This window comes from Variovorax sp. CF079, from assembly GCF_900101545.1.
Taxonomy (GTDB): Bacteria; Pseudomonadota; Gammaproteobacteria; order Burkholderiales; family Burkholderiaceae_C; genus Variovorax.
Genome location: NZ_FMZU01000008.1, coordinates 1 through 54,533 on the forward strand (window position 1 = coordinate 1; position 54,533 = coordinate 54,533).

59 protein-coding genes and 1 pseudogene are annotated in these 54,533 nt (G+C 66.5%); 17 read left to right on the forward strand and 43 right to left on the reverse strand.

Annotation, left to right across the window (positions count from 1 at the left end; genetic code table 11):
- From BLS74_RS11980 to flgB, 10 genes are all read right to left on the reverse strand, one after another.
- On the reverse strand, positions 1-171 hold a 171-nt coding region (locus BLS74_RS11980), incomplete at its 3' end, for a chemotaxis protein CheW (protein ID WP_170855583.1).
- 11 nt (positions 172-182) lie between these two features.
- On the reverse strand, positions 183-1,151 hold the full coding sequence (gene flgJ / locus BLS74_RS11985) for a flagellar assembly peptidoglycan hydrolase FlgJ (RefSeq protein WP_093106190.1): 969 nt from the start codon (positions 1,149-1,151) through the stop codon (positions 183-185).
- 1 nt (position 1,152) lies between these two features.
- Positions 1,153-2,262 (reverse strand): flagellar basal body P-ring protein FlgI, encoded by a 1,110-nt coding sequence (locus BLS74_RS11990; protein ID WP_093106193.1) that lies wholly within the window; start codon positions 2,260-2,262, stop codon positions 1,153-1,155.
- A 2-nt stretch (positions 2,263-2,264) separates the two neighbouring features.
- Positions 2,265-2,948, reverse strand: coding sequence for a flagellar basal body L-ring protein FlgH (locus BLS74_RS11995; protein WP_093106196.1), 684 nt, complete (start codon positions 2,946-2,948; stop codon positions 2,265-2,267).
- Positions 2,948-3,730 (reverse strand): flagellar basal-body rod protein FlgG, encoded by a 783-nt coding sequence (flgG, locus tag BLS74_RS12000; protein ID WP_093106198.1) that lies wholly within the window; start codon positions 3,728-3,730, stop codon positions 2,948-2,950. Before flgG ends, BLS74_RS11995 begins: the two co-directional genes overlap by 1 nt.
- 28 nt (positions 3,731-3,758) lie before the next feature.
- A complete protein-coding gene (locus BLS74_RS12005; RefSeq protein ID WP_093106201.1) occupies positions 3,759-4,502 on the reverse strand; it encodes a flagellar basal body rod protein FlgF in 744 nt (247 codons plus the stop codon).
- Between the two features lie 7 nt (positions 4,503-4,509).
- Complete coding sequence (gene flgE, locus BLS74_RS12010; protein WP_093106203.1) at positions 4,510-5,724, reverse strand: flagellar hook protein FlgE; 1,215 nt, start codon at positions 5,722-5,724, stop codon at positions 4,510-4,512.
- An 80-nt stretch (positions 5,725-5,804) separates the two neighbouring features.
- On the reverse strand, positions 5,805-6,491 hold the full coding sequence (locus tag BLS74_RS12015) for a flagellar hook assembly protein FlgD (RefSeq protein ID WP_093106206.1): 687 nt from the start codon (positions 6,489-6,491) through the stop codon (positions 5,805-5,807).
- A 24-nt stretch (positions 6,492-6,515) separates the two neighbouring features.
- Entirely contained in the window at positions 6,516-6,911 is a 396-nt protein-coding gene (gene flgC, locus BLS74_RS12020; RefSeq protein ID WP_093106209.1) for a flagellar basal body rod protein FlgC, read from the reverse strand.
- 29 nt (positions 6,912-6,940) lie between these two features.
- The gene (flgB, locus tag BLS74_RS12025) at positions 6,941-7,345 is read right to left on the reverse strand and encodes a flagellar basal body rod protein FlgB (protein WP_093106211.1); all 405 of its coding nucleotides are present in this window, start codon (positions 7,343-7,345) and stop codon (positions 6,941-6,943) included.
- 162 nt (positions 7,346-7,507) lie between these two features.
- Between flgB and flgA the strand changes: the two genes are divergently transcribed.
- Genes flgA through BLS74_RS12050 form a run of 5 tightly spaced genes read left to right on the forward strand, consistent with a single transcriptional unit; the run spans position 7,508 to position 9,648 of the window.
- Positions 7,508-8,200: a flagellar basal body P-ring formation chaperone FlgA gene (gene flgA / locus BLS74_RS12030; RefSeq protein WP_093106214.1), complete on the forward strand. Its 693-nt coding sequence runs from the start codon at positions 7,508-7,510 to the stop codon at positions 8,198-8,200.
- 59 nt (positions 8,201-8,259) lie between these two features.
- Positions 8,260-8,556, forward strand: coding sequence for a flagellar biosynthesis anti-sigma factor FlgM (flgM, locus tag BLS74_RS12035; protein WP_093106216.1), 297 nt, complete (start codon positions 8,260-8,262; stop codon positions 8,554-8,556).
- Positions 8,553-9,011 carry a flagella synthesis protein FlgN gene (locus BLS74_RS12040; RefSeq protein ID WP_244503849.1) on the forward strand — a complete coding sequence of 153 codons (459 nt, stop codon included), beginning with the start codon at positions 8,553-8,555 and terminating at the stop codon, positions 9,009-9,011. The genes flgM and BLS74_RS12040 overlap by 4 nt, the downstream gene beginning before the upstream one ends.
- Positions 9,012-9,070: 59 nt before the next feature.
- A complete protein-coding gene (locus BLS74_RS12045) occupies positions 9,071-9,322 on the forward strand; it encodes a type II toxin-antitoxin system ParD family antitoxin (protein WP_093106219.1) in 252 nt (83 codons plus the stop codon).
- Positions 9,319-9,648 carry a type II toxin-antitoxin system RelE/ParE family toxin gene (locus tag BLS74_RS12050; protein ID WP_093106221.1) on the forward strand — a complete coding sequence of 110 codons (330 nt, stop codon included), beginning with the start codon at positions 9,319-9,321 and terminating at the stop codon, positions 9,646-9,648. Before BLS74_RS12045 ends, BLS74_RS12050 begins: the two co-directional genes overlap by 4 nt.
- Positions 9,649-9,716: 68 nt before the next feature.
- On the opposite strand, the gene BLS74_RS12055 is transcribed toward BLS74_RS12050, so the two are convergent.
- On the reverse strand, positions 9,717-10,859 hold the full coding sequence (locus BLS74_RS12055; RefSeq protein ID WP_093106224.1) for a zinc-binding dehydrogenase: 1,143 nt from the start codon (positions 10,857-10,859) through the stop codon (positions 9,717-9,719).
- A gap of 225 nt (positions 10,860-11,084) precedes the next feature.
- Between BLS74_RS12055 and BLS74_RS12060 the strand changes: the two genes are divergently transcribed.
- Positions 11,085-12,770, forward strand: coding sequence for a sensor histidine kinase (locus BLS74_RS12060; RefSeq protein ID WP_093106226.1), 1,686 nt, complete (start codon positions 11,085-11,087; stop codon positions 12,768-12,770).
- Positions 12,771-12,780: 10 nt separating this feature from the next.
- Complete coding sequence (locus BLS74_RS12065; RefSeq protein ID WP_244503850.1) at positions 12,781-13,467, forward strand: response regulator; 687 nt, start codon at positions 12,781-12,783, stop codon at positions 13,465-13,467.
- A 176-nt stretch (positions 13,468-13,643) separates the two neighbouring features.
- Here the strand turns inward: BLS74_RS12065 and BLS74_RS34365 are convergent, their stop codons facing one another.
- The 19 genes and pseudogenes from BLS74_RS34365 to BLS74_RS12155 form a co-directional block, all read right to left on the reverse strand.
- The gene (locus BLS74_RS34365) at positions 13,644-13,802 is read right to left on the reverse strand and encodes a hypothetical protein (RefSeq protein WP_170855584.1); all 159 of its coding nucleotides are present in this window, start codon (positions 13,800-13,802) and stop codon (positions 13,644-13,646) included.
- A 38-nt stretch (positions 13,803-13,840) separates the two neighbouring features.
- Positions 13,841-15,256, reverse strand: a complete 1,416-nt coding sequence (locus BLS74_RS12070) for a hypothetical protein (RefSeq protein ID WP_139191671.1) — start codon at positions 15,254-15,256, stop codon at positions 13,841-13,843.
- 136 nt (positions 15,257-15,392) lie between these two features.
- Positions 15,393-16,307, reverse strand: coding sequence for a type II secretion system F family protein (locus BLS74_RS12075; protein ID WP_093106234.1), 915 nt, complete (start codon positions 16,305-16,307; stop codon positions 15,393-15,395).
- Between the two features lie 13 nt (positions 16,308-16,320).
- A complete protein-coding gene (locus tag BLS74_RS12080; protein WP_093106236.1) occupies positions 16,321-17,313 on the reverse strand; it encodes a type II secretion system F family protein in 993 nt (330 codons plus the stop codon).
- Positions 17,314-17,327: 14 nt separating this feature from the next.
- Positions 17,328-18,698: a TadA family conjugal transfer-associated ATPase gene (locus BLS74_RS12085; protein ID WP_093106239.1), complete on the reverse strand. Its 1,371-nt coding sequence runs from the start codon at positions 18,696-18,698 to the stop codon at positions 17,328-17,330.
- A 45-nt stretch (positions 18,699-18,743) separates the two neighbouring features.
- Complete coding sequence (locus BLS74_RS12090; protein WP_093106241.1) at positions 18,744-19,892, reverse strand: CpaE/TadZ family protein; 1,149 nt, start codon at positions 19,890-19,892, stop codon at positions 18,744-18,746.
- Positions 19,893-19,914: 22 nt separating this feature from the next.
- On the reverse strand, positions 19,915-20,346 hold the full coding sequence (locus BLS74_RS12095) for a TadE/TadG family type IV pilus assembly protein (protein WP_093106244.1): 432 nt from the start codon (positions 20,344-20,346) through the stop codon (positions 19,915-19,917).
- Positions 20,343-20,792, reverse strand: a complete 450-nt coding sequence (locus BLS74_RS12100; protein ID WP_093106833.1) for a TadE/TadG family type IV pilus assembly protein — start codon at positions 20,790-20,792, stop codon at positions 20,343-20,345. The genes BLS74_RS12095 and BLS74_RS12100 overlap by 4 nt, the downstream gene beginning before the upstream one ends.
- Before the next feature lie 5 nt (positions 20,793-20,797).
- The gene (locus BLS74_RS12105; protein ID WP_093106246.1) at positions 20,798-22,072 is read right to left on the reverse strand and encodes a pilus assembly protein TadG-related protein; all 1,275 of its coding nucleotides are present in this window, start codon (positions 22,070-22,072) and stop codon (positions 20,798-20,800) included.
- Between the two features lie 32 nt (positions 22,073-22,104).
- Positions 22,105-22,281 (reverse strand): Flp family type IVb pilin, encoded by a 177-nt coding sequence (locus tag BLS74_RS12110; protein ID WP_093106249.1) that lies wholly within the window; start codon positions 22,279-22,281, stop codon positions 22,105-22,107.
- Positions 22,282-22,405: 124 nt separating this feature from the next.
- Positions 22,406-22,618, reverse strand: coding sequence for a Flp family type IVb pilin (locus tag BLS74_RS12115; protein ID WP_093106251.1), 213 nt, complete (start codon positions 22,616-22,618; stop codon positions 22,406-22,408).
- 114 nt (positions 22,619-22,732) lie between these two features.
- Positions 22,733-23,008, reverse strand: coding sequence for a hypothetical protein (locus BLS74_RS12120; RefSeq protein WP_093106254.1), 276 nt, complete (start codon positions 23,006-23,008; stop codon positions 22,733-22,735).
- Positions 23,009-23,017: 9 nt separating this feature from the next.
- A complete protein-coding gene (locus BLS74_RS12125; protein ID WP_093106257.1) occupies positions 23,018-24,487 on the reverse strand; it encodes a type II and III secretion system protein family protein in 1,470 nt (489 codons plus the stop codon).
- A 26-nt stretch (positions 24,488-24,513) separates the two neighbouring features.
- Positions 24,514-25,362 carry a Flp pilus assembly protein CpaB gene (cpaB, locus tag BLS74_RS12130; RefSeq protein WP_093106259.1) on the reverse strand — a complete coding sequence of 283 codons (849 nt, stop codon included), beginning with the start codon at positions 25,360-25,362 and terminating at the stop codon, positions 24,514-24,516.
- Positions 25,363-25,400: 38 nt separating this feature from the next.
- Positions 25,401-25,985, reverse strand: coding sequence for an A24 family peptidase (locus BLS74_RS12135; RefSeq protein WP_093106262.1), 585 nt, complete (start codon positions 25,983-25,985; stop codon positions 25,401-25,403).
- Between the two features lie 546 nt (positions 25,986-26,531).
- The gene (locus tag BLS74_RS12140) at positions 26,532-26,744 is read right to left on the reverse strand and encodes a hypothetical protein (protein WP_139191673.1); all 213 of its coding nucleotides are present in this window, start codon (positions 26,742-26,744) and stop codon (positions 26,532-26,534) included.
- 185 nt (positions 26,745-26,929) lie between these two features.
- Entirely contained in the window at positions 26,930-28,615 is a 1,686-nt protein-coding gene (locus BLS74_RS12145; protein ID WP_093106266.1) for an FxLYD domain-containing protein, read from the reverse strand.
- Between the two features lie 106 nt (positions 28,616-28,721).
- Positions 28,722-28,967 (reverse strand): annotated as a pseudogene (locus BLS74_RS12150) (class II aldolase/adducin family protein); the annotation flags it as partial.
- A complete protein-coding gene (locus BLS74_RS12155) occupies positions 28,904-30,253 on the reverse strand; it encodes a lanthionine synthetase C family protein (RefSeq protein ID WP_139191674.1) in 1,350 nt (449 codons plus the stop codon). The gene BLS74_RS12155 and the pseudogene BLS74_RS12150, both read right to left, overlap by 64 nt.
- On the opposite strand from BLS74_RS12155, the gene BLS74_RS12160 reads away from it, so the two are divergent.
- From BLS74_RS12160 to BLS74_RS12170, 3 genes are all read left to right on the forward strand, one after another.
- The gene (locus BLS74_RS12160) at positions 30,155-30,931 is read left to right on the forward strand and encodes a class I SAM-dependent methyltransferase (RefSeq protein ID WP_170855586.1); all 777 of its coding nucleotides are present in this window, start codon (positions 30,155-30,157) and stop codon (positions 30,929-30,931) included. The two genes, BLS74_RS12155 and BLS74_RS12160, sit on opposite strands and share 99 nt — an antisense overlap.
- A gap of 19 nt (positions 30,932-30,950) precedes the next feature.
- Positions 30,951-31,805, forward strand: coding sequence for a methylglyoxal synthase (locus BLS74_RS12165; RefSeq protein ID WP_093106271.1), 855 nt, complete (start codon positions 30,951-30,953; stop codon positions 31,803-31,805).
- 65 nt (positions 31,806-31,870) lie between these two features.
- Positions 31,871-32,575 carry a glutathione S-transferase N-terminal domain-containing protein gene (locus BLS74_RS12170; protein ID WP_093106274.1) on the forward strand — a complete coding sequence of 235 codons (705 nt, stop codon included), beginning with the start codon at positions 31,871-31,873 and terminating at the stop codon, positions 32,573-32,575.
- 6 nt (positions 32,576-32,581) lie between these two features.
- Here the strand turns inward: BLS74_RS12170 and BLS74_RS12175 are convergent, their stop codons facing one another.
- Together BLS74_RS12175 and BLS74_RS12180 are read right to left on the reverse strand one after the other, a co-directional pair.
- On the reverse strand, positions 32,582-35,479 hold the full coding sequence (locus tag BLS74_RS12175) for an adenosylcobalamin-dependent ribonucleoside-diphosphate reductase (protein WP_093106276.1): 2,898 nt from the start codon (positions 35,477-35,479) through the stop codon (positions 32,582-32,584).
- A gap of 50 nt (positions 35,480-35,529) precedes the next feature.
- Positions 35,530-36,501, reverse strand: coding sequence for a DHHA1 domain-containing protein (locus BLS74_RS12180; RefSeq protein WP_093106279.1), 972 nt, complete (start codon positions 36,499-36,501; stop codon positions 35,530-35,532).
- Between the two features lie 132 nt (positions 36,502-36,633).
- Between BLS74_RS12180 and BLS74_RS12185 the strand changes: the two genes are divergently transcribed.
- Positions 36,634-37,056 (forward strand): Hsp20/alpha crystallin family protein, encoded by a 423-nt coding sequence (locus tag BLS74_RS12185; protein ID WP_093106281.1) that lies wholly within the window; start codon positions 36,634-36,636, stop codon positions 37,054-37,056.
- 36 nt (positions 37,057-37,092) lie between these two features.
- Here the strand turns inward: BLS74_RS12185 and BLS74_RS12190 are convergent, their stop codons facing one another.
- Both BLS74_RS12190 and BLS74_RS12195 read right to left on the reverse strand, forming a co-directional pair.
- Entirely contained in the window at positions 37,093-37,755 is a 663-nt protein-coding gene (locus tag BLS74_RS12190) for a hypothetical protein (RefSeq protein ID WP_139191675.1), read from the reverse strand.
- 248 nt (positions 37,756-38,003) lie between these two features.
- Positions 38,004-39,317: a hemolysin family protein gene (locus BLS74_RS12195; RefSeq protein ID WP_093106286.1), complete on the reverse strand. Its 1,314-nt coding sequence runs from the start codon at positions 39,315-39,317 to the stop codon at positions 38,004-38,006.
- A 22-nt stretch (positions 39,318-39,339) separates the two neighbouring features.
- Here BLS74_RS12195 and BLS74_RS12200 point away from each other — a divergent pair, with 22 nt between their 5' ends.
- Entirely contained in the window at positions 39,340-40,182 is an 843-nt protein-coding gene (locus BLS74_RS12200) for a symmetrical bis(5'-nucleosyl)-tetraphosphatase (RefSeq protein WP_093106288.1), read from the forward strand.
- 4 nt (positions 40,183-40,186) lie between these two features.
- Here the strand turns inward: BLS74_RS12200 and BLS74_RS12205 are convergent, their stop codons facing one another.
- From BLS74_RS12205 to BLS74_RS12225, 5 genes are all read right to left on the reverse strand, one after another.
- Positions 40,187-41,647: a DEAD/DEAH box helicase gene (locus tag BLS74_RS12205; protein WP_093106290.1), complete on the reverse strand. Its 1,461-nt coding sequence runs from the start codon at positions 41,645-41,647 to the stop codon at positions 40,187-40,189.
- 119 nt (positions 41,648-41,766) lie between these two features.
- Positions 41,767-42,657 (reverse strand): KPN_02809 family neutral zinc metallopeptidase, encoded by an 891-nt coding sequence (locus BLS74_RS12210; protein ID WP_093106292.1) that lies wholly within the window; start codon positions 42,655-42,657, stop codon positions 41,767-41,769.
- 13 nt (positions 42,658-42,670) lie between these two features.
- The gene (gene dcd / locus BLS74_RS12215) at positions 42,671-43,237 is read right to left on the reverse strand and encodes a dCTP deaminase (RefSeq protein ID WP_093106295.1); all 567 of its coding nucleotides are present in this window, start codon (positions 43,235-43,237) and stop codon (positions 42,671-42,673) included.
- A 7-nt stretch (positions 43,238-43,244) separates the two neighbouring features.
- A complete protein-coding gene (locus BLS74_RS12220) occupies positions 43,245-43,901 on the reverse strand; it encodes a TetR/AcrR family transcriptional regulator (RefSeq protein WP_093106297.1) in 657 nt (218 codons plus the stop codon).
- Positions 43,902-43,931: 30 nt separating this feature from the next.
- Positions 43,932-45,224, reverse strand: coding sequence for an SUMF1/EgtB/PvdO family nonheme iron enzyme (locus tag BLS74_RS12225; RefSeq protein ID WP_093106300.1), 1,293 nt, complete (start codon positions 45,222-45,224; stop codon positions 43,932-43,934).
- A 165-nt stretch (positions 45,225-45,389) separates the two neighbouring features.
- Here BLS74_RS12225 and BLS74_RS12230 point away from each other — a divergent pair, with 165 nt between their 5' ends.
- The 3 genes from BLS74_RS12230 to BLS74_RS12240 are packed head-to-tail and all read left to right on the forward strand — an operon-like array spanning position 45,390 to position 47,982.
- Entirely contained in the window at positions 45,390-45,929 is a 540-nt protein-coding gene (locus tag BLS74_RS12230) for a TRAP transporter small permease subunit (RefSeq protein WP_093106303.1), read from the forward strand.
- Positions 45,930-45,982: 53 nt separating this feature from the next.
- Positions 45,983-47,524 (forward strand): TRAP transporter large permease, encoded by a 1,542-nt coding sequence (locus tag BLS74_RS12235; RefSeq protein ID WP_093106305.1) that lies wholly within the window; start codon positions 45,983-45,985, stop codon positions 47,522-47,524.
- Positions 47,521-47,982 (forward strand): hypothetical protein, encoded by a 462-nt coding sequence (locus BLS74_RS12240; protein WP_093106308.1) that lies wholly within the window; start codon positions 47,521-47,523, stop codon positions 47,980-47,982. Before BLS74_RS12235 ends, BLS74_RS12240 begins: the two co-directional genes overlap by 4 nt.
- 34 nt (positions 47,983-48,016) lie before the next feature.
- On the opposite strand, the gene dctP is transcribed toward BLS74_RS12240, so the two are convergent.
- From dctP to xseB, 4 genes are all read right to left on the reverse strand, one after another.
- Positions 48,017-49,096, reverse strand: a complete 1,080-nt coding sequence (gene dctP / locus BLS74_RS12245; protein WP_093106310.1) for a TRAP transporter substrate-binding protein — start codon at positions 49,094-49,096, stop codon at positions 48,017-48,019.
- Positions 49,097-49,185: 89 nt separating this feature from the next.
- The gene (gene dxs, locus BLS74_RS12250; RefSeq protein ID WP_093106313.1) at positions 49,186-51,069 is read right to left on the reverse strand and encodes a 1-deoxy-D-xylulose-5-phosphate synthase; all 1,884 of its coding nucleotides are present in this window, start codon (positions 51,067-51,069) and stop codon (positions 49,186-49,188) included.
- Between the two features lie 15 nt (positions 51,070-51,084).
- Positions 51,085-52,002, reverse strand: coding sequence for a polyprenyl synthetase family protein (locus BLS74_RS12255; RefSeq protein WP_093106315.1), 918 nt, complete (start codon positions 52,000-52,002; stop codon positions 51,085-51,087).
- Positions 51,999-52,265 carry an exodeoxyribonuclease VII small subunit gene (gene xseB, locus BLS74_RS12260; RefSeq protein WP_093106838.1) on the reverse strand — a complete coding sequence of 89 codons (267 nt, stop codon included), beginning with the start codon at positions 52,263-52,265 and terminating at the stop codon, positions 51,999-52,001. Before xseB ends, BLS74_RS12255 begins: the two co-directional genes overlap by 4 nt.
- A 182-nt stretch (positions 52,266-52,447) precedes the next feature.
- Between xseB and BLS74_RS12265 the strand changes: the two genes are divergently transcribed.
- Both BLS74_RS12265 and BLS74_RS12270 read left to right on the forward strand, forming a co-directional pair.
- Positions 52,448-53,584: an aromatic ring-hydroxylating oxygenase subunit alpha gene (locus BLS74_RS12265; protein ID WP_093106318.1), complete on the forward strand. Its 1,137-nt coding sequence runs from the start codon at positions 52,448-52,450 to the stop codon at positions 53,582-53,584.
- A gap of 9 nt (positions 53,585-53,593) precedes the next feature.
- The gene (locus BLS74_RS12270) at positions 53,594-54,526 is read left to right on the forward strand and encodes a DMT family transporter (RefSeq protein WP_170855587.1); all 933 of its coding nucleotides are present in this window, start codon (positions 53,594-53,596) and stop codon (positions 54,524-54,526) included.
- Positions 54,527-54,533 lie beyond the last annotated feature (7 nt).

The following is a 54,533-nucleotide window of genomic DNA, read 5'->3' on the forward strand; positions in this document are numbered from 1 at the left end:
CGGCGCGTTCGCAATGCGCGTCACCGCGTCGTAGCCGCGCAGCTCCTGCACCTTCTGGATGTCGATGCCGTATTCCTCCTCGCCCAGCGTGAAGGTGACCACCTCGAGGCGTTTGGCGTTGGCGAGAACGGGGGCGCTCGCGTGCTGATGAAGGCTGGTGATCTCTGCCATGGTCGTGGGTCCTATGTGAATTTCTGCATGATCCGAACGAGCTTCTGCCCGTACTGCGGATCGGTCGCGTAGCCCGCCTTCTGCAGGCCGTGCGCGGCCTCGGCCGGGTCGTCGGTGGCCAGCACGTTGGCGTAGCGCGGATTGCGGGTGATGAACTTCGCGTAGTCGGTGAAGGCTTCGTCGTAGGAACCGTAGGCCCTGAACCTGGCGCGCACTTTCTGCGGCTCGCCGTCGACGTATTCGGTGGTGGTGGTTTCCACCACCGGGCCCTTCCAGCCACGGTCGGCCTTGATGCCGAACAGGTTGAAGCTCTGCGTGCCGTCGTCGGCGCGGATCTCGCGCTTGCCCCAGCCCGATTCGAGCGCGGCCTGCGCCAGGATCAGGGGCGCGGGCACGCCGCTGGCCTCGCTCGCGGCCTGGGCGGAGCCGCCCATGCTCTTCACGAAGCTGTCGACGTGGCCTTGCAGCGAAGCCACCGCGGCCGGCGAAGGACGCTCGCCGTTGTTCTGGTAGACGCTCAGGTCCACCGGCATCGAGCGCCGGGTGGCCGGTGCGCCCTCCGGCGGCGAGGAGCCGAGCGGAATGCCGGCCTGCGGCTTCAACGGGAAGCCCGACGGCCCGTCGAGCGACATGGCCCCGGCTTCGCCGTCGGCCGCGCCCGAGGCCGCGCTGCGGCTCAGCTGCGCCAGCATCGCTTCGGCCAGCCCCACGCCGCGCCCCGAGAGGTTCTGCGAGAGCTGCTGGTCGAGCATGGACATGTAGACCTTCTCGTTCCGGCTCTCGAGCAGGCCGCTGGAGGGCGTGGCCTCGCGCATGCTCTTCAGCACCATGTTCATGAACAGGGCTTCGAACTGCCGCGACACCTGCTTCAAGCCCTCTTCGGGCGAGGTACGCACGGTGCGCCGCAGCGCATCGACGCCCTGCACGTCCAACGCAAAGCGCTGGTCCAGCGCGCCGCTTCGGTTTTCCAGGATCGCCATGTCAGATGATCTCGAGCTCGGCGCGCAAGGCGCCGGCGGTCTTCATGGCCTGCAGGATTGACACCAGGTCCTGCGGATTGGCGCCCAGGCTGTTGAGTCCCTTGATCACATCCGAGAGCGATGCCCCGCCGCGCACCATCTGCAGCGCGCCGCCGCCCTGCGCGATCGAGATCTGCGAGGTCTGCGTGGCCACCGTGCTGCCGCCCGAGAAGGGGCCGGGCTGGCTGATCACCGGCTCCGTGTTGATGACCACTGAGAGATTGCCGTGCGCCACCGCGCAGTCGTTGACGCGCACCGCCTGGTTCATGACCACCGAGCCGGTGCGCGCATTGATCACCACGCGCGCCACCGCCTGGGTCGGCGTGACTTCGAGCCCTTCGAGGCGCGCGAGGAAGCCGACGCGCTCCTGCGGCTCGGGGGCGCGCACGCGGATCACGCGCGCGTCCATCGCGTCGGCGGTGCCGGGGCCGAACTGGCGATTGATGGCCTCGACCGCACGCTGCGCGGTGCCGAAGTCGGAGCGGTTGAGCTCCAGCGTGAACATGCCTTCGCCGCCGACCGGCGCCTCGACGCTGCGCTCGACCAGCGCGCCGCCGGGAATGCGGCCCGAGCCGAGCTGGTTGATCTGCACCTTGCTGCCGCTGGCCGAGGCGCCCGCGCCGCCCACCACCATGTTGCCCTGCGCGATGGCGTAGGTCGCGCCGTCGACGCCCTTGAGCGGCGTCATCAGCAAGGTGCCGCCGCGCAGGCTCTTGGCATTGCCCATCGAGGACACCGTCACGTCGATGTTCTGGCCGGGCCGCGCGAACGAAGGCAGCGTGGCCGTGACCATCACGGCCGCCACGTTCTTGAGCTGCATGTTGACGCCGGCCGGAATGGTGATGCCGAGCTGCTGCAGCATGTTGTTCAGGCTCTGCGTGGTGAACGGCGTCTGCATGGTCTGGTCGCCGGTGCCGTCGAGGCCCACCATCAGGCCGTAGCCGATCAGCGGGTTGTCGCGCACGCCCTGGATGCTGGCCAGTTCCTTGAGCCGCTCGGCCTGTGCCGGAGACGACAACGCGACGGCGCACAAGGCCGAGAAGATGCAGCGCCGGAGAAATTTGAAGTTCATGATCAGAACGGCATCACATTGAGGAAGAAGCGCTGCATCCAGCCCATGTGCTGGGCCTCGTCGATGTAGCCCTTGGCCGTGTATTCGATGCGCGCATCGGCCACCAGGGTCGAGGGCACGGTGTTGCTGCCGGAGACGGTGCGCGGGTTCACCACGCCCGAGAAGCGGATGTATTCGGTGCCTTGATTGATGCCCATCTGCTTCTCGCCGGAAACCAGCAGGTTGCCGTTCCCCATGACGTCGACCACGGTCACGGTGATCACGCCGTTGAAGGTGTTGTTGGCGTTGGCGCCGCCCTTGGCATTGAGGATGTTGTTGCCGGAGAGCTTCGCGTCCTGCTCGTCCAGCAGACCGCCCAGCAGCTTCGGGATGGTCGGGAAGGCAGCCGTCAGGCTGCCGCTGCGGCTGGCATTGGCGCCCGAGTTCTTGCTCGCGTTGACCTTCTCGCTGATCACGATGGTCAGGATGTCGCCGACATTGCGCGGACGGCGGTCCTCGAACAGCGCATTGGCGCCGGGCCCGTCGCGGAAGATCGCGCCGTTGGCGCGCGGCGCCGGCAGCGCCGCGTAGGTGTTGGCGCGCGCCGTCATCGGCTGGTGCACCAGCGGCTCGCGCGGGATCTGCGCGCAGCCGGTGGCGAGCACCAGCGTGCAGACGGCAAGACGATGAAGACGCGCGCTCTGCATCACAGTTGCGCGAGGCGCTGCAGCATCTGGTCGGAGGTTTGCACGGCCTTGCTGTTGATTTCGTAAGCGCGCTGGGTCGCGATCATGTTGACGAGCTCCTCCACCACGTTGACGTTCGATGCCTCGACGTAGCCCTGGCTCAGGATGCCGGCACCTTCGAGGCCCGGGTTCAGCTGGTTGGGCGCGCCCGAGGAATCGGTCTCCGCATAGAGGTTCTCGCCCATGCTCTGCAAGCCGGCCGGATTCAGGAAGGTGGCCAGCTGCAGTTGGCCGACCTGCACCGTGGCGGTGCTGCCGGCCTGCGTGACCGAGACCATGCCGTCGCGGCCGATGGTCATGCTGGTGGCGTTCTGCGGAATGGTGATGGCCGGCTGCACCGGGAAGCCGCTGGCGGTGACGAGCTGGCCGTCGCGGTCGGTCTGGAAGGAGCCGTCGCGCGTGTACGAGGTGGTGCCGTCGGGCATCAGCACCTGGAAGAAGCCGGCGCCGTTGATCGCGACATCCTTCGGGTTGTCGGTCTTGGTCATGTTGCCCTGCGCATGGATGCGCTCGGTGGCGACCACGTGCACGCCGGTGCCGACCTGCAGGCCCGAAGGCAGCCGCGTCTGGTCCGAGGTCTGGCCGCCGACCTGGCGCAGGTTCTGGTACATCAGGTCCTCGAACACGGCGCGGCTGCGCTTGAAGCCGGTGGTGCCGACGTTGGCGAGGTTGTTCGACACCACGTCGAGCTGGGTTTGCTGGGCGTCGAGGCCGGTCTTGGCGATGTAGAGCGAGCGCATCATGGGAGAAATTCCTTCAGGGGTTGGTGGGCTAGCCGTACGCCAGCAACTTGTTGGCCGACTGCGCGTTGGTGTCCGCGGTCTGCATCGACTTCATCTGCATCTCGAAGCTGCGGGCCTGGGCAATCATCGAAACCATGGCTTCGACCGCGTTGACGTTGCTGCCCTCGACCACGCCGCTGGCGACGGTCACGGCCGCGTCGGCCTCGGCCGGCGGCAGGCCCTCGCGCATGCGAAAGAGCCCGTCGTCGCCGCGCACCAGGTCGGCGGTCGGCGGATTGACCAGCTTCAGGCGCCCCACTTCGGCCACGCCGACCAGCGCATCGCCGGCGCCGCGGGCCGTGACGGCGCCGTTGGGCGCGATCTGCACCGTGGAGCCCGGCGGCACCACCAGCGCGCCGCCCTCGCCGACCACCGGGCGCGCGCCCATGGTCAGCAGTTGGCCGTCGGCGCCGACCTGCAGGTTGCCCACACGCGTGTAGGCCTCGCCGCCGTCGGGCGTCTGCACCACGAGCCAGCCATCGCCGTGAACCGCGACGTCGAGGGCGCGGCCGGTCTCGGTCAGCGGACCGTGGCTGAAGTCGGCGCCCGGCGTGATGGCGGCGACGAAGGCGCGCGTCTGCGCTTCTTCGCCGACCACCGGCACCGCGCGAAAGCTGTTGACCTGCGCACGAAAGCCCGGCGTCGAGACGTTCGCCATGTTGTTGGCGACCGAGGCCTGCTGCTCCATGGCCTGCTTGGCGCCGCTCATGGCGACATACAGCATGCGGTCCATCGGGATCTCAGCGGATGTTGATCAGCGTCTGCACGACCTGATCCTGCGTCTTCACCGTCTGCGCGTTGGCCTGGTAGCTGCGCTGGGCCACGATCAGGTTGACGAGCTCGGAAGTGAGGTCGACGTTGGAGGCCTCCAGCGCGCCCGAGGCGAGCGAGCCCTGCTTGGTGCCCGCGCCCGGCGTGCCGGTGAGCGCCTGGCCCGAAGCCTGGGTCTCGGCCCAGACGTTGTTGCCCTTGGGCTCAAGGCCGTTGGGGTTGGCGAAGCTCGACAGCACCACCTGGCCCAGCAGCTGGGTCTGCTCGTTGGAGAACTTGCCGGTGATGGTGCCGTCGGGGTTGATCGAGTAGGCGGTCAGCGAGCCCGAGGTGTAGCCGTCCTGGTTGAGCTTGTTGATGGCGTTGGCATTGCCGAACTGCGTGGTGCCCGAGAGGTCGACCGTGACGTTCATCGCCGCCGAACCGTTGGGGAAGGTCATCGCCGGCAGGGTGATGGTGCCGCCGGCGGGCGTCAGCAGCTTGCCGTTGGCGTCGAAGGTCATGGTGGAGATCGGCGCGCCGGCGTTGAGCGCGGCACCGTCGGCCGCGCCGTAGACGCTCCAGGCATTGGCGCCGGTCTTCACGAAGAAGACGCCCAGCTCGTGCGGATTGCCCAGCGAGTCGTAGACCGGCCCGAGCGCGTTGGAGTAGTTGTAGGTGTCCGAGTCGGCCACGTTGAAGGGCGTCTTGGTGGGCGTCACGCTGCGCGAGTCGAGGTTGAACTCGGCCTGCACGCCGGTGGTGGCCTTCGGGTCCATGGCGGTGGTCGGGATGCGGATCGCCGAGGGCGTGCCGCCTTCGATGCCGCCGGTGGCCGAGACGCCGAAGCCGGTCAGCCGCAGGCCGGCGGCGTTGACGATGTAGCCGTCCTGGTCCTTGGTGAACTGGCCATTGCGCGAGTACATGATCTCGCCGCTCGGGCTCGAGAGGCGGAAGAAGCCGTCGCCGTTGAGGATGGCCACGTCCAGCGGGCGGCTGCTGGTCTGGGTCACGCCCTGCGTGAAGTTCTGCGTCACGCCGGCCACCGAGGCGCCGAGGCCGATGCGCGATCCGGCATACACGTCCTGGAAGGTCGCGGCGGCCGACTTGAAGCCCACGGTGCCCGAGTTGGCGATGTTGTTGCCGATGACGTCGAGGTTGGCGGCGGCGACAGACAGGCCGCTGATGCCCTGGGAAAAACTCATGATCGATCCTTGTTTCGAGGCGATGAAAAAACGGCTTGCAGCCGGGCGGCGGCCGCCGAGGGGAAAGGCATGCGAAGGACTCAGAGGAACATGCGAACGTCGGACAGGCCGATGCTGCGCCCCGAAGCCAGCTCGAGCGTGACGCCGCTCGTGCCCTGCTTGACGGCGGCCACCTGCGAGAAGGTGAGCGCGGTCGCCTCGACCGTGGTGCCGTTGTTGTCGGCGGCCACCGTGAAGGTGTAACTGCCGGCCGGTGCGACGGTGCCGTCGTCGGCCTTGCCGTCCCAGGTGACGGCGTTGACGCCTTCGGGCAACGAGCCGAGGTTGAGGGTGCGCACCGTCTTGCCCGCGGCGTCGACGATCTTCACCTCGACGTCGCCGGCCGAGCCCGGCAGCTGCACCGCGAAGGGCACGACCGCCGGGTCCTTGCCCACTTCCGGCGCCTTGGTGGCGATCTCGTTGCCGGGCGACAGCACGTTGTAGCCGATCAGCGATGCCGCCTGCAGGACCTGGTTGGTGCCGGTCTGGTTCACCAGGCCGGAGAGCGTGCCATTGAGCTTCTCGATGCCGCTCACAGTGCTCATCTGCGCGAGCTGCGAGGTGAGCTCGGCGTTCTGCATCGGGTTGAGCGGATCCTGGTTGTTGAGCTGCGTCACCAGCAGCTTGAGAAAGCGCTGCTCGCTGTCGGCGCCGCTCACACTGTTGTTGCTCTGCGCCGAGCTGGTGGTGTTCGTGCCGGTGATGGCGAGGGAGTCGTCGATGGCCATGGGTTCACTTCTTGTGGTTGGGATTTACTGGCCGATCGTCAGCGTCTTGACCATCAGCGTCTTGGCGGTGTTGAGCACCTCGACGTTGGCCTGGTAGCTGCGCGAGGCGGAAATCATGTTGGTCATCTCTTCGACCACGTTGACGTTGGACATGGTCACGTAGCCCGCGGGATTGGCATGGGGGTTCTTCGGGTCGTAGACCATCTTCATGGGCGACTGGTCTTCCACCATGCCCGCGACCTTGACGCCGCCGATGTCCTGCTGCCCCGAGGCCGCGACCTCGAAGACGACCTGCTTGGCGCGGTAGGGCTGGCCGTCCGGACCGGCCACGCTCTCGGCATTGGCCAGGTTGCTCGCGGTCACATTCATGCGCTGCGACTGCGCGGCCATGGCGGAGCCCGCCACATTGAAGATGTTCATGGAAGCGCTGGGCAAGGGCATGGTGGTTCCTACTGCACTGCCGACAGCAGCGACTTGATCCTGGCGCTGAGCACCGTGAGGTTGGCCTCGTAGCGCAGCGCGTTGTCGGCGAAGTTGATGCGCTCGGCATCCATCTCGACGGTGTTGCCGTCGATGCTGGATTGGCTTGGCACGCGATAGAGCAGGTCGGCATCGGGCATTGCCGATGCTTCGGCCTGCAGGTGGCGCGCGGAGGTGGTGGAAAGCGTCACCGACTGCGCGGCGCGGCCCTGCTCCACGGCCTGCGAGAGCCGGCTCGCGAAATCGAAGTCACGCGCCTTGTAGTTGGGCGTGTCGGCATGGGCGATGTTGGCCGCCAGCACCTCCTGGCGCTGCGCCCGGAGATTGAGTGCTTCGCGGTTGAAGCGAAGCGCCGCATCCAGCTTGTCGATCATGTTGTTCCATCAGTTGGAGGTGTCGCGTCCCAGGTGGGCATGGCGACTGATGGAAAGCGAGTCTATGCACGGGTCGTGTTTGCAATGGGCCGAACAAAGGGGCATTTGGGGTGCACTTCGCACCTTCAGGCGGAGCCACGCATTCCTAGAATCGCTGGACCGATGATGGAAACAACCCGCTCCTTTCGCCGTCTCCTCCTGCTGCTGCTCGCGGTGCTGGCCGCAGCGCCGGCCGCGGCCGCGCCAGGGGATGCGCGCGCCGTCATCGAACAGTTTCTGCAAGCGCAGACCGCCGGCCTCCCGGGCAAGGTGCGCATCGACGTGAGCATGCCGGCTTCGGGCGCGCTGCCTCCCTGCGAATCGCTCCAGGTTTTCCTGCCCAGGGGCGCCGCACCCTCGGGCCGGGTATCGGTGGGCCTGCGCTGCGCCGGCGACAAGCCCTGGACGCGTTTCGTGCAGGCGCGCGTCGCCATCGAGGGCCGTTACTTCGTGGCCGCGCGCGCCATCGATGCCGGCCAGGCCCTGGGCGCCGGCGACCTGGCCGAACGCACGGGCGATCTCAGCGCGCTGCCGCGCTCGGTCGTGACCGATGCCGCCGAACTCAGGGGCGTGGTGGCCGTCAACCGCATCGCCGCCGGCGCGCCCGTGCGGCGCGAACTGGTGCGCGGCGTGGTCGTGATCCAGCAGGGCCAGACGGTGCAGGTGGTGGCCGTTGGGCCGGGCTTCACCGTCAGCACCGAGGCCCGGGCCATGACCCGCGCCGAGATCGGCGCGACCGTGCAGGCCAAGACGCGCGACGGCCGCCTGGTCAGCGGCGTGGCGGACGAAGGCGGCCAGATCCGACTCTCGCAATAGGTGACCCTAAAGTTCCGCCCTAAACTGCCGATAAACGGGTCAGCCCCTGAGGAACCATCTTGAAAATCGATCAATCCGCCCCGTCGGCCACACCGCTCTCCCGCACCGCCAAGGGCGGCAAGGCCCTGCCGGCCACCGGCGCCGATGCCGCCGAAGGCGCCAAGGAATCGGTGCAGGTTTCCACGGGCCAGGTTCATTCGCTGCCCAGCTCGCCCAACACCGACTTCGATGCCGCGCGCGTCGCCTCGATCCGCGAGGACATCCGCGCCGGCCGCTACGAAATCCATCCCGAGCGGATCGCCAAGGGCCTCCTGGCCAGCGTGCGCGACCTGCTCGGCGCCAAGAAAGACCTGTGAACGTGATCCTGCTGCCCCATTTGCTGGCCGAGAAGTCCTGCGTCGAAGAATTCCTTGCGGTTCTGGACCTGGAGGCGCAGGCCATGAAGAACAATCTCTTCGCCGACCTCGGCCCGCTCACCGAACAGAAGGCCGCCCTGCTCGACCGCCTGGCCGCGCTCGACCAGGCGCGCGAATCGGCCCAGGTGGCGCTGGGCTTCGAACCCGGCCGTGCCGGTGCCGATGAAGCGGCAGCCGCCGCCGGCGAAGCATCGCAAGAGGCCTGGACGGCGCTGCTGGAACTTGCGGACCGCGCCAAGGCCGACAGCCGCCACATCGGATCGATGGTCTACGGCCATCTGGACTTCACCCAGAACGCGCTCGACTATCTGCAGGCGAGCAAGCAGCCCTTCTACGGGCCGGACGGGATCCGCAAGGCGGCGGGCGCTTCGGGGACGCGGCTGGCGCTGGGGTAGGTTCTGCCGCAAGGGGCCTGAACCTTGCCAAATTTTGCCATTCGATCTAGCCTTGGGCCATGAGCACGATGAACATCTCTCTGCCCGACACCCTCAAGGCATTCGTCGACAAGCAGGTCAATCAACGCGGCTACGGCACCAGCAGCGAATACGTACGAGAACTGATCCGCAAAGACCAGGAGCGTTTGCATCTGCGGGAGCTGTTAATGGCAGGCGCTGAGTCCGCACCCGGGGCGCCGGCTGATGCCGGCTATTTCGAGAGCCTGCGTAACCGGACGCGAAAGGCAGCCAGGACTGGTGCTCGCAGGTGAAGCTTAGGCGCGTTGTTCCGCGCGAACAGGCGAACCGGGACGTCGAAGATGCAATCTCGCACTACCTGGCGGAAGACGCCGAACACGCCGCACTCGGATTCGTTGATGCCTTGGAGCAGGCCTATGCCCACATTGGCCGTCATCCGTCCACCGGTTCGCCACGCTACGCCCATGAGCTGAACCTGCCGGGCCTTCGTTCCTGGCCGCTGACGCGCTATCCCTATCTCGTGTTCTACATCGAGCATGCCGATCACATCGATGTCTGGCGCGTGCTGCATGGCCAACGCGATATCCCGGCGTGGATGCAGGCGTCGGATTCAACCTGACGGACCTCTCAAGCCTCCCGCGTTGTTGCGCGCCAGCTTGCTTTTCTCTATTCAGTGGGTGCCGGCGCTCAACCCTTGCTTGGATTGAGCAAATACTTCTCCCCGGTCGCGTGCTTCGCATAGACCGCGATCTCCTCTAGCCGCAGCGCCTCCGACATCGACACCTCCTTGGTGTAGTGGCTCGCAAACGTGGTCTTCAATTCGGCCGCCACGCGCTCCTTGAGCTTCTTCGCGCCCTCCGGGCCGATCTTCTGCAGGAAGGGAAAGAGCAGCCAGCCGCCCATGCCCCAGGCCATGCCGAAATTTCGCACGAACTCGGTGGGGCCGCGGTCGAGGCCGCCGTAGATGTAGACCTGCTTGTGGGTGGTGGAGCCGTAGCGGCTGTATTCGGTGGCGCTCTTGTTCAAGGCCGCTTCCATGCAGCTCAGGATCTGACCGGCCAGCATGCCGCCGCCGATGGCGTCGAAGGCCAGCGTGGCGCCGGTGGCGACCAGCGCGTCGGTCAGGTCCTGCATGAAGGTGGGCGCACTCGCATTGCACACGTACCTGGCGCCGATCGCGCGCAAGATCTCTTCCTGCTCCTTCTTGCGCACGATGTTCACCAGGCCGATGCCGTCCTGGATGCAGATGCGGTTGAGCATCTGGCCGAGGTTGGAGGCCGCGGCCGTGTGCACCAGCGCCTTGTGGCCCTCGCGCCGCATGGTCTCGACCATGCCGAGCGCGGTGAGCGGATTGACGAAGGACGATGCGCCCTCGGCCGGCGTCGTGCCCTCGGGCAGCAGCATGCATTGGGCGACCGGGATGCAGCGGTACTGGGTGTACATCGCGCCGCCGATCAGCGCGACCGTCTTGCCCAGAAGCGCCTGCGCCGCGGGCGAGGAGCCCGCCGCCACGACCACCCCCGCGCCTTCGTTGCCCACGGGCATCGACGCATCCAGGCGCGCGGCCATGCTCTTCATCGCGGCCTCGGGGACGCTGGCCGTCACCACCGGCCGCGACGGCGTGCCCAAGGCCTTGGCCGTGGCCATGTCGGCAGCGCCGAACAGGAGGCCGAGGTCCGAAGGGTTCATGGGCGCCGCCTCGACGCGCACGATGACTTCGTCGGGCTTGGGCTCGGGAACCGGTTCTTCGGCCAGCGAGAGTTCGAGCTCGCCGCTGCGCTTGATCAGGGAGCGGAGTTGCAGGGTGGTGCGGGGTATCTCGGCGGGCATGGCGTGTCTCCAGGGTTGGGGCCGGCCAGTATAGGAAGGCTCGGCGCCGGTGCGCCTCCCCGGTGGCGCGTGACTTCTTGCGCAGAACGACTGGCAAATTCTTTCAAGAATCTTACTTCTGTTTACCTAAGTAGTAATATGTGACTTCTTCACATACGGTTCCCACGCGCAGAAATTGGCTGCAGAAAGCCCACGATTTCCCATCGTGGGAGGAGGAGACGCCCGATGCTGGTGCACAGGCTGGACAGGAAAAACGAGTTCGATGCGAGCCTTGCCGCCGACGCCGCCGATGCGCGGATGGTGGCCAGGATGCGGCTCGTGCTGTCCGTCTCCGCCCTGCTCGCGATTTTTGTCGATCCTGCGGGCTTGCGGGGCATCGGGGGCTTCACCTGGCTGCTGTTCTTCGGCTACATCCTGCACAGTTTGGCCGTTTATCTCTATACGCAGCTCGATGCGCCGTTCTCGCAGAGCAAGCTGATTCACTGGCTGGATGTCTTCTGGTATGGGCTGATCGTTCTTTTCACGGACGGCATCCACAGCTTCTTCTTCCTGTTCTTCTTCTTCGCCATCCTCACCTCGTCCTTCCGATGGGGCTTCAACGAGGGCGCGCGCGTCACCCTCGCTTCGGTGGCCTTGTTCGCCGCCTGCGGCCTGGGATCGACGACCGAGCAGGACCTCCCCCGCCTGCTGCTGCGTGCCACCTTCCTGCTTGCATTCGGCTATATGAGCATCCATTGGGGCGGCTCGAAGGTCGAACTGAAACGGCGGCTCGCGCTGCTTCGCGACGTCAGCCGCGTATCGAATCCGCGCTTCGGCGTCGATCACACCGTCACCAGCATTCTGGAGAAGACACAGGTGTTCTTCCAGGGAAGCTGCTGCTTGCTGATCGTCCGGGACAAGGAGTCGGGCGCCTACTTCCTGCGCACCATCAGGGAGGGCGACGCGAAGCGTTCGATCAATGCCGAACGGATCAGCGTGGACGCGGCGGCGCCTCTCGTGGCGCTCCCGCAGGAGCGCATCGTGGCCTACAACCGCCCGATCTGGCCGGCCCTGTTCTCGTTCACCGGTGCCGCGGCATACGACAGCGCCAAGGGAAGATGGAACAGGCACGAGGAAGCAGCCTGCAGCAGCCTGGCCGAGCTGCTGGACGCCGGTGCGTTCATCAGCGCGCCGGTGTCGCTCCGAAAGAGCGAAGGCCGCATCTACCTTTTCTCCCGCCAGGCCGGGTTCAGAAAGGCCGATGCGCTCTTCCTGAGCCATATCGCTGCCCAGGCCTTCCCCGTGATCGAAAACATCGAACTGCTGGACCGGATGGCCTCGGATGCGGCTTCGCAGGAACGCCAGAAGATCGCGCTGGATCTTCACGACACGGCCATCCAGCCCTACATCGGACTGAAGATGGGCCTCAGTGCCCTGCGCAACAAGGCGGCCGATGACAACCCGCTGATCGAGGATCTCGACAAGCTGGCGGACATGGCCGCCAAGGTGATCGGCGATCTGCGCCGCTATGCCGGCACGGTCAAGAATGGCCTTGGCAAGACGGAACAAGTCTTCCTCATGGTCTTGCGCCAGCAGGCAGCGCAGGCCAGAGATTTCTACGGGATCGACATCTCGGTCTGCGTGCAGGGCGAGCTCAACGTGAGCGACCGCCTGACCGCGGAGATATTGCAGATCGTGCGCGAGGGCTTGAGCAACATCTGCAAGCACACCTTCGCGCACCACGGCGCCGTCAAGCTGGAATGCGTGGACGGCTTGCTCAGGATCCAGATCGAGAACGAATGCGACGGAACACAGTCGGTCGCATTCCAGCCGAGGTCGATCACGGAACGCGCGACCGCGCTCGGCGGCAACGCGCAAGTGGTGCGGGGAACGAGCGGCGGCACTTCCGTGCACGTCGAGATACCCATCTAGGAGGTGGAACATGCAGCCAGTTGAAAAACCCATCGGTGTCATGCTTGTCGATGATCACCAGACGATGCTGTGGGGATTGTCCAGATTGATCGATGGCGAGAAGCCGCGAATGCAGGTGGTCGGGACGGCGAGAAACTGCGAAGAAGCGCTCGAGCAGGTCGACCAGGTGATTCCCGACGTCATCCTGCTGGATCTCGATCTGGGCGGCAAATCCGCGCTGGACATTCTCCCGGGCCTGCTGTCCAACTCGGTCTCCCGCGTATTGATCCTGACCGGCGAGCGCCAGCAAAAAACCCTCGACCTGGCGGTCTTCGGCGGTGCCCGAGGCGTGTTGCGCAAGGATGCGGCCGCAGAGCAGGTGCTCCAGACCATCGAAAGAATGCACCACGGCGAGCTGTGCCTGGACAACGAAACGATGAGCCGCGTGTTCGCGGAGTTCGTCGACGCGAAGCGCACGCACAAGGTCGATCCGGAGGCTGAGAAGCAGGCGGCCCTGACCTGCAAGGAACGCAAGATCATCCATACCGTGGTCGACGGAAACGGCGCATCGAACAAGGCGCTGGCCGAACGGCTCTTCATCACCGAGCACACCCTGCGCAACCACCTGACTTCGATCTACCAGAAGCTGGGGGTGAGCAATCGGCTGGAGCTGTATGTGTATGCGGTGAAGCATCAGCTGGCCAAGGCCTTGTGCTGAGGCCGGCAGGCCAGGCAAGCCGTTTCGCCATCCATGCCCGCCCAACGTCGCCGGCAGTGTGAAACCGGCGTGCGAAACAGCGCTCAGCGCTCCCCACTCATCTAGCCCGAACTTTGAGCACCGAGTGAGCGCATCTTGATCCTGCTGCGTTTGTTGAGCAAGGCGGTGGGGGTTTGCTAGATGCAAGCGGGGTTGGCTGCGAGCAGCTTGAAGGCCTTGTCCTGCAGCGGGGTGGGCCGCGTGGTGATGACGATCTTGGCGTTTGGGTTCAGGCTCGTGTGGGTGATGTTGTAGGCTACACAAATGGAACAAAAAATAGCTGAAACCCGCGCCATGCTTGGGTTCCAGCTACTTCATGTGCTCAAAGTTCGGTCTAGCGCGCCGGTACCGTGTCGACACGCACATGCACGACAGCCGTATCGTCTGCATAGACCCTGCGCCAGCCTGGCAGGTCGTCGAGCACAGAGTTCGCGAGTGTTCCGGGAGTGAGCAAGGTCCACCCGAACCTGTACTCGTTCAGGAATTCGACGAACAGCTTGCGATCCTTAAGCCTGAGAGCATCCACCAGCTTCTCGAGGAACGCGTCGCCATACATGTCCGCGCGCCCGTCGATGAACACCGGGACGCCTTCGTGAATCAGAAAGCCGCCGAACACGTAATCGTTCAGAACCGGCCCCTTGGCGCCAGCGGCCACCGCGGCATCGATCGCGGCCTTGGGCGTGATCATCGGCGCCGGTGCCGGCGGGCGCAGATGCATCGATGCTGCAGCGAACAATGCCGTGGCAGCCACGCACACGGCAATGGCCGCCGGCCGTGCCGGCGCGGCCAGGGCGAGGAACCAGCGGTCGAGCGCTTGCGCGTCGCGGTTCGGGTTCCCCGATGCATACCACTGCCGTGCGAACGGGGCCGCGACCAGGAACGGTGAAACGAGTCCCAGCACCGCGATGTTTCGCTGGTGCTTCAGCGCCAGGTGCACGAGTCCGAGCACCAGGACCAAGCGCAGCCACGGCAAGCGCACCCGGCCGCTGAGCGCGAGCGCCAATACCAGGAGCAGCCACAGCTCCAGAGGACTCCCCTGTTGGAAATTCGGCGACACCCACTCGCCGATGACGGCGAGCGCGGTCTTCATCCGCACGATGTGGATCGCATGCCCGAGCACCCCCCAGCCGCTGGGCGTCAGCAACGCCGCGCCCATGGAGAGCGCGACGAACAGCATCCACGGCTTGGCCGCCGCCATGCGCGTGCCGCGGGGATGCGCGAGCACCGCCTCCAGCGCCATGCCGAAGCCGAGCATCAGGCCGAGCAGAAAGCTGCCGTGCATATTGGCCCAAAGCACCATCACGCCGAGCAGCCACCATGGCGGCCTGCGGCGCGCCTCCGCTGCATTCACCAGTGCCGATATCCATAGCGCCAGCAGCACCCAGGCCATCACGTGGGGCCGCGCAAGCAGATGCGTCAACATCATGCCGGCGGCAAGCCCGGTGAAGAGCAGCGCATGGACCGGCTCCATGCGGGCCAGCAGGAATCGCATCAGCAGCGCAAGCACGAGGCCGAAGCAGGAGGCTGACAGAGCGACCAGTCCGGCCCAGCCGCCCAGTTGATGGGCGCCCAGCATCACGAGTTCGGACAGCCACTCGAAGGCCGTCCAAGGCGCGCCGTGCATCGAATGCGAGAAGGTGTCGACGGTCGGTACGCTCCCGTGCTCCACCATCCAGCGGGCGGCTGCGAGGTGCCAGTAGGTGTCCGCATCTCGCAGCATCACGCCCGGCCCGTACGCAGTCGACCCCACGATCGCGGATGCGCCAACGGCAAGAGGCCACGAAATGCCCCAGGTTCGCACAGCGGGCGCTGCCGCGCGGGCGTCGATCGTTGATTCCATACTGCCGACCTTTCTCGAAGTTGGTTTATCGCCTCGAGGCAGCGCACTAGCGATTGCCAGTCAGCATCGGCAGCAGGGTGCGGATGATCTGGATGACAGCGGGCCCCAGGATCACCATAGAGATGCAGGGAAAGATGCAGACCACCAGCGGGAACAGCATCTTGGTGGGCACCTTCGCGGCCAGGCCCTCCGCACGCATCTGCCGCTTGTGCCGCAGATCGTCGGAAAACACCCGCAGCGAATCGCCGATGCTGGTCCCGAACTTGTCGGCCTGCGTCAGCATGGTGGCGAAGGTACCGATCTCCTCGACGCCGGTACGCAGCGCGAGGTTGCGCAGGCACTTCTCCCGCGCCCCTCCGGCCCGCATCTCGAGATTGGTCCAGTGCAGCTCCTGCGCGAGCGCCTCGCTCTTCATCCGGATCTCGTCCGTGACCTTGACCAGGCCGGCATCCAGCCCCAGCCCGGCTTCGACGCACACCAGCATCAGGTCGGCCGCGTCGGGGAAGTTCTCGAAGATCTCGCGCTGGCGGTTCCTGATCCGCCACTGAAGCAGGATGTTGGGCAGGTAGCAGCCGAGCAGCGCCCCCACGATCAGATAGAACGCGAACTTCATGTCGACGGCGCTGCCACCGGTGCGCAGCGCCAGGGCGGCAGCGCCCGCGAACAGCAGCGGCAGCAGCGTCTTGAGGCCGAAATAGACCAGCTGCGCGTCCTCGTGCCGGATGCCCGCGTTCATGAACTTGAGCCGCAACGGCGAGGCGTCGCCCTCGCCTGTCGGCGATGACAACTGGGCGAAGGGCCCGACGATCTTCACCACGGTCTCCGTCCACTGCGAAGGCTTGGCGGCCGGCTCGGACATGGCCTGCAGGCGCTGCCTCGCCCGGTCGGGCGCCATCCAGAAGAACAGGCCCATGAGCCCCAGGCTCACGGAAGCAAAGACGAGCAAGGAAAACAGCAGCATGTCACTCTCCCTCTTAAACGCGAATGCGGACGATCTTCCTCATGATCAGGACCCCGACGGCCATGAGGCTGAGCATGTACTTGATGATGGTGATGCCGATCGGGTCCTTCCACAGCAAGGACATGAACTGCGGATTGAAGACATTCATGAGGGCGGCCAGCCCGAAGGGCATGGCAACGAGGATCCAGGCGGAAAGGCGCCCCTCCGAGGAGAGGACCCTGACCTTCATGAGCAGCTTCAGACGCTCGCGGATCAGCCGGCTCAGATTGCTCAGCACCTCGGTGAGGTTGCCGCCCGAGTCGCGCTGGATCAGCACGGCCACCACGAAGTAGCGCAGGTCGGTGAGCGGGATGCGTTCGCTCAGGTTGGTCAGCGCCTGCTGCAGCGACACGCCGAAGTTCACCTCGTCGGCGACGATGCGAAACTCGTTGGCGATGGGCTCTGCCATTTCGTCGCCGATCATCTGCAGCCCCGTGGGGAAGGAATGTCCGGCGCGCAATGCCCGGACCACCAGGTCGAGCGCCTCGGGCAGCTGTTGCTCCAGGCGGGCCAGGCGGCGACTGCGCTGGAAGAGCACGTACAGCAGCGGCACGCAGGCGAACAAGCCGGCCACGCCCATGCCCAGCAACGGCGTCTCGTGCAAGAACCCGACGATCAACAGGAAGCCGGCCAATCCGAATCCCGCGCCGCACAGCAGCAGCGTGGAGACGGTCCATTCCAGCCCGGCCTGGAGGATGAGCCGGTCCAGGCTGTGCGCCCGCGGGATGTTCAGCAGCAGCCGTTCGAGAAAGGGCACATCGCTGAGCATGCGCTGCTTCAGCAGTTGCGCCTGCGCGCTCGTGTCGACGGATGCGGACAGCGTGCGCAGCCTCTTCTCGATCTTCTTGGCTTCGGGTCCCTTGTAGTTGCGCCAGAGCAGGTACAGGCCCTCGAGCAGCAGAAGCACCGCCACGAACACGAGCACCGCGACGATCAGGAACGCATTGCCTTCGATGTTTTTCAACATGGCCGCAGCTCCTTCTATTCGTAGTGCTTGGACGAGTCGAACATGGCGTCGGGCAGGACGACGCCGAAGGCACGCAGGCGCTCGGCGAACTTCGGCCGCACCCCGGTCGCATGGAAGTAGCCCTGCACCTGACCGTCGGGGCCTACCCCCGTCTGCTTGAAGGCGAAGATCTCCTGCATGGTGATGATCTCGCCCTCCATGCCGGTGATCTCCTGGATGCTGGTGATCTTTCGCCTTCCGTCGATCAGGCGCAGGGCCTGGATCACCACCGTGATGGCCGAGGCGATCTGCGATCTCGCCGCCTTGTGCGGCAGGTTCAGGTTGGCCATGCCGATCATGTTCTCCAGCCGAGCCAGCGCATCGCGCGGCGTGTTGGCATGGATGGTGGTGAGCGAGCCCTCATGGCCGGTGTTCATGGCCTGCAGCATGTCGAAGGCCTCGGCGCCCCGCACTTCGCCGATCACGATCCGGTCGGGACGCATCCGCAGGGCATTGCGCACCAGCGCCCGCTGCGTGATCTCGCCCTTGCCCTCGATGTTGGCGGGCCGTGTCTCCATGCGGATCACGTGAGGCTGCTGCAGCTGGAGCTCGGCCGCGTCCTCGATCGTCACGATCCGCTCGTTCTCCGGGATGTTGCCGGACATGATGTTCAGCAGCGTGGTCTTGCCGGCCCCCGTGCCGCCCGAGATCAGGATGTTGACCTTCGATTTGCTCAGGCCCTCGAGCATCAGGGCCATTTGCGGCGTCAGGCTCCTGAGCTCGTCGACGAGGTTGCTCATCCGCAGCGGAATGTGGGCAAAGCGCCGGATCGACATCATCGGGCCGTCCAGCGCCACCGGCGGAATCACCGCGTTGACGCGCGAACCGTCGGGCAGCCGGGCATCCACCATCGGGCTCGACTCGTCGACGCGCCGGCCGACCAGCGACACGATCTTGTCGATGATGCGCAGCAGGTGCTTCTCGTCGGTGAAGCTCACGTTGGTGAGCTCCAGCCTCCCCTTGCGCTCGACGTAGATCTGCTGGTACGAGTTGACCAGGATGTCGGACACCGTCGGGTCCGCCATCAGCAGCTCGATCGGGCCGAAGCCCAGCATCTCGTGCTGGATGTCGCGGATCAGCGTGCGGCGCTCCACCTCGTTGATCGCGGTCTGCTCTTCCTGCACCAGGCGCATGACCATGGTCGAGATCTCCTGCCGCAGCACCTCGGGCGGCAGCGTCTCGAGCGCAGCGAGGTCGAACTTTTCGAGCAGCGTCAGATGCATCTTGCTCTTCAGCAGCTTGTAGCCGTCGCTGGCGACCGACTTGCCCAGGTCGGCGGCGGCTTCTTCTTGGGAGCGCGCGATGGGCTCGATCGCGGCGGCGTCTAGCAGGTCCCGGAATGACATGATGTTGATCCTCTCGTTGGCGGGGTGCGGTTGCGGGATTCCCGGTCAGGCTCGCCGGAACAGCCGGCCAAAAAGACTGGAGGGTTCTGCCTGCCGCGGGTTCAGCGAGAGCGCGAGCTCGGCCAGGTTGCGGCTCACCGGATTCGAGCGCGAGAGTTCCGCCAGCGGAATGCCGCGGTTGATCGAGGTCGTGACCTCCTTGACGTCCGGCACGGTGAGCAGGGCGACGGAACCCAGCGTGCGCCGGATGTCGGCGATGCCGATCTCGCCGCTCTTGTCGAAGCGGTTGACGATGAGCTCGATCTTGTTCGCGGGATAGCCCAGCGACTTGAAGACCGCCATCAGCTTGTTCGCGTTCCGGATATGAGGCAGCCCGGCCTCCAACACCGGATAGATCCGCTGTGCGCGGTCGAGCGCACGGATCGCGAGGGTGTTGAGCGTCCGGCCGACATCGAGCAGGACGAAGTCGTAGTGTGCCGCCGCGACGCCGAGGATGGCGTCGACATGCTCCGGCTTGACCTCCATGGCCTTCGTGAGGTCCTCCGGCGCGGCCAGGATGCTGAAGCTGGGCGTGACCTTGACCGTGCTGGCGGCCAGGAAGGAGGCATCCAGCCTGCTGATGTCGTGCGCGACGTCGGCGATCGTCGAGTTCGGGCGGCCGTCGTGCACATAGGCCAGCGCGCTGCCGAACTGCAGATCCAGGTCGATCAGCAGCACGTTGCTGGACTCGGCCAGCTGCCAGCCCAGGTTGGTCGCGAGGAAGGTGGTGCCGCTGCCGCCCTTGCAGGACATGAAGGCCAGCACCTTGCCGCCGGCGCGCGCCTGCTGGCCTGCGAGCTTGGCCGCGATGCGGTCCACCGCGGCTTCGAGCGCGGGCGCCGTCGGCGGCGAAGGCAGCACCTCGCGCACGCCGGCGCGCATGGAGTTGATCAGGAACTCCGGGCTCTGCGTCGCACACAGCAGGATGACCGCGCACTTCGGATGATGGGTCGTGACGTACTCGACCAGCGCGAGCTCGTTGGGGTCGCAGCACATGCCCTCGACCAGCATCAGCTCCGGCTGCTCCTGTTCGGCGACCTGACGCATCCTGCTCTTGCCGCCGTCGAACAGGACGACGGTGTGCGAACGCGCTTCGAGTACCTGGCTCATCTCCTGGAGATGATGTCTGTTGGGCGAGATGATGGCGATTTTCATCGTGCAATCCGTGGGTGAAGGTCTAGGAACAAATCGATGCGCTGTTCGGGTCCTGCCGCATGATTTCCCTGGGCAGGAAGGTCGAGAACGTCGGCATCGGAATCGGCGCCATGGAGAGTGCGCCGGCGATCGGCGAGATCCACTGGTAGTTCATGCCGGTGATCGTCACTGTCACGCCCTCGCAGGTCGCGGCGTTGCAGCCGCCGGGAATCCAGGCCAGGTTGATGGCACTGATCTGCGGCAGCAGGTTCTGCATCTTCGCCAGCACCTGGGCCTGCTGGGCGGTGTCGTCGCAGACGACCGCGTAGCGCGCCCCTGCCCGCGTAGCCTCCTGTGCGGCGCTCCAGGTGAAGAGCATGCGGGCGAAATCCGTGATGCCCAGCAGAAAGGTAAGAAACACGATCAGCGCCAAGGCGAATTCGACGGTAGTCGCGCCGGACTGTTGTCTGTTCATGCTGATCCCCTCATGGTCGCCGTGATGTCGCTGAAGGTGATGTCGCCGTTGGCGTCGCCGAAGGCCAGCCCCATCACGCTCGGAAACAGGGAGTGGAAGGTGTAGTTGCTGACCCGCACCGTCACCGCCGTCAACACCGGATTGCTGCCGGTGGTCTGCCAGGTGCAGCAGCTCGCCGCTGGCACGTTGGCCAGGCTGAGGCCGCGTGCCAGCGGCGTGCCGGTGCCCGCCAGGTTGCCGTAGACGATGAGATTGCGTGCCTCGTCTATGTGGGTGCCGGGCGTCTGGAACGAGAGGTAGCGCACCGCATCGCGCGTCGACTTGGTGACGGCGTTGTACTCGTATATCGCCCGCCCGAACTCGGTGGTGATGAAGCTCAGCAGCAGCAGCAAGGGGATGATCAGGGCCAGTTCCACCAGCGCCACCCCGCGTTGTCTCGTTTTCATGGGCTTCACCTGACCAGTACCGGGACCAGCGGACCCGCCATGCCGCCAGGCAGTCCGCTCGAGGTGCATGGGCTGCCCGTGGCCCCTGCATTTCCACGGTACTCGAGCTGGACGTTCGTCATGGGGATGGACAGCGGCTGCAGCATCAGCATGCATGCGAAGTCGATCACATGGGAGGCGCTGTTGATGACCGGCACGGTGACGATCCGGCGGTCTCTCCCGTACTGCATGTGCCCGCCCGCGACGTTCCCCGGCACCGCGAGCTTCTGGAAGCTGTTCAGGGACAGGCCGGTGATCGACTCGCAGCTGTTCGCGCCTTTGACCTTCGTGCCGGTGTCGGCGCACGAGGCGTAGGTGCCGCGCTTGGCGACGAAGTTCTGCGCGCTCGCCGGGGCACCTGCGCCCGGCGTGCCATCGTAGGCATTGAAGGCGGCCGGCCAGTTGAGCGCGGTGTAGGCGTAGCCGGTGAAATCAGGGTTCTTCTGATCGGGGCCGCTGCTGGCCTTGTAGATGCCGAAGCGCGCGTTCCATGCATCAGCCACCGAGGTCTGGACGCCGGGTGTGCCGAGGGTGTCGCCCATTCTCGTTCCGCAACTGCCATTCAGCTCGGCCTCGGTTTCGGCCGCGTTGTTGCTGCCGTCCAGGTTGGCCCAGCCGATCTCGCCGCCCTGGGACGCGCCCTGTTCGTTGATGAGCGTCACCCATTGGCCGACCGTGAATCCGTAGTCGGGCGCGCTCCCGCCGGCACTGGGCTTGAGCGCGACGGGAATGGGGCAGGTGCTCTGCGCGTGGCTGCGTCTCGCCACCGCAGTCGCCCCGACGCTGCGGGACGGCGGGTTGCCGGCCGTATCGCCGGAGAAGGCGCCGATGGCCTGCATCAACAGCATGCCCACGCCGGGCTGGGTGTGCTGGCACTGCGCATAGTCGGCCAGCGCCGGGTTGGTCGTCGGTGCGTAGGCCGCGTCCCTGAATGTGATGTCCACCGCGGAGATCTGGCCCTGTCCGCTCCAGGTGGGCGATTGCATGTTGACGCGGTTGAGGTTTCCCGCGGTCATGCCGGCACTGCGGGCGCGATCGATGGCCGTCGTCGGATGGTGATCGAGTTCGCGCGCGGCGGCCAGGGCGCAGCTGTCCATGGCCGTCTGCAGCTCCGTCTTGACGACGAACATGTGCCCGAAGTCCAGGGCGATGCCCATGAAGCCGAGCAGGAACAGCAGCACGAGGGCCGTCGTGATGATCACGGCCCCACCTTGGCGACGACGGGGAATCGCGTTGCGCATGGGGTTTCCTCTTCCTTGCAGATCGCCCGCGACTAGGGACATGTCCCCGTCGTCAGGCAGGAGGCCAGGTTGTTGATGAAGCTGCCAATGCCGGCCGCGAGGATCAAGGGCTGGAGGGCCACGACCAGCACAATGGAAACGATGGCGATGATCAGCGCGTATTCCACGACCTGAGAACCGTCTTCAGCCTTGAGCAGCGTGGCAAGCATGGGGATGTCCTTTGATGACTCCGATACCGAAAATTCGGCAGCGGCCGGAGGGAGGGCAGGCAATGGGCGGCGTTCGGCCCCAGGGGATTGGCACGCCATTGCCGGCCCTCGACCCAGGCAACGCTCAGGCGCAGCCCCCGGCGGTCGTCAGGCAGTTGACGACGCGGCCGATGAAGGTGTTGAAGCTTCCGTTGTTGGCAGTCAGGGCCGACAGTGCGATGACCAGGGCGATCGAGACGACCGCGATGATCAGGGCGTACTCGACGACCTGGGCGCCTTCTTCTTCCTTGATGAAAGAGCCGACGGAGTTGCTGATGGCGTTGAGAAACTTGTTCATGTGTATACCCGTTAAGTTGAAGATTGAAAAAATGAAAAGTGGTTGCTGAGGTGAAGGTGTCGATATCCCGTTGCCGCGACTCCTTTCTTTCCAATGAGGTTGATGAGTGCTTTTCTATTTGCCCCCGATGGCGCCGCCGATGTTGATGACGTTGACCGCCGGCGGTGGCGTCTTGTAGCTGTCGTGGTAGCGCAGCAGCGATTCCCTCGACGCCCTGCCGTCCATGCCGAGCGCCTGGTCGGTGTTCCTCCCGGCATCGGGGTTGATGGTCATCTTTCGCTTGGCGTCGCGCACCGCGTCGCCGAAGCGCGCGTCGTAGTTCGGCGTGGTCGATGCGCATCCCGCCAACAGGCCGGCGAGCGCTGCAATTACAAGAAGCTTGGTGGTCATGGCGTCCTCTTACTTGGTCTCTGAAAGCGGGGCGACCGGCGCCGGCGTCGAGCTCTCGAGCGCGCCGTTGAAGATGACCTCGGCGCGGCTGGGCACCACGTGGTTGTCGGTGGGCAGCCGCGGCGATTCCGTCAGTGGCTTGACCATCCGCGGCGTGATCACGAAGAGCAGCTCGGTCTGATCGTTCTGGAACTCGGAGCTGCGCGCGAGTGCGCCCACCACCGGCACCTCGCCAAGGCCGGGGAAGCGTTTGATGGTCTCGGTGACGTTGTTCTTGATCAGGCCCGCGATGACCAGGCTCTGGCCGTCGTGGAGCTGCACCGTGGTGTCGGCGCGGCGAACGGTCAGCGAAGGCAGCACCGCGGTAACGCCGCCGACGGTGGTGAAGGGCGAGCCGGTCTGCGACAGGTCCGACACCTCCGACACCATCTTGAGGTGCACCCGGCTGCCGTCCAGCACCGTGGGCGTGAACTTCACGCCGATGCCGAATTCCTTCTCCTCCAGCGTGATGGTCGGAAGGCCGCCGCTCTGGGTCTGCGAGACCGGGATGAAGATCTTCCCGCCCGACAGGAAGCTGGCCTGCTGGCCGCTGATGGCCATGATGTTCGGCTCGGCGAGCACCCGCACCAGGCCGTCGTCCTTCTGGCCGTCGAGGTTGACCGCCGTGCGGCCGACGCGCAGCGCCTCGACCAGCCCGCCGCCGTTGCTCAGGAAGCTGGAGATCAGCGAATACTGGTTGGCGCCGCCGTTGGTGATCCGGCGCAGCGCGATCTGCGAGCCCAGGCGGTCCAGCAGCGTCTTGCTGACCTCGGCGATCTTGACCTCGAGCATCACCTGCTGCGGCGTCATCACGCGCAGCAGGTTCACCACCTTCTTGCCATCGCCGCCGTACGAGGCGGCCAGGTGCATCACGTTGTCCAGCTTCATCGGGTCGCTGACCTCGCCGGTGAGCACGATGCTGCGCTCCGCGCCGCGCACCTTGATGCCCCGCTCCTCCGGCATCAGCTCGGCGAGCTTGGCCTGCAGCGCCGAGGAATCGACGGTGACCACGATGTCCTTGATGAAGCAGGTGCCTTCGGCGTTCTGCAGCACCACGTTCATCGAGCCGGCGGTGCGGCCCTTGAAGAAGAGGTCGGTGGGGCTCAGCAGCGAGACCTCCAGGTCGGCGACGCCGTCGCTGCCGCCGCCTGCCGCCTGGGGCGCGCCGCCCCCTGCCGCCGCTTTGCCACTGCCGCCGACCAGGATGCGGGTCACACGCGACTTCAGCGGAATGACGGCCGACTTGCCCAGCGTCACATAGGTGGGCTGATCGTCGGAGACGATGGAAGTGCAGCGCCTCGCTGCAGGGGCCGCAGGGGCCGGCGCATTCGCGGGTGCCGCGGCAGCGACGGGAGCGACGGGCGGGTTGTCGGCTGCGAAGCCCGGGCCCGCGACGGCGAACGCTGCAAGCAGGCTGGCGAAATAAGCTTTCTTGTGCACTTGGAATCTCCTTGAGTTCCTGGTTCCTAGAAGCAGCTGAGTGCGCGTGCCGAGCTCTGGATGACCTCGACGCACTCCTTGATTGCCGCCACGGCGGGCCGCACGACCGGCGAGCGGGGCTTGGCCGGCGCCGGCGCCGGGGCCGCTGCTGTCGACACGGGCACGATGGCCTTCTCGCCGAACAGCTGCGTCTTGGTGACGCCGGCGGTCACTACCTTGTCCTTGTCCACCTGGTTGCGCAGCACCAGGGACAGCGTGCCGACGCTGCGGGCGAGATCGAGCTTTTCGGAATCCTCCAGCGACAGCTCGAGCGTCACGGCGCTGACCACCTTGGGCTTGGTGTCGTCGCGACCGGCTTCCTGTGCAACGGCCAGCACCAGCACATGCTCGAGCACCGTCTTGCTGATCTGCTTTCCTTCTTCGCCCTTGGCCTTGTCCTGCTGGGCGTTCACCATGACATCGACGTAGTTGCCAGGCAGTGCGAAGCCGGCGACGCCGACGACGTCATTGACGCGCACCGTCATGGCCCGCTTGCCGGGGGCGATGACCGCGGAAAGGCCACCCTGCGTTCCCACCGGCGCCAACTTTCCTTCCAGGATTGCCTCGCCACGCAGCACGCTGATTTTGGCGACGCGGTCCTGCACGTCCTTGAGCTCATTGAAAGCACCCGCCGGCACCGACCCGCTCGGCCAATCGACGGTGGACAGCATTTGCGCATTGATCTTGCTGCCGAGTTCAATATCGACCACGGCAACCACCACTTTGTTGGAAGCAATGCTTCCTTGCCGCGATACCCAGCCTGACGCATAGACGGCAGCAGCCAGGCCGATCATCAATGCCAGAATTAGAAGACCCATTGCCTTGATATTTCTCATTTAGTGCTCCACTAATTGATGTTTGCGATCTGCGCCGGCTATGCATAGCCCAATTGCCGACCTAGTACGTAACCCATCGTCCCGATGCTGATGCAGATGCCATATGGGAGTTTTCCGATCGATTGGCTCGCCTCAATTCGACCATCGGGCCTGAAGCCTGCGAACGTCGATGCCAGCATGCCGAAAACTGCCGCTTTTGCGTTGTGCAGCATGCGCCTCAGTTTTCCCTTGAGAAATGCAAATCCGAGCGCGGCTATTCCGCCCACGATGAATGCGAATAGAACGGCCTGGAGCGTTTCGTGGACCCCGAGGAACGCACCGACCATCGCCATCAGCTTCACATCACCTGCGCCCATGACACCCAGCGCATAGGCCGGCAGCATGATCAGAAAGCCGAGGAAGAGTCCCCCGAACGCCTGCAAAAAAGCCGTTGGCGGCGACGCGGCGATGACGGTCTTGTAGACCAGCGCGAAAGCGGCGCCGCCGAATGTCAGCCAATTGGGAATCCTGTAGGTGCGGTAATCGCTGACGGAGGCGACGACGAGCAGCACGAACAACACCACGATGCGCGGGTCGGTTGCCAGCATGGCCAGAAGTTCGAGTAGCGCGTGAAATTCTTGCATGTTCAATTTCCTTCAGTTCTGTTTGTGCCAGGCGAGCAATAAAAGCATGCAAACGACCAGAATCAGCGAACCCACGAGTGCATATTCCATGAGCGAGGCGCCCGCCTCTTCCTTCAATAGATCGGCGAACGTATGCGACAGATGCCTCGCAAATCGCATGCACTTCTCCGCATTGCTTTTTCGTTGGAGGAATTGATCGGAATTACCGGTCAAGCGTTTGGCTTGGATCTAATGTAGAGATGCAAACAAATGGATACATGAGCGTTGCGCCCTCATTTGAGCGGGACAGACCGCCTCTTTTGAAGGAGCTCTCGGCATGACAAAACGCCTACCAAAGTACTCATTTCCGAAGTCGACACGGACTTCCAGACGTGACTAAGCCGACCAGCAGCCGCTCAAGGATTCAGAGCGGCCGCGGTCGGCCAGTGGCGAATGTGTTCGAGGACGGCGGGCTGCGACTTACCAGCGGATCTGCAGGCCGATCGCGTGTTCTCCGATGTTCTCCGAGTCAGTGAGCCACTGACACGAAAACGGAAGAAGCGCCCCTCAGCGGATGCTCGTCGAGCAGCAGCGCGATGGCGGCGACCGGCGCGCGTGATCGCACTCCAGCGCCGCCAGCAGCGTCGTGGTTTCCCTGACCCGATCGCTCATCCTCTTGTTCAACGGTTTCCAGCCGCGGTACATCGGCACCACCACCAGCCAGCCGATGCCGATCACCCCGCCCAAGGCGCCTATGTATTCCCAGTGCATCGGTTCCATCGCGTTCCCTCTGTCGATTTGGAGTGGCTGTCCGAGAGACAAGGGCGCGAGTGTGCCGAGTGCCGGGTCGAAGCGGCTACGACTTTGGTCGAAGTCTGGGCCTTTCTACCTACAAAGCCGTGCATTTCGAGAAGCTTTGCACAGTGGGGCCTGACGGCGGCGAACCTGCCTCGACCCCGCCCCAGCTACTCGCTCTGGTACAGCGTCTCCACGCTGGCGAAGTCGCGACCGAACTGATTGACCTTGGCCTGGAAGGGCACGCTTTCGCCGGGCGCGATGGCAGGCAGGTTGTCGAGCAGCGTGAAGCCGGCCAGCTTGCCTTCGCCGTCGCGCAGGCTCACCCACAGCCGCGACTTGCGAACGATGGCCTGGCCCGGATTGGTCACCGTGCCGCTGACGTCGACGTACTTGTAGGTGTAGCGCCGGCTGAAGTTGACCAGCACGCTGCTCGTCGCCGCGCGGGTGTCTTCGACGCGCACCTGCAGTGGCATGCGAGGCCCGGGCATGGCGGCGCGGCGCATCGGCTTCCATTCCACGCGGGTGGCCGAGATGCGGTCGGCGTCGCGCGGCTCCAGCAGGACGGGAAAGCGCTCGCCCGGGTAGAGGTAGGCCGGGCCGGCGACGGCCGTGGTGCCGTCGAGCCGGTTGCCGTCGTAGCGCGAGATCACCGCGCCCGGCGCCAGGGCGATGGCCTCGCTGCTGCGGTTGACCACCTCGGCCAGGTAGACCGGCCGCTGCGTGATGTTGTGCGCGGGCACCAGCGGCAGCAGTTCGATCTGCGCGAGATCGAAGCGCTCGGCCTCGTCGGCCAGCAGGTCCTCGCTGCCGAGGCGCAGCGATGGATGGAAGGCCTCCGGCGCCCCGGCCGTGCGGATCACGCGGTTGCTGCTCAGCACGCGCGTGCGGCCCTGCTGCTCCCCTTCGCTCAGGTTGTAGTCGATACGGTAGTCCCATGCCGCGATCGGCACCTGGCGGCTGGCGAAGCGCTCGATGCGCACCTCCGCCGCGCTGCGCTCGCTCGGCTTGATCTCGTTGGCCTGCGAGAAGCCGCGGCCGAAGCCGATGACCGCGCCGGCGTCGTCGTAGAGCGTGACCAGCACTTCCACGGCGGTCAGCGCCACGGCATCCTTGCGCGCGTTGACGATGCGCCCGACCAGCCGCACCTCGCCCTCCTGCTGAACCAGGCGCACGCGCGTGAACTGCAGCCGCGGCCCTTCCACGGTCCGGTACGGCGCCGACAGCGAGGCCACCTGAAGCTCCTGGCGCGTGACGGTCTTCTCGCTCGGCAGGTCGATCAGGAGCGGCGCCGATTCGCCCGGCATCAGCGTGCCGATCGGCACCGATTCGCTGCGCTCGCCTATCCGGTTTTCGCCGTCGTAGAAGATGGCCTTGACGCTTGGCCGCTCGAGCGGCGTGCCGGTTTCATTGCGCGCCATCACCAGCAGCCTGGGCCGAGCCGAGTTGCCGGCGCCCACCAGCACCTGGCGCGGCGGATCGAGCTTGAGCCCGTCGATCGGGATCGTGCGCGGCGCCATCGAGGCCACCACCGGCCTGCCCGCGCCGAACGGCTCCTTGCGGTCCACGATGAAGGCCGTGACCACGAAGACGCCGATGATCAGCACCACGCCGGCCACCGCGGCGATGACCATCGATTTGCCGACCTGCCGGCCGCGCGCCGATTGTTCCGCCGCCAGCCGGCGCGCGGCTTCGTCCTTGACCTGGTCGAGCACCCGGCTCAGCCGCTCGGACACGTCGTCTTCGACGATCGAGACCGAGCCGCAATGCGCGCAGGTGTACTGGTTGAGCCCGGAGCGCTCGAGCACGCCGCTGCCGCATTCCCCGCACTTGAGCGTTTGCAGGTTGATGGTCACTGGGGCTCCTTGTTGGGCGTGGCGGCGTGGTACGGCGCGATCTTAGCGAGCTGGATCTCGCTCGCGGTGCAGCCCCATCCGGGGGGCCGTTCGGCAGCATCGACAAGGCCACGCCCCAGGGCTTGTGCAGGTGAATCACGCATTCGACCTCGGGCCGCGCCGCATGCACCGCGCCGTGGATCGCGAAGCCGCTCGGGTTGACGCGGGCGCCCGAACCATCGACCACCTCGCCGCGCACATTCACCTTGACCAGGCTCGATGCGCTGATCTCGGATGCCACATGACCGCTCACGCGCCCGCGAAGAACACGTCCAAGGTGGGGAAGCGATCGGTCCCGTGGATGCAATCCCACAGGTAGATCGCGAAGCCCAGGTCGCCGGTCCAGAGCGAGTAGCGCAGGTCGCCGAACTTTGCGAGGTCGTCGTCGGTCTGCCGGATGCCGTGCATGGCGAATGCGCGTGCGCGCTCCAGCCATCGCGCATCGCCGAAGCGGCGATGGAGCTTGAGAAAGGCATAGCCGTTGCCGCCTGTTCCATGGCAAAGATTGGAGCCCTTGCGCAGCGGACCCGCGGTCCATGTCGTTTCGCCGCCGGCCACGAGCAGGTCGTCCAACGAGGCATTGGGGAAGTCCGCGAGGCAGATGACGAAGCCGGGCGCACCGTGGCAGAACTGGACGAGCTTGGTCGCCGAGTCCCTGACCGGCGTGGAGTCCAGCTTCGGCCGCCAGTTGACATGCTGGCCGTCCCATTCCGCGGACTGCCGAACGGTGTCGGCGATGCACTGCTGCCACGCGGCCCATTCGGCGCCGTCCAGCAGATGCCTCCCCCGGATAAGCACCGCCGCGGTCGCCACGAAGCCATGCACCGCATCCAGGAAGGTGTGTGTGTTCCCGTACAGGTCCTGAGTCCAGTAGCTGCACGCAAACACCGACGACCATTCGAGCTGCGACCAGAGCTTGCGTGCGGTCGCCTGATAAAGCCGGGCCCACCGCGGGTCGCCCGTCCGCTCCTGAAGAAAAAGAGCGGCGAGCAGCGTGCCCGGCGAACCCCACATGAGTTCACGCGCGGGATGGTCCATCGTCGCCTCGACGAGCACGGCCAACTCGGCCGCCGTTTCTTCCGAAGGATCGTTCCAATGGCGCAGGAGCTGAATGCCGCTGTCGCCCATCAGATAGCTGCCGAAGGCCGATGGGCCGCGGTGCCCCATCGCCTTCCGGTTCGGCTTCAGCAGTGAATGAACGAAGGGGGCGTAGTCACACTGCAGCCGGCACGCGCCGCGTGCCTCCAGGTAGCGCAGCGCCCAGAACACGCCGCAGGCGCCCCAATAGAGCATGCAGGAAGGCGCGGGATCGGCGCTGTCGTTGGGATGCGTCGGCCACAGCAGCTCGGGAGAGAAGCGCGCTTCCGTCTGCCGCACGATCCGCTCGATCGTCTCGCGGGCAAGCGCTTCATCCCAGGCGACCGGGCTCAGTGGTTCATGGCGGTCCGTCGAAAAGAGCATGGCGGTGTCGGCGAGGATGACGAGGTGGAGCTCACGATAATGACTTCGATGCAGAAACCAAGCCCGTCGATCGCTCCCATCGAAGTTTTGCCGCCGCACGCACCGCTGCCAGCCTACTACGGCGACGAGGTCGAGCACGACCGGTTCCTGCGCCGCATCTTCGACGACACCGCGCCCGACTACGAGCGCATCGAGCGGCTGCTCGCGCTCGGCTCGGGGCCGCGCTACCGGCGCGCCGCGCTGCTGCGAGCCGGGCTCGCAGCCGGCGCGCAGGTGCTCGACGTCGGCATCGGCACCGGCCTGGTCGCGCGCGAGGCGCTCGCCCTGATCGGCCCGCACGGCCGGCTGGTGGGCATCGACCCCAGTCCGGGCATGATGCGCGAGGTGGCACTGCCTGGGGTCGAGCTGATCCGCGGCCGGGCCGAAGCGCTGCCGCTGCCGGAGGCCGGCAGCGACTTCCTCAGCATGGGCTATGCGCTGCGCCACATCGCCGACGTGAATGCGGCCTTTGCCGAATTCTTCCGGGTGCTGCGCCCGGGCGGCCGGCTGCTCGTGCTCGAGATCACCAAGCCTGCGGGACCGATCGGCACGGCCTTGCTGAAGACCTACATGCGCACTGTCGTGCCGGTGATCGCGCGGATCGTGGCGCGCCGGCGCGACACCGCCGAGCTTTGGCGTTACTACTGGGACACGATCGAGGCCTGCATTCCCCCGGAATCGGTGCTGGCCGCGCTGCGCGCCGCCGGCTTCGAGGACACGCATCGCCATGTCGAACTCGGCATCTTCTCCGAGTACACGGCCGTCAAACCGGCTTGATCAAACAGGAGTGACTGCCATGCGTTTCGGACTGATCGCCAGCAGGCTGCATCGCCAGGACGCGAGCGGTGGGCTGGCCCACTGGGCCGCTGTTTGCGACGACGGCATCCGCGCGCTGCAACTCGAGCTTCACGCGGTCGGCGGCACCTACGATGCGCTGATGCGGCAAGGCCTGCTCGCGGGCTACGACCGCCTGGTGCGCTATCCCGACGGCAGGGACGGCGGCGTGATGCGGCTGGTGTCGCACATCGCAGGCGGTCTTGCCACCGCCAATGAACTCGATGGCGTGATCTACCTGATCGATCCTGTGGATCCGTCCTCGCTGTATCCGGAGGCGCTGGCGCTCAAGCGCCAGTGCGTGGTCCACGGCAAGCCCTTCGTCTCCACGGTCGCAGGTGCCGCCGAATGGGTGGCGGTAGAGCTCGCGCATGCGGGCCTGGCGTCGGAAGAGAAAACCCGGCTCTCGGCGATCGACTCGCAGACGGTCGCCCTGATCGCGCACGACGCCTTGAAGGACCGCATGGTCGAGTTCGCGGCGACCCACTTCGACCTACTGTCGAGGTTCAAGGCGCGCGTCGGCACGGGCACGACGGGCGGCCGGCTCAACGACATGGCCTGGTCGCGCGGCTGGCCCAAGGACCAGCCCTGGGTCCAGCGCTATCTCAGCGGCCCGCTGGGCGGCGATGCGCAGATCGCCGAGCTGGTGCTCGACCGCCGCTGCCAGAAAGCCATCTTCTTCGAGGACCCGCATGTCGCGCGCCAGCACGAGGCCGACATCCAGCTGCTCGAACGCGCCGTATGCAGCACGACGCGGGACACCACCTGCTTCAACTCCCCGGCGATGGCCGAGCGCTGGGCTTCAACCTTCTCCTGAACCGCCGGCCGAAGGCAGAATCCCCGCCTTCAGCCGTTTCCGCGGCGTCAAGGACACGCAACACCATGAACGATCTACCGGCTTTTCCAATCACCAAGAAATGGCCCGCCCGGCATCCCGATCGGCTGCAGCTCTATTCCCTGCCGACGCCCAACGGTGTCAAGGTCTCGATCATGCTCGAAGAGACCGGCCTGCCCTACGAGCCGCATCTGGTCAGCTTCTCGACGAACGACCAGATGTCGCCCGAGTTCCTCTCGCTCAATCCCAACAACAAGATCCCGGCCATCCTCGATCCCGACGGTCCGGGCGGCAAGCCGCTGCCCTTGTTCGAATCGGGCGCGATCCTTCTCTACCTCGCAGACAAGACCGGCCAGCTCATGCCGAAGGACGCGGCCGGCCGCTGGGAAACCATCCAGTGGCTGATGTTCCAGATGGGCGGCATCGGTCCGATGTTCGGCCAGCTCGGCTTCTTCAACAAGTTCGCCGGCAAGGACTACGAAGACAAGCGCCCGCGCGACCGCTACGTCGAGGAGGCCAAGCGCCTGCTCGGCGTGCTCGAAGGGCGGCTCGCGGGCCGCAGCTGGATCATGGGCGATGCCTACAGCATCGCCGACATCGCCACCTTTCCCTGGGTGCGCAATTTGATCGGTTTCTACGAAGCGGCGGACCTGGTCGAGATCCGGAACTTCCCGCAGGTCACGCGGGTGCTGGAGATGTTTCTCGCGCGTCCGGCCGTCGCGCGAGGCCTGGGCATTCCCCAGCGGGTCTGAACCCCGCTAGCCGCAACTGCCGATATGTCCGCAGGCGGTGCAGAAGTCGCAGCCGTCCTTCTGGATCATCGTCGCGTTGCCGCACTCCGGGCAGCGCGCGCCGGCCATCGGCTCCGCCTGCATGGGCGTGGATGCCGGCAGCTGCAGGATGCCCATCTCCTGCAGCGGGTAGCCCTCTTCGTCCAGCACGCCGAGCATCGCGTAGCGGTGGATGATCAGGCGCGCCAGGTACGCCACCGTCGAGGGCCAGGTCTGCTGCCGCTGCTGGCCGTGCGGCAAGCCCGGCACGAAAGCCATGAAGTGACCGAGCGGCTCGGCGTAGTTCAAGAGCTTGCGCAGCTTCATGCCGATCCATGCCGGGTCGAGCACGCGCATGTCGAGCGAGAGCACGCGCGCGAGCCCGTCCATCGCGCGCGGGCAGTTGCCCGAAAGCCCCAGCGCGCAAGGCCGGGTGACCGTGCCGCCCTGCCCGTCCGGCACCAGCACCTCCTTGAGCGTCAGCGCGAAGGCCTCGTCGCTGGCCGGGTTGTGCACGTCCACCGACCAGGCGAGCGTTCCGTTCGGGCCGGTCTGCGGCTCCTCGCGGCTGAACATCGCGTCGATCACCGGCGTGGGCGCGGATTCGCCCTCCGCCCACAGCCCCAACTGCTCGCAACGCCAGCGGATCACGGCGGCCGTGGCGGCCACCACGCCGGGAAAACGGCGCATCTCCCCATGGGGCGGAAAGGGCATCTCGAACGCGCGCTCCTCCTGCACGGTGGCCAGCGCATCGAGCTTCAGGCGCACCCAGGCCGCGTCCTTGGCGCGCAGGTCCATCGACAAGGTCTTGGCCAGCGCGCCGAGCCCGCGCGGCTGTTCGGCACCGTTGATCCACACCTCGAAGGGCGCGGGCTTGCCGTCCTCGGGCAGCTCGCCGATGAAGAGCGCGAATTCGCCGAAGGGATGCCGGACCATGTAGGTCCAGGCCGCGTTGCCGCCGGGCAGCTCCGGGCGCCCGGGCCAGCGCAGCGAGGCCAGCACCGGCCGCGGCATGCGTTCGAGCGCGAGGCGCTGGTTCAGGTGCGGGGCGTCGAGCGTTGCCGGCGCCTGCGCCTTCGCCGCGGCGGCTGCATCGACGCTGAGCACCGCGCCGAGCACCGTGTTGGGCCGGTAGGTCGCGAGTCCCTTCAGGCCGGACTTCCATGCCCGCAGGTACAGATCCTGGAAATCCGCATACGGGTAGTCGGCCGGCACGTTGACGGTCTTCGAGATGCCGGTATCGACGTAAGGCGCCACCGCCGCGACCATCTCCTCGTGCGCCTGCGCGCTCATCTGCAGCGCGGTGACGAAGGCCCCGGTGAGCGGCGCCTGCTCGCCCTTCAGATGCCGGTAAAGCCGCCAGGCATGGTCTTCGACCACGTGTTCTTCGAAAGTGCCCTCGGCGCTGCGCTTGCGGCGCGTGTAGGTCCACGAGAACGCCGGCTCGACGCCGTTGCTCGCGTTGTCGGCAAAGGCCAGGCTGATGGTGCCGGTCGGCGCGATGGAAAGCAGGTGCGAATTGCGCAGGCCTACAGCGCGGATGCGCTCCTTCAACGGCGCTGGCAGGCGCGAAGCGAAGGTGCCGCGGCGCAAGTAGAGGTCGGCGTTGAAGAGCGGGAAGGCGCCGCGCTCGGCCGCCAGGTCCGCGGACGCACCGTAGGCCGCATCGCGCAGCACTTCGGCAATGCAGCGCGCCGCGGCGCGCGCGGCGGCGCTGTCGTAGCGCAGGTTCAGCATGACGAGCGCATCGCCCAGGCCGGTGAAGCCGAGGCCGATGCGGCGCTTGTTGCGCGCGTCTTCGCGCTGGCGCTCCAGCGGCCAGACGCTGATGTCGAGCACGTTGTCGAGCATGCGCACGGCCATGCGGGCCAGGCGCGCGAAGGCCTCCTCGTCGAAGCGCGCGGCCGGCTCGAAGGGATCGCGCACGAAGCGCGTCAGGTCGATCGAGCCGAGGCAGCAGCAACCGTAGGGCGGCAAAGGCTGCTCGCCGCAGGGGTTGGTAGCGGCGATGGTCTCGCAGTACGAGAGGTTGTTGTCGGCGTTGATGCGGTCGAGGAACAGCACGCCGGGCTCGGCATGGTCGTAGGTCGAACGCATGATCTGCTCCCACAGCGCGCGCGCCGGCAGCGTGCGATAGACCCACAGGCCGTCGTCGCGCTGGTAGGCGCCGCCGGCCTTCTGCCGCGGGCCCGGCGCCGCGCGGTGCACCAGATCGACCGGCCGGTCCTCCTGCACGGCCTGCATGAAGGCGTCGGTCAGTCCCACCGAGATGTTGAAGTTGGCCAGGTCGCCCTGGTCCTTGGCATGCACGAACTCGTCGATGTCCGGATGATCGCAGCGCAGCACACCCATCTGCGCGCCGCGGCGCGCGCCGGCCGATTCCACCGTCTCGCAGGAGCGGTCGAACACCCGCATGTACGACACCGGTCCCGAGGCGCTCGACTGGGTGCTGCCGACCCAGGCGCCGCGCGGCCGGATGCGCGAGAAGTCGTAGCCCACGCCACCGCCGCGGCGCATGGTCTCGGCGGCCTCGGTGAGCGCGGTGTAGATGCCCGGATGGCCTTCTTCCTCCTGCGCGATCGAGTCGCCGACCGGCTGCACGAAGCAGTTGATCAGCGTGGCGGACAACGCCGTGCCGGCCGCCGAATTGATGCGCCCCGCGGGCAGGAAGCCGTCCTGCAAGGCCTGCAGGAAGCGCGCTTCCCACTGCGCACGTGCCTCGGGCGGCTCGGCCTGCGCCAATGCCCGCGCGACACGGCGGCGAACGTCGTCGATGCTGCGTTCATTGCCCTTGGCGTACTTCTCGAGCAGCACTTCCTCGCTGATCGGCTGCAGCGGCAGCGCGGGCGCACTGATCGAACTCGTCGAGTTGGCCTGAGGATCCATGGTTTCGCTCCTGATGCGTCCTGCATCTTCGTCGAGGCGACCGATGTGCGTCAGGGGCCGGGCGGCTCGCCCCAGCGTGCGTTCGCGAAGGCGCAGATAAAGCTCTCCAGCTCATCCTGCGCAAGCCCGTCGATGCCGGCGGCCCGAGCCCGCCCGCCGCCGCCGAAGCGGCTGCACAGCGCGTGGGCGCCCGACGGCGACGCCAGCGGCGCGCGCACGCTGACGGCATAGCCCTTGCCCTGCTGCTTGAGCACCGCATGGGCGCGTTGCGGCTCGGCGTTCGCGAGCTCGTTGGCGATGCAACCGAGCACGCGGCGGCTCCATGGCGCATCCGGCAGCACGCGCACGCTGGCGCCCGCATCCTGCCAGAGCGGGGCAACGGCAAGCGCCTGCTGCAGATCGCTGTGGCGCTGCGCATCGATCTCGTCGACCACGGGCTCGTAGGCCAGCATGTCGCGCGGGTCGCGGTAGCGCAGCATGATGGCGTGCAAGTCGCGCGGCGCGATGTGCACGTCGCGCTCCTCGTCGCCGTAGGCGTTGTAGTTGATCGCTTCCCCGAGCCGCCGCAGCAGCGCGCAGTCGCCGGCGTCGACGTTCGAATCGAGCGCCAGCCGGTCGGCGACCGCGGCCAGGTTGTCGCCGTAGATGCCCACCAGCGCCCAGGCGCGAAAGGTGCCGCCGAGATGGCGGTCGACGAGCAGGCTGGTGCAGACGTCAGTGGCGGTGTCGACGTGCGACTCGAGCAGCGGGTGCGCGGGCATGTCCTCCACCACGTGATGGTCGAAATAGCGCACGCGCACGCCGGCGTCGAGCAGGCGCTGCAAGGCCCCCCGGTTGGGCCGCATCGACAGGTCGAAGACATTGAGCTCGTCGCCGGCCTTCGCGGGCACGCGCCCGACGAGCGCGATCTCGCGCTTCAGGCCTGTCAGCAGCGCCGCGGGCGCGGGCTCGTGCAGCCGCCATTGCACGGCAGCGCACAGGCCGTCGGCATCGCCGTTGCAGATATCGAATCGTTGGGCCATCTCTCTTCCGCTAGCCGAATTCCGCGGGCACGCCAGGGGCTTGGCAAGGGTCGACCATATTCCTTGGGTGTCGCCGTTCATGAATCATGGAACGGAGCGACGTGTTGTTCAACCTACCTGGAGCCATTCACCATGAATGCCTTTAACCGTCTCGAGCGCATCGACAACCTGTTCCCCGAAATGATGCGCCGCTGGGCGCGGCCGCTGCAGATGCTGGATGAGGTGGACGTGCCGTCCGACATTCGCGTCGACATCAGCGAGAACGACAAGGAATACCTGGTCAGCGCGGAGATCCCGGGCGCGAAGAAGGAGGACATCCGCGTCTCGATCGACGGCAACTACGTCTCCATCGCCGCCGAGATCAAGAAGGAGCTGGAAGAAAAGCACGGCCGCACGCTGACGAAAGAAACCTATCACGGCAGCGTGTCGCGCGGCTTCACGCTCGGCAGCGACGTGGACGAAAAGACCGCCGTCGCCAAGCTGGAGGACGGCGTGCTGCGCCTCACGCTGCCCAAGCGGCAGGGGAGCTCCAGCCGCGTGCTGAAGATCGACTAGGGGGCCCGCTCTACAAGCGGTATTGGCTGCTGGCGACTAGCTGCGCAGCGCCGTCATCTGGCTCACCCGGCATTGGCCGAACTCGCAGCGCACCGCCATGACCTGGCCGTTGGTGCAGGCCACGGTGTGGCGCTCGAAGCCCGGCCCCTTCTCCACCAGCGTCGCCTGCGGCGTGGCATTGCAACGCTGCGCCTTGGCGAGCTGCTCCACGTTGTAGGTGTCCCGGCCCGTGGGCCGGATGCTTTCCACCGCCCGCAGTGCAGGCGGCACCCAGGTGACGCGCACGCTAGGGTCGGTGTTGATGTAGCCCTTTTGCGCCATGCAGTTGGCCATCACGGTTTCCTGCTTGGTCTTCCAGGCGCGCCGCTCGGGCGTGTAGACCCAGTGATTGAAGCCGACCAGCCCGCCGATCACCACGCCGCCGACGAGCGTCGGCCATCCTTGCAGGATGCCGACGCCGATCACGCCCCCGTCGACCACGACCAGCGCATCGTCGTGCTGGCTGGCGTTGAAAGGCACGTTCTTCGCGTTCGCGCGGCACTTGGCCACGTCCTGCTCGTAGACCGAGCTTTCGACCGCCGACGGCGCCACCATGGGCACGTAGTCCGCGCCGGAACCCGAACCGGGGCCCTCCTGGGGCCGGGTTGCGCATCCACAGACCAAGGCTGTCGCGCACACGATGCTCAGCAGTTTCTTCATGAAATCCCTCGACTGGTCCTCACTCCGGGGGTCGATTGAATCACACAAATAGTTACTTTCCAAAGCGACTTTTGAGGAATTCGCATGCAAACCTCGTCATTCGGGGCTTTGAGGCCACAGGCCGACCGGCGTGCAAGGCTGATTCTCACAACGCGACCCCGTACCGCCCCTGGAAATGGCGGCCGGCGCATCCGTACCCCGGTGAAATGCGGCTCGGCGGATAGGCTTTTGCTCGACGCCGCCGGCGATCAGCTCGCGGCGTGCGCGGCCACGCCGAGCGGACGCGCCAGCACGCGGTCGATGCGCCTGCCGTCGATCGCAGTGATCTCGAAGTTCCAGTCCTCGCAATCGATGCGCTCGCCGAGCTCGGGCAGATGGCCGGAGACGAAGATCAGCAAACCCGCCACGGTGTTGTAGCGCCCGCGCTCCTCCTCGGGCAGCTCGCGGATGCCGAGCCGCGCGCGCAGTTCGGACACCGGCATCAGGCCGTCGAGCTCCCACACGCCGTCGGGCCGTTCGTGGGCCCAGGCATCGCCCTGGGTGGCGGTCTGCAGCTCGCCGGTGATCGCTTCCAGCAAGTCGCGCGGCGTCATGAGGCCCTGCACCACGCCGTATTCGTCGACCACGAACACCAGCCGGCCGGCGCGCGTGCGGAACTGCTCCAGCAGTTCCATGCCGGTGAGCGTCTCGGGCACGAACACCGCGGGCTGCGCCACCGACTCGATGGTGCCCTCGTGCGTCGGACTCAACGTCAACAGGTGCGCCACGCTGATCACGCCCACCACATCGTCCAGCGAGGTGCGGCACACCGGGTACCAGGAGTGGACCAGGTTGAGCGCGCTCGCAGCAGACACCTTCTGCAGGCTCTGCGCGACGGTGAAAGAGGCCTCCAGCCATTCGATATCGGCACGCGGCACCATCAGCGAGCTCAGCCGGCGATCATCGAGATGGAACACATTGCGCACCATCTGGTGCTCGTGCATTTCGATCACGCCGGCATCGACGCCTTCCTCGAGGCTGGCGGAGATCTCCTCCTCGGTCATCATGCGGGCTGCGCTCGAATCGATGCGCAGCAACTTGAGCATGGCGGCCGTGGCACCCGACAGCAAGAGCACGAAGGGCTTGGCGGCGGTGGCCAGCGCGCGCATCGGCCGCGCCACGTAGCGCGCCACCGGCTCGGGGTAGAGCTGGCCGATGCGCTTGGGCACCAGCTCGCCGAAGACGATCGTGAAGAAGGTGATGCAGGTCACCACGATGGCCGTCGACACGAAGCTCGCACCGCCCGCACCCAGACCCAGCCCTTCCATCCAGTACGCGAGCGGCGCCGCGAAGGCCGCCTCGCCGACGATGCCGCTCAACATGCCGATCGAGGTGATGCCGATCTGCACGCTGGAGAGAAACTGCGTCGGATCCTCCATCAGCTTGAGCGCAGCCTCCGCCCCCGTATCCCCCGCTTCGGCCAGCGCCGCGAGCCGCGCTCGACGACTGGTGGAAAGGGCCATTTCGGACATTGCGAACAACGCGTTGAGCGTGGTCAGCAAGGCCAGCAGAAAAACATCCATGTATGCGGGAGAGAATGGGGAGATGGCACTCTACCTGATCGGCGATGTGCAGGGCTGCGACGAGCCCCTGCAGCGCCTGCTCGACGACATCGCTTTCTCTCCCAGCCGCGACACCCTGGTGCTCCTGGGCGACCTGGTCAACCGCGGCCCCGCGTCGGCCGAGGTGCTGCGGCGCGTGCAGCGCTACGGCGGCGCGGCGAAGACCGTGCTCGGCAACCACGACTTGCACCTGCTCGGCGTCGCACAGGGCGCGCGCAAGCTCGGGCGCAAGGACACGCTGCACGGCGTGCTCGAAGCGCCCGACCGCGAGGCCCTGCTCGACTGGCTGCGCCAGCAGCCCATGGCGCTGCACCGCTCGGTGGGCGGCGGCGACCTGCTGATGGTGCATGCGGGCGTGCTGCCGCAGTGGAGCGTGGCCGACACGCTGGTCTACGCGGCCGAGGTCGAGTCGGTGCTGCGCGGTTCCGCATCCGGCGAATTCCTGCACGAGATGTACGGCAACGAGCCCGCGCAGTGGAGCGACACGCTCAGTGGCCATGCGCGGCTGCGCGCGATCGTCAATGCGCTCACGCGGCTGCGTTTCTGTACGACGGATGGCCTGATGGAATTCGAAACCAAGGACGGGACCGCGTCCGCGCCCGCGGGTTTCATGCCGTGGTTCGACGTGCCTGGCCGCAGGACGCAAGCCGCCACCATCGCCTGCGGGCACTGGTCGACGCTGGGCTGGCTCTCTCGGCCCGACCTGTTGTCGACCGATACCGGTTGCGTCTGGGGCGGCTGCCTGAGCGCGGTGCGCATGGGCGCGACGCTCGAGGAGCGCGAACTGATCCAGGCCCGCTGCCCGGCAGCGCAGAAGCCGGGCTGAGCCCCTAATTCGGCTGTGCTGCGGTCTTGAACAGCGCCGCGACCTTGCGCTTGCTCTTGATGTTGCTCGAGATGCCGCGCGAAGGCGTGGTCTTGGCGGCCGCTTCCCAGGCCGGCGCGGCTTCGCGCTCCGGCGTTTCGTAGGGCTGCTCGAAGAAGGGATCGCGCGGTGTCGCGGGTGCGCGGTGCGGCCGGCCACTGCGCACAGGACGGGCTTCGCTGCGTTCGCGCGGCTGGTCGAGCACGTCGCGCGCATCGCCGGCCTCGCCTTCGTCGCGCCAGTGGCGGCGGCCGTCGTTGATGCGGCCGCGCGGGCGGTCTTCCTCGAACTCGATCGGTTCCAGCTCGATCTTCTTCTTGATCAGCTTCTCGATGTCGGCCACCAGGCGCACGTCGTTGCCGCCGCTCGCGAAGCTCACCGCCAGGCCGGAGGCGCCGGCGCGGCCGGTGCGGCCGATGCGGTGCACGTAGTCTTCGGCGTTGAACGGAATGTCGAAGTTGAAGACCGCCGGCACGTCCTTGATGTCGAGGCCGCGCGCCGCGACGTCGGTGGCCACCAGCAGGTCGACCTCGCCGGCCTTGAAGGCCGCGAGCGCCTTCAGGCGCTCGTCCTGGCTCTTGTCGCCGTGCAGGGCGGTGGTATTCAAGCCTTCGCGTTCGAGCGAACGCGCAAGCCGCGCGCAGCCCAGCTTGCTGTTGACAAAGACGAAGGCTTGCTTGAGGCCGCGCTGCTTCAGGATCTGCTTGAGCGCGCGGCGCTTGTCGTCGTCGCTCACGCTGTAGAAATGCTGTTCGACGGTGGAAGCGGTTTCGTTCGGCCGCGCCACCTCGATGGTGACCGGGTTCTGCAGGTAGCTGCCCGCGAGACGCTTGATCTCGGGCGAGAAGGTGGCCGAGAACAGCAAAGTGGTGCGCTGCTTGGGCAGGAACGAGAGGATGCGCTGCAGGTCGGGCAGGAAGCCGATGTCGAGCATGCGGTCGGCCTCGTCGAGCACCACGTATTCGACCTGGTTGAGCACCGCGTTCTTGGCTTCGATATGGTCCAGCAGCCGGCCCGGCGTGGCGACCAGCACCTCGACGCCCTTCTTGAGTTCCAGCGTCTGCGGCTTCATGTCGATGCCGCCGAACACCACCGCGCTGCGCAACTGGGTGTGCTTGGCGTAGAGCTTGACCTGCTGCGCCACCTGGTCCGCCAGCTCGCGCGTGGGCAGGAGCACCAGGGCACGCACCGGATGGCGCGCCGGCGAGGTCGAGCTGTTCTCGTGCTTGAGCATGCGCTGCAAAAGCGGCAGCGAGAAGGCAGCGGTTTTCCCGGTGCCGGTCTGCGCCGCGCCCATCACGTCCTGGCCCGCGAGGACCACCGGAATGGCCTGCTCCTGGATCGGCGTCATGGTTTCGTAGCCCATTTCGGCCACGGCGCGCGCCAGCGGTTCGGCCAGGGAAAGATTGGAGAAGGAGCTTGTCATGAAGCCGGGTATTGTCGCACTGCGGCAAAAGACGGCGATGACAGTGCGGTGACTGCGATGCCTGCTATCTTTTCGATAGCAGGCATCGCAGTAAAAACGGGCCATCGAGGCCCTGCGCCTCAAAGATTGCGGGTATTGAAAGTGTCGCAGGCCTTCATCGAACCACTCTTCAGCCCGGTCGTGAACCAGCGCTGGCGCTGGGCGCTGGTGCCGTGGGTGAAGCTGTCGGGCACCACCGCCCGGCCGGCCGAACGCTGCAGCGCGTCGTCGCCGATCTTCGCGGCGGCGTTCATCGCCGACTCCACGTCGCCCTGCTCGAGGATCTGGCGCGCGTTCTGCGCCTTGTTGGCCCAGACGCCGGCGAAACAGTCGGCTTGCAGTTCGACGCGCACGCTCAGCGCATTGCTGTCGGCCTGGCTGATGCGGCCGCGCATCGAATCGACCTTGCCCGTGATGCCGAGCTGGTTCTGCACATGGTGGCCGACCTCATGCGCGATCACGTAGGCCTGCGCGAACTCGCCCGGGGCGCCGAGTTCGCGCTTCAGGGTGTCGAAGAAGCCGAGATCGATGTAGACCTTCTGGTCACCCGGACAGTAGAAGGGACCCATGGCGCTCTGGCCGGTGCCGCAGGCCGTGGGCGTGGCGCCGCGGAACAACACCAGCCTGGGCTGGCGGTAGGTCGAACCGGCCTGCTGGAAGATCGGGGTCCAGACGTCCTCGGTGTCGGCCAGCACGACCGAGACGAAGCGTGCCGCCTCGTCGTTGGCCGGCGGCGCCGGAGCCCGCTGCTGCTGCTGCTGCTGCTGGACGATCGGCGCTTCGCCGCCGCCGGCGAACATGCTGAGCAGCGTGAGCGGATTGATGCCGAAGATCCAGCCCGCAAGCAGTGCCACGACGATGGTGCCGATGCCGACACTCCGCCCGCCGATCGGCAAGCCGCCGAAGCCCCCGCCGCCTTCGTCCCGGCGGTCTTCCACGTTGTCGGATTCGCGGTTGCCTTCCCACTTCATGACGCTCTCCTGCTCAGGCCTTCGGCAGTGTCACACCCCGCTGGCCCTGGTACTTGCCGCCGCGGTCTTTGTAGCTCGTTTCGCAGACCTCGTCACTCTCGAAGAACAGCACCTGCGCGCAACCCTCGCCGGCATAGATCTTGGCCGGCAGCGGCGTGGTGTTGCTGAATTCCAGCGTCACGTAGCCTTCCCATTCGGGCTCGAAGGGCGTGACGTTGACGATGATGCCGCAGCGCGCATAGGTGCTCTTGCCCAGGCAGATGGTCAGCACGTTGCGCGGGATGCGGAAGTACTCCATCGTGCGTGCCAGCGCGAAGCTGTTGGGCGGGATGATGCAGCTGTCGCCATGGAAATCGACGAAGCTCTTCTCGTCGAAGTTCTTCGGATCGACCACCGTGCTGTGGATGTTGGTGAAGACCTTGAACTCGGGCGCGCAGCGGATGTCGTAGCCGTAGCTCGAGGTGCCGTAGCTGATGATGCGATGGCCGTCCTGCTCGCGGATCTGGCCTGGTTCGAAGGGCTCGATCATGCCGTTCTTCTCGGCCATGCGCCGGATCCATTTGTCGCTCTTGATGCTCATGTGAGGTCTACGCTGCGGGGGTGCCGCGGATTGTGGCATGCCGCTGATCGGCCGCGAGCGCCTCCGGAAGCGTCACGGCCCGAACGCCGCCGAAGAAGAGTTCGGACACCATCGCGCCGATCGCGTCGTGATCGAGTTCGCGCCCCGGCTTGAGCCAAGTGAACATCCAGTTGATCATGCCGAACAGCAGCATCGCCATCGGCTTGCCGAGCTTGCTTTGCGGATCCTCGCCGCGCACCTCGGCGATGGTGCGCGCGAAGGCCGCGACCACGCGCCGCTCCACGTTCAAGATGCGCTCCTGGTCCTCTTCGCGCAGGAAGCGCACGTCTTCGGTCAGCACGCGCTGGGCGTTCTGGGCAATCGCGTACTCCGCAACGAAGCGCCGGATGAGTTCGGCGAGCCGGGCCTCGGGCGCCTGGTGCTCGCGCAGCACCTCCTGCACCACCGACTCGAGCCTCTGCACGTGCTCCTCGGCGATGCGCACCGCCAGGTCGTGCTTGTCGCGCACGTAGTGATAGAGCGTGGCCTTCGACACGCCGCAGGCTGCGGCCACCTCGTTCATCGAAGTACCCGCAAAGCCGCGCTGCGCGAACAGCTGCGCCGCATTGGAAAGAATCATTTCTCGCTGGCCGTCGTAGCCGGCCGGGTCACGCACGCGAGCCATTCGGCAGCGCCCTTTCCGTTGATGTTGTTGTCAATATGCGCAAGTGCGGAACCCGAAGAAACCGTCGTCGCGCTGCGGCATCGCAAAGCCGCGGCGCTTCGGCGAGCGCAGGCGCGCGCGCGTGGCGAGCGATGCGCCGCGCAGCACGTGGGCCTGGCCGAAGACCGGCTGCGGATCGAACTCGGTGCCGCCGCTCCAGGGATCGGCACGGAAGCCCGGCCAGGGCTTCAGCGTGCCCGCGGTCCATTCATGGACGTCGGCCCAGCGGAAGCCGCGGCGCGCGGCGGTGTGGGCCGCGATTTCCCACTCCACCTCGGTCGCAAGACGGCGCCCGGCCCAGCGCGCCCAGGCATCGGCCTCCCACCAGGCCACGTGCACCGCGCTCTGGTTGCCCGCCGCGCGCACCGTGCGGCCGAAACGCTGCTGCAGCACGGAACCGCCGGCGCCATGGCGCGCGGCGCCGATCTGGGCCACATGGCGCGGGCCGCGCCGCCCTTCGGCCTGCCGCTCGAGCCACAGGAGTCCTTCGGGATGCCACAAGTCCTCGCGGTCGTAGCCGCCGTCGTCGACGAATTCCACGTACTGGCTCCAGGTGACGGGCTGGGCGTCGATCTCGAACTCCGGCACTTCGACCTGGAGCACGCCTCGCTCCTGCGCGAACGCGAAGCCGGCATCGGCCACGCCCAGCTCCCAGGCGGTGGCCGGCATGAGGAGCGGCTCGCGCTCGACCGCGGCCGGCTCCTGCTCGATGCCCAGCGGCAAACCCAGCGTCTGGGCCATCACCACCAGTTGCTCACCGCGCAAGTCTTCGTGGAACAGCGCGAGCCGGTAGAAGTAAAGACCGGTATCGGTCTCGACTGCATGTTCGAGCAGTTCGAGCGTGCTTTCCAGCGTGTCGAGCAGATAGGCCTTGGTCTGCGCGAGATCGGGCAGCTGGGGCGACCAGCGGTCCACCCAGGCGATCTGCGCCGGATTCCAGCACGCGTCGGCCTGCGGTTCGATCGCAGCCAGCCGCGTCGGACGCACCGGGCAGTCGACGCCGAAGGCGCGCTGGGTATTGCGCCCGATCCACCATTCCGCGAACCAGCCGATGTGGCCGGCCAACCACACCGGCGGCTCGACCCCGTCCTGGCGGGGAACGGCCAACGCAGCAGAACCCAGCGCCTGTTCGTAAAGCGAAAGCAGATGCAGCGTGTGATTGCGCGCATCGATCAGCGCCAGCGAGAGCAGTTCGCGGCCCGCACGACGCATGTCGGGCGAGTCGATCGAAAAAGGCAGGCTGGGGGTGCCGAAGGGCGTGCTGGACGGCGGGCTCGAAGGCATGGGCCATTATGGCCACCTGCCTTGCGGCTCGCTACGGCCATGGAACTCCACGGGTAAACCCGTCGCTCGCGCCCTGTCGAGGCCTTGCAGCACGGCGTTACCATTGCGGGCTTTGCGCCGACCTCCCCGACTGGCGCCAGAATTTTTCCCGCAGGGAGACAAGCCTTGTCCGCATTCCTCAAATTCGCGCTGGCCATGGACTGGATCAGTGCCCAGTTCGGCAAGGTGGCGGCGTGGGCCGTCCTCGCCGCCTCGGTGATCTCCGCCGGCAACGCCTTCGTGCGCTACGGCCTGGACTTCAGCTCCAATGCGTGGCTCGAGATCCAGTGGTACCTGTTCGCCGCCACCGTGATGCTCGGCGCGCCGCTCGTGCTCAAGCTCAACGAACACGTGCGCGTGGACATCATCTACGGCAAGCTCAGGCGCAACGGCCCGGTGTATGTCGACCTCTTCGGCCTGGTCTTCTTCCTGCTGCCGGTGATGGGCCTGCTCTTCTGGCTGACCCTCCCCTTCTTCCTCGGCATGCTCAGGAGCGGTGAGATGTCGGGCAACATCGGCGGCCTCATCCGCTGGCCCGCGGCCTTGATGATGCCGCTGGGCTTCGGCGCCATGTTCCTGCAGGGCGTGGCGGAAATCATCAAGCGCGTCGCCTACCTGCGCGGCCTGATCGAGATGGACACGCACTACGAGAAGCCGGTGCAGTGAGCACCGCCGCCACGAGTCCCCGCTGTCCCACGCACCGCTTCGCAGGATAAGAAATGCAGATGGAAAATTTCGCCCCAATCATGTTCGCGGGGCTGATCGTGATCATGCTGATCGGTTTTCCGGTCGCGTTTTCGCTCTCGGCGCTGGGCCTGCTCAGCGGCTTCATCGCGATCGAGATGGGCTGGTTCCCGGCCGGCTTCATGGCCAACCTGCCGCTCAACGTGTTCGGCATCCTGTCCAACGAGACGTTGCTGGCAATCCCCTTCTTCACGCTGATGGGCTCCGTGCTCGAGAAGTGCGGCCTGGCCGAGGACATGCTCGACTCGATGGGCCAGCTCTTCGGCCCGGTGCGCGGCGGCCTCGGCTACTCGGTGATCATCGTCGGCTTCATCCTCGGCGCCATCACCGGCACCGTGGCCGGCCAGGTGATCGCGATGGCGATGATCTCGCTGCCGGTGATGATGCGCTACGGCTACAACATGCGCTACTCCACCGGCGTGCTGGCGGCCTCGGGCACCATCACGCAGCTGGTGCCGCCTTCCCTCGTGCTGATCGTCATGGCCGACCAGCTCGGCACCGACGTCGGCCAGATGTACAAGGGCGCGTGGGGGCCCTCGATCCTGCAGGTGCTGATCTTCGCGCTCTACACCTTCCTGGTTTCGCGCATCCGCCCGAGCTACGTGCCCGGCGTGCCGGTCACCGCACGCACGCTCGTCGGCTGGGCGCTGTGGGGCAAATGCCTGCGCGGCATCATCCCTTCGGCCATCCTGATCTTCGCCGTGCTCGGCTCGATGGGCGGCCTGCCCTTCATGGAGCATGCGATCGCGACGCCGACCGAGGCCGGCGCGATGGGCGCCGTCGGCTCGCTGCTGCTGGCCGCGCTCCACCGGCGGCTCAACTGGCCGATGCTCAAGGAAGCGATGAACGGCACCATGCGCCTCACCGCCATGGTGATCTTCATCCTGATCGGCTCGCGCGTGTTCTCGCTCGTGTTCCAGGGCGTGGACGGCGCGAAGTGGATCGAGCACATGCTCTCGGGCCTGCCCGGCGGACAGATCGGCTTCCTGATCGTCGTCAACATCTTCGTCTTCTTCCTGGCCTTCTTCCTCGACTTCTTCGAGATCGCCTTCATCATCTTGCCGATGCTCGGGCCGGTCGCGGCCAAGCTCGGCATCGACATGGTGTGGTTCGGCGTGCTCTTGTGCGTGAACATGCAGACCTCCTTCATGCATCCGCCCTTCGGCTTCGCGCTGTTCTACCTGCGCGGCATCGCCGACACGCTGTTCAAGAACAACGCGCTGCCGCGCAAGATCGATTCGCGCGACATCTACCTGGGCGCGATCCCGTGGGTCGGGCTGCAGCTGCTGCTTGTGGCGATCGTGATCTTCTTCCCGCAGGCCGTTACCGTGTTCCTCGACAAGAAGATCGAGGTCGACGTCGACAAGGTGCAGCTCGAGATGCCGGCCGACTCGCAGGGGCCGGGCAGCAGCATCAACATGGAAGATCCGTTCGGCACCCAGAAGCCGGCCGAGCCCGACGCCCTACCGATGCCGGAGCCCGAGCCCCCGAGCCCTAGCGCCGACAAGAAGCAGTGAGCGACGCAGTCGACGCCCCTGTCGCGCTGGAGAGCCCGGCCTACCCGCCTTTCGTGCGAACGCTGGCGGTCGTTCTGGTGATCGACCTGATCGGCTTCGGCCTCTGGAGCCTGCCGTCGCTGCGGAGCGTCGACTGGTCCACGCCCAGCCTCCTGGTTTTTGGAGTGGCGGCCATGTGCATCCTCTGGGTCGGCTACTGGATCGTCTACAGCCGCACGCGCCTCGAAGGCGATGTGCTCACGCAGACCTGGCTCTGGACCAAGCGCGAGCATGCGGCCGACGTGGCGCAACTCAAGCTCGTGCACTGGCGCTGGCTCGAGCGTGTCATTGCGCCGCGCCTGCTGGTGCGCCGCCGCAATGGCGCCGTCACCTGGTTCCATTCGGCCGACGCGCGGCTGCTCACGGGCTTTGCCGAACGCGTCGCCGAGCGCATCGCCATGAAAAAAACCCCGCCGTAACCGGCGGGGTTTTTTGTCTTGAAGCGAAGCACGCTCAGAGCTTCTGCTGCTGCATGAAGCGATCGTAGGTGCCTTCGGTGAAGCGGAACCAGGCATTCTGGTCGGCCAGGAACTTGGCGTAGTCGGTGTAGACCTTCTTCCACTCCGGGTTGCTGTTGTTCAGGTCCGCGTAGATCTGCTGGGCCGACTTGAAGGCTGCGTTCATCACGTCCTGCGTGAAGGGGCGCAGCTTGGTGCCGGAACCGACCAGCTGCTTGAGCGCGATCGGGTTCTTGGCATCGTACTTGGCCGTCATCGTGACGTGGGCATGCGCAGCAGCCACCTCGACCACCGCCTTGTATTCGGCCGACAGGCCTTCCCATGCCTTGCTATTGATATAGAAGTCCAGCTGCGGGCCGCCTTCCCACCAGCCGGGGTAGTAGTAGAACGGCGCGACCTTGTTGAAGCCGAGCTTCTGATCGTCGTACGGGCCGACCCACTCGAGCGCGTCGATCGTGCCCTTCTCGAGCGCGGGATACAGGTCGGCGCCCGGGATCGATTGCGGGATCATGCCGAAGGGCTCGAGCACCTTGCCCGCGATCGGGTTGGTGCGGAACTTCAAGCCCTTCAGGTCGGCGACCGACTTGATTTCCTTGCGGAACCAGCCGCCCATCTGCGCGCCCGTATTGCCGCCCGGCAGACTGAAGACGTTGTACTTGGCGTAGAACTCGCGCATCAGCTTCAGGCCGTTGCCTTCGTACATCCATGCGTTCATCTGGCGCGTGTTCATGCCGAAGGGCACCGCACAGCCCAACGCGAAGGTCGGGTCCTTGCCGTAGAAGTAGTACGGCGCGGTGTGCGCCATCTCGACCGAAGCGTTCTGCACGCCGTCGAGCACACCCAAGGCCGGCATCAGCTCACCACTGGCATGCACCGAGATCTGGAACTTGCCGCCCGTAATGTCGCTCACCTTTTTCGAGAACGTCTCGGCCGTTCCGAAGATGGTGTCCAGCGACTTCGGGAAGCTGGATGCCAGACGCCAGCGAACCGCGGCCTGCGCATGGACTGCCGGCGCGATGCCGGCAGCGAGGACGCCGGCGATGCCTGCGTTTTTGATGAGGGAACGACGATCCATTGAATTCACTCCGAGTGCATTGAAAAACGAGAACGCGGCTTGTGGCCGCGTTGCTGACTTGTTGAGTCGAGCGCGATTGTAAAAAGTGCTTACACCGTGCCGGGGGGGGTTTTCCCTGCGGCAGACGCATCGCCGAAGCGCTGCCGGATCGATTGCTCGATGCCCGCCGCATCGAGGCCGATGCTGGCCAGCAGCTTGGCCGGGTCGCCATGCTCGATGAAGCGATCGGGCAGGCCGAGTTGCAGCACGGGCTTGTCCACCTGCGCGGCCTGCAAGGCTTCCAGCACGGCGCTGCCCGCGCCGCCCATGACGGCACCCTCCTCGATCGTCACGATGGCATCGTGCGTGCCGGCCACCTGCAGCAGCAGCTCGACGTCGAGCGGCTTGGCCCAGCGCATGTTGAGCACCGTGGCATCGAGCGCCTCTGCGGCCTTCAGCGCCGGATAGAGCAAGGTGCCGAAAGCGAGGATGGCGATGCGCCGGCCTTCGCGGCGGACTTCGCCCTTGCCGAAGGGCAGCGCGTCGAGCGTGAGACCGGGCGTGACGCCGGCGCCCGCGCCGCGCGGATAGCGCACCGCCACCGGATGGCTCTGCGCGAAGGCGCTGGAGAGCAGCTGCCGGCACTCGGCCTCGTCCGCCGGGCAGGCCAGGCTCATGTTGGGAATGCAGCGGATGAAGGCGATGTCGTAGGCGCCCGCATGCGTGGCGCCGTCGGCACCCACCAGGCCGGCGCGGTCGAGCGCGAACACCACCGGCAGGTTCTGGATCGCAACGTCGTGGATCAGCTGGTCGTAGGCGCGCTGCAGGAAGGTCGAATAGATCGCGACCACCGGCTTGAGCCCTTCGCAGGCCAGGCCGGCCGCGAAGGTGACCGCATGCTGCTCGGCGATGCCGACGTCGTAGTAGCGCTCGGGAAAGCGCTGCTCGAACTCGACCAGCCCCGAGCCCTCGCGCATCGCGGGCGTGATGCCGACCAGCCGGCCGTCCTGCGCGGCCATGTCGCACAGCCAGCTGCCGAAGACCTGCGTGAAGGTCTGCTTGGGCGCAGTGGCGGGCTTGACGAGGCCGACCGCCGGATCGAACTTGGAAGGCCCGTGGTAGGCCACCGGATCGGCCTCGGCCAGCTTGTAGCCCTGGCCCTTCTTGGTGACCACGTGCAGGAACTGCGGGCCTTCGAGATGCTTGAGATTCTCGAGCGTCGGCACCAGCGAATCGATGTCGTGGCCGTCGATCGGGCCGACGTAGTTGAAGCCGAATTGCTCGAACAGCGTGGCCGGCACCACCATGCCCTTGGCATGCTGCTCGAAGCGCTTGGCCAGCTCGAACAGCGGCGGCGCGGCGCGCAGCACGGTCTTGCCGACGTTCTTGGCCGCGGCGTAGAAGTTGCCGCTCATGAGCTGCGCGAGGTAGCGGTTGAGCGCGCCGACCGGCGGGCTGATCGACATGTCGTTGTCGTTCAGGATCACCAGCAGCTTGCAGTGGCAGACCCCCGCGTTGTTGAGCGCCTCGAAGGCCATGCCGGCGGTCAGCGCGCCGTCGCCGATGATCGCGACCGCGTGGCGGTCCTCGCCCTTCTGCTTGGCCGCCATCGCCATGCCGAGCGCGGCCGAGATGCTGGTCGACGAATGCGCGGTGCCGAAGGTGTCGTACTCGCTCTCGGTGCGTTGCGGAAAGCCAGAGATGCCGCCGATCTGGCGCAGCGTGGGCATGCGCTCGCGCCGGCCGGTCAGGATCTTGTGCGGATAGGTCTGGTGGCCCACGTCCCACACCAGCCGGTCGTGCGGCGTGTTGAACACATGGTGCAGCGCGACCGTGAGCTCGACCGTGCCGAGGTTGGAGCTCAGGTGCCCGCCGGTGCGCGACACGTTGTCGAGCACGCAGCTGCGCACTTCGTCGGCCAGCTGCTTGAGCTGCGCGCGGTCGAACTGCCGCAGGACGGAAGGATCGTGGATCGTGGGGAGCAACGGAGCCATGGGGAGACTTTTTTGTTATCGGTCGCGGTCCACGACCATGTGGGCCAGCGCGCGCAGCGCGCCGGTATCGGCCAGCGTGCTGCGATCGAGCGCGGCCAGCGCCTGGGCCAGCAGTTCGCGGGCCTGGGCCCGCGCGCCGTCGAGGCCGAGCAGGGACACGTAGGTGGGCTTGTCGCTCGCGGCGTCCTTGCCGGCGGTCTTGCCCAGGGTCTGCGAATCGGCGACGACGTCGAGGATGTCATCCACCACCTGGAAGGCGAGGCCGATGGCCGCACCGTAGTCGCGCAGCGCCGCGAGCGCATCGGCCGCGATGGTGCCGCCGCAAGCCGCGCCCATCTCGACGCTGCCCTGCAGCAGGGCGCCGGTCTTGAGCCGATGCATCTCGCGCAGCTGCGCCTCGTCGAGCGCCACGCCGACGCTCGCGAGATCGATGGCTTGGCCGCCGGCCATGCCCTGGCTGCCGGCCGCACGGGCCAACAGGCGGCACAGGGTCGCCTGCACCACGGGCGCGATGCCGTCGCCATCGGGCGTGAGCAATTCGAAGGCCAGCGCCTGCAAGGCATCGCCAGCCAGGAGTGCATCGGCTTCGCCGAACTTCACGTGCACGGTCGGCTTGCCGCGGCGCAGCACGTCGTTGTCCATGCACGGCAGGTCGTCGTGCACCAGCGAATAGGCATGGATCAGCTCGACCGCGCAGGCAGCGCGCAGCGCGGCCTCGGCCTGGCCGCCGACGGCCTCGCTGGCCGCGAACACCAGCAAGGGACGCAGCCGCTTGCCGCCGTCGAGCACGGCATAGCGCATCGCGTCGCCGAGCAGCACCGGCGCGTCGATGCCGACCCATTGCGACAGCGCGGCCTCGACGCGCGCCAGCTGCGGATCGCTCCACGCGGCAAGGCGTCGGGCATCCCAGCGCAAGGCATCCGCGACCGTCATTCGCCGGTCCAGACCTTGAGGCCGCCCGCGTCGAGCACCTTGATCTGGTCTTCGACCGCCTGCAGCTTGTCGCGGCAGAACGCGAGCAGCACCGCACCGCGCTGGTAGCTGCCGAGCAGCTGGTCGAGCGGCAACTGGCCCGATTCGAGTTCGGTCACCAGTTGTTCGAGTTCCTGGAGCCCAGCTTCGTAGCTTGCGGGCAGTGCACCGGTGTCGGGCGAGGCAGGCGGGGCCGGCGGAGAAATGGGAGGCACCTTGGGCATGCGGCGATCGGGGATGAAACCGGGCATTTTAGGGCGGGGGGCGTGAACCTATGCCCACGGGTACAATCCCAGGTCTCCCAAGCCGGCACCCGCCGGCATTTTTCACCGAGCCGTCGCACCCCTCTTCGACGGCAGCCTTCCGTTTTCTTTCTCTCCCTGTGGGGAGCTTGGTCAGGTCACCCATGTCTGATTTAAGTCTTCAACTGCAGCAGGCTTCGAGCCAACTCCCGGTTTCCGCGTACTTCGACGAGGCGCTCTATGCCCGCGAGCTGCAAACGCTTTTCGCCGCCGGCCCGCGCTACGTCGGCCACCGGCTCGCCGTGCCCGAGCCGGGCAACTACCACACCCTGCCGCAGGAGCAGCAGGGCCGCGCGCTGGTGCACACGCCCAAGGGCGTGGAGCTGGTTTCCAACGTGTGCCGCCACCGCCAGGCGCTGATTCTGCAGGGCCGCGGCGAGCTCGATGCCCAGACCGGCGGCAACATCGTCTGTCCGCTGCACCGCTGGACCTATGCGGCGGCCGACCCGCGCACCACCGGCCAGCTGATCGGCGCACCGCATTTCGAGCAGGACCCCTGCCTCAACCTGCACAACTACCCGCTGACCGAGTGGAACGGCCTCCTGTTCGAGAAGAACGGCACGGGCAGGAAGCGCGACATCGCGGCCGAACTCGCGAGCCTCGGCCCGCGCGCCGACCTCGATTTCGAGGGCTATGCGCTCGACCGCGTCGAGCTGCACGAGTGCAACTACAACTGGAAGACCTTCATCGAGGTCTACCTCGAGGACTACCATGTCGGCCCCTTTCATCCGGGCCTCGGCAGCTTCGTCACCTGCGACGACCTGCGCTGGGAATTCAATCGCTACTACTCGGTGCAGACGGTCGGCGTCGCCAACCGGCTCGGCCGCGCCGGCAGCCCGGTCTATCAGAAGTGGCAGGAGCAGCTGCTCAAGTACCGCGAGGGCAAGCCGCCCAAGTACGGCGCGATCTGGCTCACCTACTACCCGCACGTGATGATCGAGTGGTACCCGCACGTGCTCACGGTCTCGACCCTGCATCCGGTGAGCCCGCAGAAGACGCTCAACATGGTCGAGTTCTTCTATCCCGAGGAGATCGTCGCCTTCGAGCGCGAGTTCGTCGAGGCGCAGCAGGCCGCCTACATGGAGACCTGCGTGGAAGACGACGAGATCGCGGAGCGCATGGACGCCGGCCGCCGCGCGCTGATGCAGCGCGGCGACGACGAGAGCGGTCCCTACCAGAGCCCGATGGAAGACGGCATGCTGCAGTTCCATGAGTGGTACCGCCACGAGATGAAGGCTTAAGACCCCGCGATGCAGGCGCTCTGGATGGTGCTGGGCGCACTGATCTTCGCCACCATGGGCGTGTGCGTGAAGATCGCCTCGGCCTGGTTCACGAGCGCCGAGCTGGTGCTTTACCGCGGGCTGATCGGCATCGTCTTCCTCTGGGTGCTGGCGAGAAGCCGCGGCGTCACGCTGGCCACGCGCTACCCCGGCATGCACGCATGGCGCAGTTTGATCGGCGTGTTCTCGCTCGGCGCCTGGTTCTACGCGATCGCGCACATGCCGCTCGCCACCGCGATGACGCTCAACTACATGAGCAGCGTCTGGATCGCCGCCTTCCTGGTCGGGGGCGCCCTGCTCGCCTGGGTGCCGGTACCGGGCCGCGACGGACGCATACCGCGGCCGCCGCTGCAGGGCCCGCTGGTGCTCACCGTGCTCGCGGGCTTCGGCGGCGTGGTGCTGATGCTCAAGCCCACGGTGGGCGACAACCAGGGTTTTGCGGGGCTCATAGGGCTCTTGTCCGGGCTGACCGCCGCCTTCGCCTACATGCAGGTGGTGGCGCTCTCGCGGGCCGGCGAGCCCGAGGCGCGCACGGTGTTCTACTTCGCGCTCGGCTCCGCGGTGGCGGGCGGGCTGGCCGCCCTGCTGGGCGGCTTCACACCCTGGGCCGAATGGACCTGGCGCCATGCGCTGTGGCTGGTGCCGGTGGGCGTGTTGGCGGCGCTGGGACAGCTTTGCATGACGCGCGCCTATTCCAGTGCCAAGACCGAAAGCGGTACGCTGGTGGTCGCGAACCTGCAGTATTCGGGCATCGTCTTCGCGGCGATCTACAGCGTGCTGCTGTTCGGCGACCGCATCGACGCGGCCGGCTGGGCCGGCATGGCATTGATTGTCGTGAGCGGCATCGCCGCCACCGTGTTGCGCCAGCGCTCGCTGCCCAAGGCGCCTGCGGAAGAGCATTGAAGGAGCT

Coding starts and splice junctions, on each gene's coding strand:
- flgJ (WP_093106190.1), bottom strand. CDS start 1,151: ATGGCGATCCTGGAAAACCGAAGCGGCGCGCTGGACCAGCGCTTTGCG.
- BLS74_RS11990 (WP_093106193.1), bottom strand. CDS start 2,262: ATGAACTTCAAATTTCTCCGGCGCTGCATCTTCTCGGCCTTGTGCGCC.
- BLS74_RS11995 (WP_093106196.1), bottom strand. CDS start 2,948: ATGCAGAGCGCGCGTCTTCATCGTCTTGCCGTCTGCACGCTGGTGCTC.
- flgG (WP_093106198.1), bottom strand. CDS start 3,730: ATGATGCGCTCGCTCTACATCGCCAAGACCGGCCTCGACGCCCAGCAA.
- BLS74_RS12005 (WP_093106201.1), bottom strand. CDS start 4,502: ATGGACCGCATGCTGTATGTCGCCATGAGCGGCGCCAAGCAGGCCATG.
- flgE (WP_093106203.1), bottom strand. CDS start 5,724: ATGAGTTTTTCCCAGGGCATCAGCGGCCTGTCTGTCGCCGCCGCCAAC.
- BLS74_RS12015 (WP_093106206.1), bottom strand. CDS start 6,491: ATGGCCATCGACGACTCCCTCGCCATCACCGGCACGAACACCACCAGC.
- flgC (WP_093106209.1), bottom strand. CDS start 6,911: ATGAACATCTTCAATGTGGCGGGCTCCGCCATGGCCGCGCAGTCGCAG.
- flgB (WP_093106211.1), bottom strand. CDS start 7,345: ATGATCGACAAGCTGGATGCGGCGCTTCGCTTCAACCGCGAAGCACTC.
- flgA (WP_093106214.1), top strand. CDS start 7,508: ATGATGGAAACAACCCGCTCCTTTCGCCGTCTCCTCCTGCTGCTGCTC.
- BLS74_RS12045 (WP_093106219.1), top strand. CDS start 9,071: ATGAGCACGATGAACATCTCTCTGCCCGACACCCTCAAGGCATTCGTC.
- BLS74_RS12055 (WP_093106224.1), bottom strand. CDS start 10,859: ATGCCCGCCGAGATACCCCGCACCACCCTGCAACTCCGCTCCCTGATC.
- BLS74_RS12060 (WP_093106226.1), top strand. CDS start 11,085: ATGCTGGTGCACAGGCTGGACAGGAAAAACGAGTTCGATGCGAGCCTT.
- BLS74_RS12065 (WP_244503850.1), top strand. CDS start 12,781: ATGCAGCCAGTTGAAAAACCCATCGGTGTCATGCTTGTCGATGATCAC.
- BLS74_RS34365 (WP_170855584.1), bottom strand. CDS start 13,802: ATGGCGCGGGTTTCAGCTATTTTTTGTTCCATTTGTGTAGCCTACAAC.
- BLS74_RS12075 (WP_093106234.1), bottom strand. CDS start 16,307: ATGCTGCTGTTTTCCTTGCTCGTCTTTGCTTCCGTGAGCCTGGGGCTC.
- BLS74_RS12080 (WP_093106236.1), bottom strand. CDS start 17,313: ATGTTGAAAAACATCGAAGGCAATGCGTTCCTGATCGTCGCGGTGCTC.
- BLS74_RS12085 (WP_093106239.1), bottom strand. CDS start 18,698: ATGTCATTCCGGGACCTGCTAGACGCCGCCGCGATCGAGCCCATCGCG.
- BLS74_RS12090 (WP_093106241.1), bottom strand. CDS start 19,892: ATGAAAATCGCCATCATCTCGCCCAACAGACATCATCTCCAGGAGATG.
- BLS74_RS12095 (WP_093106244.1), bottom strand. CDS start 20,346: ATGAACAGACAACAGTCCGGCGCGACTACCGTCGAATTCGCCTTGGCG.
- BLS74_RS12100 (WP_093106833.1), bottom strand. CDS start 20,792: ATGAAAACGAGACAACGCGGGGTGGCGCTGGTGGAACTGGCCCTGATC.
- BLS74_RS12105 (WP_093106246.1), bottom strand. CDS start 22,072: ATGCGCAACGCGATTCCCCGTCGTCGCCAAGGTGGGGCCGTGATCATC.
- BLS74_RS12110 (WP_093106249.1), bottom strand. CDS start 22,281: ATGCTTGCCACGCTGCTCAAGGCTGAAGACGGTTCTCAGGTCGTGGAA.
- BLS74_RS12115 (WP_093106251.1), bottom strand. CDS start 22,618: ATGAACAAGTTTCTCAACGCCATCAGCAACTCCGTCGGCTCTTTCATC.
- BLS74_RS12120 (WP_093106254.1), bottom strand. CDS start 23,008: ATGACCACCAAGCTTCTTGTAATTGCAGCGCTCGCCGGCCTGTTGGCG.
- cpaB (WP_093106259.1), bottom strand. CDS start 25,362: ATGAGAAATATCAAGGCAATGGGTCTTCTAATTCTGGCATTGATGATC.
- BLS74_RS12135 (WP_093106262.1), bottom strand. CDS start 25,985: ATGCAAGAATTTCACGCGCTACTCGAACTTCTGGCCATGCTGGCAACC.
- BLS74_RS12140 (WP_139191673.1), bottom strand. CDS start 26,744: ATGGAACCGATGCACTGGGAATACATAGGCGCCTTGGGCGGGGTGATC.
- BLS74_RS12160 (WP_170855586.1), top strand. CDS start 30,155: ATGACTTCGATGCAGAAACCAAGCCCGTCGATCGCTCCCATCGAAGTT.
- BLS74_RS12165 (WP_093106271.1), top strand. CDS start 30,951: ATGCGTTTCGGACTGATCGCCAGCAGGCTGCATCGCCAGGACGCGAGC.
- BLS74_RS12170 (WP_093106274.1), top strand. CDS start 31,871: ATGAACGATCTACCGGCTTTTCCAATCACCAAGAAATGGCCCGCCCGG.
- BLS74_RS12175 (WP_093106276.1), bottom strand. CDS start 35,479: ATGGATCCTCAGGCCAACTCGACGAGTTCGATCAGTGCGCCCGCGCTG.
- BLS74_RS12180 (WP_093106279.1), bottom strand. CDS start 36,501: ATGGCCCAACGATTCGATATCTGCAACGGCGATGCCGACGGCCTGTGC.
- BLS74_RS12185 (WP_093106281.1), top strand. CDS start 36,634: ATGAATGCCTTTAACCGTCTCGAGCGCATCGACAACCTGTTCCCCGAA.
- BLS74_RS12190 (WP_139191675.1), bottom strand. CDS start 37,755: ATGAAGAAACTGCTGAGCATCGTGTGCGCGACAGCCTTGGTCTGTGGA.
- BLS74_RS12195 (WP_093106286.1), bottom strand. CDS start 39,317: ATGGATGTTTTTCTGCTGGCCTTGCTGACCACGCTCAACGCGTTGTTC.
- BLS74_RS12200 (WP_093106288.1), top strand. CDS start 39,340: ATGGCACTCTACCTGATCGGCGATGTGCAGGGCTGCGACGAGCCCCTG.
- BLS74_RS12205 (WP_093106290.1), bottom strand. CDS start 41,647: ATGACAAGCTCCTTCTCCAATCTTTCCCTGGCCGAACCGCTGGCGCGC.
- BLS74_RS12210 (WP_093106292.1), bottom strand. CDS start 42,657: ATGAAGTGGGAAGGCAACCGCGAATCCGACAACGTGGAAGACCGCCGG.
- dcd (WP_093106295.1), bottom strand. CDS start 43,237: ATGAGCATCAAGAGCGACAAATGGATCCGGCGCATGGCCGAGAAGAAC.
- BLS74_RS12220 (WP_093106297.1), bottom strand. CDS start 43,901: ATGGCTCGCGTGCGTGACCCGGCCGGCTACGACGGCCAGCGAGAAATG.
- BLS74_RS12225 (WP_093106300.1), bottom strand. CDS start 45,224: ATGCCTTCGAGCCCGCCGTCCAGCACGCCCTTCGGCACCCCCAGCCTG.
- BLS74_RS12235 (WP_093106305.1), top strand. CDS start 45,983: ATGCAGATGGAAAATTTCGCCCCAATCATGTTCGCGGGGCTGATCGTG.
- dctP (WP_093106310.1), bottom strand. CDS start 49,096: ATGGATCGTCGTTCCCTCATCAAAAACGCAGGCATCGCCGGCGTCCTC.
- dxs (WP_093106313.1), bottom strand. CDS start 51,069: ATGGCTCCGTTGCTCCCCACGATCCACGATCCTTCCGTCCTGCGGCAG.
- BLS74_RS12255 (WP_093106315.1), bottom strand. CDS start 52,002: ATGACGGTCGCGGATGCCTTGCGCTGGGATGCCCGACGCCTTGCCGCG.
- xseB (WP_093106838.1), bottom strand. CDS start 52,265: ATGCCCAAGGTGCCTCCCATTTCTCCGCCGGCCCCGCCTGCCTCGCCC.
- BLS74_RS12265 (WP_093106318.1), top strand. CDS start 52,448: ATGTCTGATTTAAGTCTTCAACTGCAGCAGGCTTCGAGCCAACTCCCG.
- BLS74_RS12270 (WP_170855587.1), top strand. CDS start 53,594: ATGCAGGCGCTCTGGATGGTGCTGGGCGCACTGATCTTCGCCACCATG.